General features: G+C 71.7%; 52 protein-coding genes and 1 pseudogene (2 of these 53 running past the window's edge). 33 read left to right on the top strand and 20 right to left on the bottom strand.

Features of this window, described 5'->3' with window-relative positions; translation table 11 throughout:
• On the top strand, positions 1–627 hold the 3' portion of the coding sequence (locus tag AC5WRL_RS05520; protein WP_496087149.1) for a nickel/cobalt transporter. Its footprint begins 144 nt before the window's first position; only the last 627 of its 771 coding nucleotides appear in the window; its start codon lies beyond the left edge, outside the window; its stop codon occupies positions 625–627.
• 358 nt (positions 628–985) lie between these two features.
• On the opposite strand, the gene AC5WRL_RS05515 is transcribed toward AC5WRL_RS05520, so the two are convergent.
• The 3 genes from AC5WRL_RS05515 to AC5WRL_RS05505 form a co-directional block, all read right to left on the bottom strand.
• Positions 986–1,204 (bottom strand): hypothetical protein, encoded by a 219-nt coding sequence (locus AC5WRL_RS05515; RefSeq protein ID WP_496087148.1) that lies wholly within the window; start codon positions 1,202–1,204, stop codon positions 986–988.
• 668 nt (positions 1,205–1,872) lie between these two features.
• On the bottom strand, positions 1,873–3,078 hold the full coding sequence (locus tag AC5WRL_RS05510; RefSeq protein ID WP_496087147.1) for a helix-turn-helix domain-containing protein: 1,206 nt from the start codon (positions 3,076–3,078) through the stop codon (positions 1,873–1,875).
• 181 nt (positions 3,079–3,259) lie between these two features.
• The gene (locus AC5WRL_RS05505) at positions 3,260–4,153 is read right to left on the bottom strand and encodes a helix-turn-helix domain-containing protein (protein ID WP_496087146.1); all 894 of its coding nucleotides are present in this window, start codon (positions 4,151–4,153) and stop codon (positions 3,260–3,262) included.
• Between the two features lie 140 nt (positions 4,154–4,293).
• On the opposite strand from AC5WRL_RS05505, the gene AC5WRL_RS05500 reads away from it, so the two are divergent.
• The 3 genes and pseudogenes from AC5WRL_RS05500 to AC5WRL_RS05490 all read left to right on the top strand — a co-directional run.
• Positions 4,294–5,739 carry an MFS transporter gene (locus AC5WRL_RS05500; protein ID WP_496087145.1) on the top strand — a complete coding sequence of 482 codons (1,446 nt, stop codon included), beginning with the start codon at positions 4,294–4,296 and terminating at the stop codon, positions 5,737–5,739.
• 4 nt (positions 5,740–5,743) lie between these two features.
• Positions 5,744–6,778 (top strand): zinc-binding dehydrogenase, encoded by a 1,035-nt coding sequence (locus AC5WRL_RS05495; protein WP_496087144.1) that lies wholly within the window; start codon positions 5,744–5,746, stop codon positions 6,776–6,778.
• 43 nt (positions 6,779–6,821) lie between these two features.
• Positions 6,822–7,214 (top strand): annotated as a pseudogene (locus tag AC5WRL_RS05490) (aldo/keto reductase); the annotation flags it as partial.
• A 127-nt stretch (positions 7,215–7,341) separates the two neighbouring features.
• On the opposite strand, the gene AC5WRL_RS05485 reads toward AC5WRL_RS05490, so the two are convergent.
• The 7 genes from AC5WRL_RS05485 to AC5WRL_RS05455 form a co-directional block, all read right to left on the bottom strand.
• A complete protein-coding gene (locus tag AC5WRL_RS05485; RefSeq protein WP_496087143.1) occupies positions 7,342–8,295 on the bottom strand; it encodes a helix-turn-helix transcriptional regulator in 954 nt (317 codons plus the stop codon).
• 78 nt (positions 8,296–8,373) lie between these two features.
• Entirely contained in the window at positions 8,374–11,052 is a 2,679-nt protein-coding gene (gene aceE, locus AC5WRL_RS05480; protein WP_496087142.1) for a pyruvate dehydrogenase (acetyl-transferring), homodimeric type, read from the bottom strand.
• 156 nt (positions 11,053–11,208) lie between these two features.
• Positions 11,209–11,901, bottom strand: a complete 693-nt coding sequence (locus AC5WRL_RS05475; RefSeq protein WP_496087141.1) for a GntR family transcriptional regulator — start codon at positions 11,899–11,901, stop codon at positions 11,209–11,211.
• Positions 11,902–12,001: 100 nt separating this feature from the next.
• A complete protein-coding gene (gene sucB, locus AC5WRL_RS05470; protein ID WP_496087140.1) occupies positions 12,002–13,744 on the bottom strand; it encodes a 2-oxoglutarate dehydrogenase, E2 component, dihydrolipoamide succinyltransferase in 1,743 nt (580 codons plus the stop codon).
• Between the two features lie 69 nt (positions 13,745–13,813).
• On the bottom strand, positions 13,814–15,202 hold the full coding sequence (gene lpdA / locus AC5WRL_RS05465) for a dihydrolipoyl dehydrogenase (RefSeq protein ID WP_496087139.1): 1,389 nt from the start codon (positions 15,200–15,202) through the stop codon (positions 13,814–13,816).
• A 235-nt stretch (positions 15,203–15,437) separates the two neighbouring features.
• Positions 15,438–16,970, bottom strand: coding sequence for a leucyl aminopeptidase (locus AC5WRL_RS05460; protein ID WP_496087138.1), 1,533 nt, complete (start codon positions 16,968–16,970; stop codon positions 15,438–15,440).
• A gap of 208 nt (positions 16,971–17,178) precedes the next feature.
• A complete protein-coding gene (locus AC5WRL_RS05455; protein ID WP_496087137.1) occupies positions 17,179–17,979 on the bottom strand; it encodes an adenosylcobinamide-GDP ribazoletransferase in 801 nt (266 codons plus the stop codon).
• Between the two features lie 34 nt (positions 17,980–18,013).
• Here AC5WRL_RS05455 and AC5WRL_RS05450 point away from each other — a divergent pair, with 34 nt between their 5' ends.
• On the top strand, positions 18,014–18,889 hold the full coding sequence (locus AC5WRL_RS05450; RefSeq protein ID WP_496087136.1) for a hypothetical protein: 876 nt from the start codon (positions 18,014–18,016) through the stop codon (positions 18,887–18,889).
• Positions 18,890–19,039: 150 nt separating this feature from the next.
• On the opposite strand, the gene AC5WRL_RS05445 is transcribed toward AC5WRL_RS05450, so the two are convergent.
• Together AC5WRL_RS05445 and AC5WRL_RS05440 are read right to left on the bottom strand one after the other, a co-directional pair.
• A complete protein-coding gene (locus AC5WRL_RS05445; protein WP_496087135.1) occupies positions 19,040–20,161 on the bottom strand; it encodes a nicotinate-nucleotide--dimethylbenzimidazole phosphoribosyltransferase in 1,122 nt (373 codons plus the stop codon).
• A 241-nt stretch (positions 20,162–20,402) separates the two neighbouring features.
• Positions 20,403–21,599 (bottom strand): bifunctional adenosylcobinamide kinase/adenosylcobinamide-phosphate guanylyltransferase, encoded by a 1,197-nt coding sequence (locus AC5WRL_RS05440; protein WP_496087134.1) that lies wholly within the window; start codon positions 21,597–21,599, stop codon positions 20,403–20,405.
• 131 nt (positions 21,600–21,730) lie between these two features.
• On the opposite strand from AC5WRL_RS05440, the gene AC5WRL_RS05435 reads away from it, so the two are divergent.
• Together AC5WRL_RS05435 and AC5WRL_RS05430 are read left to right on the top strand one after the other, a co-directional pair.
• Positions 21,731–21,946 (top strand): hypothetical protein, encoded by a 216-nt coding sequence (locus tag AC5WRL_RS05435; RefSeq protein WP_496087133.1) that lies wholly within the window; start codon positions 21,731–21,733, stop codon positions 21,944–21,946.
• A 189-nt stretch (positions 21,947–22,135) separates the two neighbouring features.
• Entirely contained in the window at positions 22,136–22,960 is an 825-nt protein-coding gene (locus tag AC5WRL_RS05430) for a S1 family peptidase (RefSeq protein WP_496087132.1), read from the top strand.
• A gap of 42 nt (positions 22,961–23,002) precedes the next feature.
• On the opposite strand, the gene AC5WRL_RS05425 is transcribed toward AC5WRL_RS05430, so the two are convergent.
• Positions 23,003–24,052 carry a S1C family serine protease gene (locus AC5WRL_RS05425; protein ID WP_496087131.1) on the bottom strand — a complete coding sequence of 350 codons (1,050 nt, stop codon included), beginning with the start codon at positions 24,050–24,052 and terminating at the stop codon, positions 23,003–23,005.
• 108 nt (positions 24,053–24,160) lie between these two features.
• Positions 24,161–24,751 carry a DUF3043 domain-containing protein gene (locus tag AC5WRL_RS05420; protein WP_496087130.1) on the bottom strand — a complete coding sequence of 197 codons (591 nt, stop codon included), beginning with the start codon at positions 24,749–24,751 and terminating at the stop codon, positions 24,161–24,163.
• 247 nt (positions 24,752–24,998) lie between these two features.
• On the opposite strand from AC5WRL_RS05420, the gene AC5WRL_RS05415 reads away from it, so the two are divergent.
• The 4 genes from AC5WRL_RS05415 to AC5WRL_RS05400 all read left to right on the top strand — a co-directional run bounded on the left by AC5WRL_RS05415 (position 24,999) and on the right by AC5WRL_RS05400 (position 28,308).
• The gene (locus AC5WRL_RS05415; protein ID WP_496087524.1) at positions 24,999–25,781 is read left to right on the top strand and encodes a PspA/IM30 family protein; all 783 of its coding nucleotides are present in this window, start codon (positions 24,999–25,001) and stop codon (positions 25,779–25,781) included.
• A 65-nt stretch (positions 25,782–25,846) separates the two neighbouring features.
• Positions 25,847–26,125, top strand: coding sequence for a PspA-associated protein PspAA (gene pspAA, locus AC5WRL_RS05410; protein ID WP_496087129.1), 279 nt, complete (start codon positions 25,847–25,849; stop codon positions 26,123–26,125).
• A 113-nt stretch (positions 26,126–26,238) separates the two neighbouring features.
• A complete protein-coding gene (locus AC5WRL_RS05405; protein WP_496087128.1) occupies positions 26,239–27,564 on the top strand; it encodes a sensor histidine kinase in 1,326 nt (441 codons plus the stop codon).
• 66 nt (positions 27,565–27,630) lie between these two features.
• Positions 27,631–28,308: a response regulator gene (locus tag AC5WRL_RS05400; RefSeq protein WP_496087523.1), complete on the top strand. Its 678-nt coding sequence runs from the start codon at positions 27,631–27,633 to the stop codon at positions 28,306–28,308.
• Between the two features lie 28 nt (positions 28,309–28,336).
• Here AC5WRL_RS05400 and nadA read toward each other — a convergent pair whose 3' ends face one another.
• Positions 28,337–29,527, bottom strand: coding sequence for a quinolinate synthase NadA (gene nadA, locus AC5WRL_RS05395; protein WP_496087127.1), 1,191 nt, complete (start codon positions 29,525–29,527; stop codon positions 28,337–28,339).
• Positions 29,528–29,769: 242 nt separating this feature from the next.
• On the opposite strand from nadA, the gene AC5WRL_RS05390 reads away from it, so the two are divergent.
• Entirely contained in the window at positions 29,770–30,123 is a 354-nt protein-coding gene (locus tag AC5WRL_RS05390) for a HesB/IscA family protein (protein WP_496087126.1), read from the top strand.
• Positions 30,124–30,215: 92 nt separating this feature from the next.
• Here AC5WRL_RS05390 and AC5WRL_RS05385 read toward each other — a convergent pair whose 3' ends face one another.
• The gene (locus tag AC5WRL_RS05385; RefSeq protein ID WP_496087125.1) at positions 30,216–31,775 is read right to left on the bottom strand and encodes a hypothetical protein; all 1,560 of its coding nucleotides are present in this window, start codon (positions 31,773–31,775) and stop codon (positions 30,216–30,218) included.
• A 116-nt stretch (positions 31,776–31,891) separates the two neighbouring features.
• Between AC5WRL_RS05385 and AC5WRL_RS05380 the strand changes: the two genes are divergently transcribed.
• Positions 31,892–32,866: a carbohydrate kinase family protein gene (locus tag AC5WRL_RS05380; protein WP_496087124.1), complete on the top strand. Its 975-nt coding sequence runs from the start codon at positions 31,892–31,894 to the stop codon at positions 32,864–32,866.
• A gap of 58 nt (positions 32,867–32,924) precedes the next feature.
• On the opposite strand, the gene AC5WRL_RS05375 is transcribed toward AC5WRL_RS05380, so the two are convergent.
• Positions 32,925–34,316 carry a cysteine desulfurase/sulfurtransferase TusA family protein gene (locus AC5WRL_RS05375; RefSeq protein WP_496087123.1) on the bottom strand — a complete coding sequence of 464 codons (1,392 nt, stop codon included), beginning with the start codon at positions 34,314–34,316 and terminating at the stop codon, positions 32,925–32,927.
• 288 nt (positions 34,317–34,604) lie between these two features.
• On the opposite strand from AC5WRL_RS05375, the gene ctaC reads away from it, so the two are divergent.
• The 4 genes from ctaC to AC5WRL_RS05355 all read left to right on the top strand — a co-directional run bounded on the left by ctaC (position 34,605) and on the right by AC5WRL_RS05355 (position 39,173).
• The gene (gene ctaC, locus AC5WRL_RS05370; protein ID WP_496087122.1) at positions 34,605–35,588 is read left to right on the top strand and encodes an aa3-type cytochrome oxidase subunit II; all 984 of its coding nucleotides are present in this window, start codon (positions 34,605–34,607) and stop codon (positions 35,586–35,588) included.
• Positions 35,585–37,330, top strand: a complete 1,746-nt coding sequence (gene ctaD, locus AC5WRL_RS05365; RefSeq protein WP_496087121.1) for an aa3-type cytochrome oxidase subunit I — start codon at positions 35,585–35,587, stop codon at positions 37,328–37,330. Before ctaC ends, ctaD begins: the two co-directional genes overlap by 4 nt.
• Positions 37,327–37,725: a cytochrome c oxidase subunit 4 gene (locus tag AC5WRL_RS05360; RefSeq protein WP_496087120.1), complete on the top strand. Its 399-nt coding sequence runs from the start codon at positions 37,327–37,329 to the stop codon at positions 37,723–37,725. Before ctaD ends, AC5WRL_RS05360 begins: the two co-directional genes overlap by 4 nt.
• A 155-nt stretch (positions 37,726–37,880) precedes the next feature.
• Positions 37,881–39,173, top strand: coding sequence for a L,D-transpeptidase (locus AC5WRL_RS05355; protein ID WP_496087119.1), 1,293 nt, complete (start codon positions 37,881–37,883; stop codon positions 39,171–39,173).
• Between the two features lie 26 nt (positions 39,174–39,199).
• Here AC5WRL_RS05355 and AC5WRL_RS05350 read toward each other — a convergent pair whose 3' ends face one another.
• Positions 39,200–39,601, bottom strand: a complete 402-nt coding sequence (locus tag AC5WRL_RS05350; protein WP_496087118.1) for a hypothetical protein — start codon at positions 39,599–39,601, stop codon at positions 39,200–39,202.
• A 169-nt stretch (positions 39,602–39,770) separates the two neighbouring features.
• On the opposite strand from AC5WRL_RS05350, the gene ctaE reads away from it, so the two are divergent.
• The 7 genes from ctaE to AC5WRL_RS05315 all read left to right on the top strand — a co-directional run bounded on the left by ctaE (position 39,771) and on the right by AC5WRL_RS05315 (position 46,940).
• A complete protein-coding gene (ctaE, locus tag AC5WRL_RS05345) occupies positions 39,771–40,388 on the top strand; it encodes an aa3-type cytochrome oxidase subunit III (protein ID WP_496087117.1) in 618 nt (205 codons plus the stop codon).
• 75 nt (positions 40,389–40,463) lie between these two features.
• The gene (gene qcrC, locus AC5WRL_RS05340; protein ID WP_496087116.1) at positions 40,464–41,273 is read left to right on the top strand and encodes a cytochrome bc1 complex diheme cytochrome c subunit; all 810 of its coding nucleotides are present in this window, start codon (positions 40,464–40,466) and stop codon (positions 41,271–41,273) included.
• Positions 41,270–42,346 carry a cytochrome bc1 complex Rieske iron-sulfur subunit gene (gene qcrA / locus AC5WRL_RS05335; RefSeq protein ID WP_496087115.1) on the top strand — a complete coding sequence of 359 codons (1,077 nt, stop codon included), beginning with the start codon at positions 41,270–41,272 and terminating at the stop codon, positions 42,344–42,346. The genes qcrC and qcrA overlap by 4 nt, the downstream gene beginning before the upstream one ends.
• Positions 42,343–43,998, top strand: a complete 1,656-nt coding sequence (gene qcrB / locus AC5WRL_RS05330; RefSeq protein WP_496087114.1) for a cytochrome bc1 complex cytochrome b subunit — start codon at positions 42,343–42,345, stop codon at positions 43,996–43,998. The genes qcrA and qcrB overlap by 4 nt, the downstream gene beginning before the upstream one ends.
• Before the next feature lie 137 nt (positions 43,999–44,135).
• On the top strand, positions 44,136–45,200 hold the full coding sequence (trpD, locus tag AC5WRL_RS05325) for an anthranilate phosphoribosyltransferase (protein ID WP_496087113.1): 1,065 nt from the start codon (positions 44,136–44,138) through the stop codon (positions 45,198–45,200).
• A gap of 86 nt (positions 45,201–45,286) precedes the next feature.
• On the top strand, positions 45,287–46,138 hold the full coding sequence (locus AC5WRL_RS05320; protein WP_496087112.1) for an ABC transporter ATP-binding protein: 852 nt from the start codon (positions 45,287–45,289) through the stop codon (positions 46,136–46,138).
• Positions 46,098–46,940 carry an ABC transporter permease gene (locus AC5WRL_RS05315; protein ID WP_496087111.1) on the top strand — a complete coding sequence of 281 codons (843 nt, stop codon included), beginning with the start codon at positions 46,098–46,100 and terminating at the stop codon, positions 46,938–46,940. Before AC5WRL_RS05320 ends, AC5WRL_RS05315 begins: the two co-directional genes overlap by 41 nt.
• 31 nt (positions 46,941–46,971) lie before the next feature.
• Here AC5WRL_RS05315 and AC5WRL_RS05310 read toward each other — a convergent pair whose 3' ends face one another.
• The gene (locus tag AC5WRL_RS05310) at positions 46,972–47,253 is read right to left on the bottom strand and encodes an Lrp/AsnC ligand binding domain-containing protein (RefSeq protein ID WP_496087110.1); all 282 of its coding nucleotides are present in this window, start codon (positions 47,251–47,253) and stop codon (positions 46,972–46,974) included.
• A 229-nt stretch (positions 47,254–47,482) separates the two neighbouring features.
• Between AC5WRL_RS05310 and AC5WRL_RS05305 the strand changes: the two genes are divergently transcribed.
• The 8 genes from AC5WRL_RS05305 to AC5WRL_RS05270 all read left to right on the top strand — a co-directional run bounded on the left by AC5WRL_RS05305 (position 47,483) and on the right by AC5WRL_RS05270 (position 55,808).
• The gene (locus AC5WRL_RS05305; RefSeq protein ID WP_496087109.1) at positions 47,483–48,829 is read left to right on the top strand and encodes an NYN domain-containing protein; all 1,347 of its coding nucleotides are present in this window, start codon (positions 47,483–47,485) and stop codon (positions 48,827–48,829) included.
• 300 nt (positions 48,830–49,129) lie between these two features.
• On the top strand, positions 49,130–50,182 hold the full coding sequence (locus tag AC5WRL_RS05300; protein ID WP_496087108.1) for a C40 family peptidase: 1,053 nt from the start codon (positions 49,130–49,132) through the stop codon (positions 50,180–50,182).
• Positions 50,183–50,386: 204 nt separating this feature from the next.
• Positions 50,387–51,478 carry a C40 family peptidase gene (locus AC5WRL_RS05295; protein WP_496087107.1) on the top strand — a complete coding sequence of 364 codons (1,092 nt, stop codon included), beginning with the start codon at positions 50,387–50,389 and terminating at the stop codon, positions 51,476–51,478.
• A 40-nt stretch (positions 51,479–51,518) separates the two neighbouring features.
• Positions 51,519–52,670: a glycosyltransferase family 4 protein gene (locus tag AC5WRL_RS05290; protein WP_496087106.1), complete on the top strand. Its 1,152-nt coding sequence runs from the start codon at positions 51,519–51,521 to the stop codon at positions 52,668–52,670.
• A gap of 82 nt (positions 52,671–52,752) precedes the next feature.
• A complete protein-coding gene (locus AC5WRL_RS05285; RefSeq protein WP_496087105.1) occupies positions 52,753–53,208 on the top strand; it encodes an SRPBCC family protein in 456 nt (151 codons plus the stop codon).
• Positions 53,205–54,257: an ArsA family ATPase gene (locus AC5WRL_RS05280; protein ID WP_496087104.1), complete on the top strand. Its 1,053-nt coding sequence runs from the start codon at positions 53,205–53,207 to the stop codon at positions 54,255–54,257. The genes AC5WRL_RS05285 and AC5WRL_RS05280 overlap by 4 nt, the downstream gene beginning before the upstream one ends.
• Before the next feature lie 46 nt (positions 54,258–54,303).
• Positions 54,304–54,813, top strand: coding sequence for a DUF5304 family protein (locus AC5WRL_RS05275; protein ID WP_496087103.1), 510 nt, complete (start codon positions 54,304–54,306; stop codon positions 54,811–54,813).
• 53 nt (positions 54,814–54,866) lie between these two features.
• Complete coding sequence (locus tag AC5WRL_RS05270; RefSeq protein WP_496087102.1) at positions 54,867–55,808, top strand: ROK family glucokinase; 942 nt, start codon at positions 54,867–54,869, stop codon at positions 55,806–55,808.
• 20 nt (positions 55,809–55,828) lie between these two features.
• Here AC5WRL_RS05270 and AC5WRL_RS05265 read toward each other — a convergent pair whose 3' ends face one another.
• A complete protein-coding gene (locus AC5WRL_RS05265; protein WP_496087101.1) occupies positions 55,829–56,368 on the bottom strand; it encodes a hypothetical protein in 540 nt (179 codons plus the stop codon).
• A gap of 49 nt (positions 56,369–56,417) precedes the next feature.
• On the opposite strand from AC5WRL_RS05265, the gene AC5WRL_RS05260 reads away from it, so the two are divergent.
• Positions 56,418–56,516: the start of an endonuclease/exonuclease/phosphatase family protein gene (locus AC5WRL_RS05260; protein WP_496087100.1), read on the top strand. It continues 609 nt past the right edge of the window; the window shows 99 of its 708 coding nt (coding positions 1–99); its start codon is at positions 56,418–56,420; the stop codon falls past the right edge of the window.

Raw genomic sequence — 56,516 nt, 5'->3', positions numbered from 1 at the left:
TATCTGGTGGGGGTACGGGGCCGGTACCGGGACGCGCTGCGGCTCGGCGTGATCGTCGCGCTCATGCACACCCTGTCCGTGCTGCTGCTGGCCAGCGCCTGGGTGGGCGTGACCGGCACGGCCGGCTTCGCCACCGAGACGGTCACCGCCTGGCTGCAAGTGGCGGCCGGGATCGTGGTCATCGCGGTCGGCACCCACCTGATCCACCGCCACCTGAAGGCACGGCGGCACCGGCACCAGCATGCCCACGCCCATGCCCACGCCCACGGCCACGCCCACCACCACGATCACACGCACGACATCCCGGAAACGTCCCCCTGGTCCCGCCGCGGCCTGACGGCGATCGCCGTCTCCGGCGGCCTGCTGCCGTCCCCGTCCGCCTTCCTGGTCCTGGTCAGCGGCATGCTCACCGGCCGTTCCCTGAACGCCGTCATCCTGGTCCTGGTATTCGGCATCGGTATGGCCGCCACCCTCACCGCAGTCGGCATCCTGACCGTACGCGGCCACGCCCTGCTCTCCGGCCGCACCACGAAACTCGCTGCCTGGACCCCGGCGATAGCCGGTGGCGCGGTCACAGCAGGCGGTTGCCTCTACCTCTTCGCGGCGGTCTCGACCCTCTCCGGCTGAGTCCGGCCGGTGACGACCCGGTGCCACATCCGGCCGAGTACGGTACGGGGCTGCCGGTAGCGACCGCGCCGGTAGCGGATGGGCGGTGGCCGGGGCGGATCGAGGGGCGCGACATAAAGCGGCACTTTGATCCCGGTGGCATCAACGGGCGCATCGGTCATGGCCTCGCTGTAATCAACGATGGTGTGATGCAACCGCCCGACGCACGACTGGCAGGCATACACCTGCGCGTAGTGCCCGGTGGTCTGGGCCGGGCCGAGCCACACCACCCAGGTGTGCCGATTCTGGCACCACAGCCAGCACCGCCCGAGAACCCACTCGTTGCCGTCCCCGATCCGGGGCGGCCCTGGGCGGAAGCTCACCGCCGCCCGCGCCGGTACGGCCCGGACCGCGTCGCCGTCAGCCGTGAGTGGTGGTGCAGCATGAGCACTTCCCCACTGGCGAAGCGCAACCGCCGCCCACCCGGCACGGACACCATGTCCGCCACCATCAACTGCCTTCCCCCCACGGTGATCACATCCCCCACCATGACCGTGCCCGCATCCACTTCCACCGCCCGCACCCACACCCCGTTCACCACTCCACCATCCGAATCCCCGGCCACCCACCCACCGGATGCTCAGCCACAGGCAGCAACCGATACCGCTCCACACACGCCCGACACGCATACACCAGCCGACTCCCCCCTATGTCCGCCACGACCACGAGCCGCCCCGCCACCGGCTCACACCGCTGCGCCCCCAACCCACACGACGGCCCCGGCGCCGAAACCAACGCCGCATACAGCGCCTCACCATCGGTCAGACAATCCCCCCGAGGCGCCACCACCCACCGCACCCCACGCCCCGACCCCGGAACCCACGAGACCGGCGGAACCTCCACCACCTGCCCGGCCCCCAACACCACCACACCGGACAGCCGCCACCCATCCGCAACCCCCGGAAACACCAACCACGTCAACGAGTCGCGAGCAAAGTCCCCCACCACCCCGTGAGACCGCGCCCCAAGGTCAGCCACCACCCGAGCCCCAACCCCCTCCGGCACCCGCACCGCATCAAACCACCTCCCACACGGCAAGGTTCGGACCCCGTATTCGGCAGGGGGCAGCCAGGAAGGATGAACGACAGGCATCACGCGGCTCCAGAGATGTTCCGTGTTCGGACTGTCACAGCGTGCCCGTGCGCAAGGGCCCTGGTGTTGCCACGTTGGCAACACCAGGGCCCTTGACTGCTCGTCATGTATCGGCTACACACCGCACCATTGCGCGAACTCCCGAAGTGGCTCGGATGCCCGCTGCCGCGCGCGCAGCAGCGTTCCGACGGTCTCGTGCACGCCAGGGTGGTAACGCGTCTGCTGCGATGCCACCTTCCTGGCCTGTTCCAATGAACGCAAGGCTTCGTCGGGATGTGCGGTCCACGCTTCGGCCCGGGCCCGGGAGGCCCAGTAGGCGCCGGCTCGCGCAGCCGGGTAGTCGGCGGGAAGCCGCACGGCCCTGGCTTCCTTGAGAGCCTTCGCATGCTGACTGCGGTCCGCGTTGGCCGACATGGAGTGGATCACCACGTTGGCCGGTCCGAACACCAGCCCATAATCGGAGAGTTCGCCGGTCCGCTGAGCGAGGCCGCCAGCCTCCCGGAGCCAGTCATCGGCGGTCGAACCGTCACCACTGCGCCGGGCGAGCACAGCGGCCCGCAGACACAGCGCGCCACGCACGGCCAACGTGGCGGGATCGTCCTCGCCGTCCAGATCACGCAGCGCTTGCTGCACCAGAGCGAACCCCCGATCGTGTCGCGCGGCGTCGGCCATCAGCTGCGAACGATCCCACCGCTCGATCGCCACCTGTCGCGGATCACCTGAGTGCGGCGCGGCAGCCGCCATGCGGCTCAACGCATGCCGAGCGAGGTCCACATAGCCGATCTGCCGGGCGACGACATACACGGTGCGCCCCAACTCCGCCTGTAGCCAGCGGGCCTGCTCCATGGTCCGGCCGGGACGATCATGATTCAGCGCCGCATAGTTGACCTCCGCGATCAGCGCCGGCAGCTCTTGCGCGACCGTCAGATAGCGGCCCTGAGCACGTTGTGCCTCCAGCCTCCGCACCGCCTTCGCCAGTGCGGGCAGCTCACGCGGCGGCGGCTCGTCGTCCGACGGAGGGATGTCCCAGTCGTCCAGCGCGCTGCTGATGGGGGCCAACAGTGTGTCCAGCTTGTCTTGTTGCAGCATCTGAATGTAGGGCTGTCCGTACAGGACCGACACGCTGACACTCAGGGCCCGCGCCACGCTGGCCACGATGCTGGGGGATGCGTACCGCTTGCCGGTCTCTATCCGGGACAGCTGACTGGGAGAAACGCTTGCCCGCTGGCTGAGTTCGCGCAATGAGAGTCCCCGAAGCAGTCGCACTTCGGCGATGCGCGTGCCTACGCCCTGTATCGGCGAATGCTCGTGCGCTGTCATACCACGACGGTACCGCCGCCCAAGCCCGGCCGTGTCACGCTCAGCGCCCCATTGGTCGGGCGGGCTTCGAAGCGTCCATTGCCGACCTCGCCGAGACCTATCCCAACAGGACGTTTGCCCAGTTCATCGAGGGATGGGCCTTTCCATCGGCGGGTGCCGGGGAGTGGCCGCTGAGGAGGTGTCAGGTGGTGGACGATGACGTCGTTGGCGCGGTGGCGTTCCAGCTGGCGAGGAGGTCAAGGGTTTCGGCGTCGCGGCTACCGGGGGCGACTCCGCAGACGATGAGGTACAGGCCCTGGTCGGCGGCGAGTTCCATCGTCTCGTAAGTGAACGTCAACCGCCCGACAACGGGGTGGTTGAGACGTTTGGTGCCGGCGCGGTGGCGTCGGACTTCGTGACGGGCCCAGCGTTCACGGAAGCTGTCCCCGCGAATGGACAGCTCGCCGATCAGGTCGGACAGGGCCTTGTCGTGGGGATCGCGGCCGACCTCGGAGCGCAGGGTGGCGACGTTCTGGTCGGCGACGACGTCCCAGTCGGGGTAGAACTCGGGCGCGGCCGGGTCGAGGAAGGTGAAGCGAGCGGAGTTGACCGGCCGGGCCGGGCTGGTGAAGACCGGGGCGAACAGCGCGCGGGCCAGGGTGTTGGCGGCGAGGAGGTCGAGGCGGCTGTTGCGGACGTAGGCCGGGACGCCGCTCATGGCCTCCAGCATGTTCCACAGCTCGGGGCGGACCGCCCGGCGCTGGGGTTGACGCGTGGCTCGGCCCTGGGCGGCGGTGCCCGCCACGGGGTTGGCGGCGCGGACCAGGTGAAGCAGGTGGGCGTGTTCGGCCTCGTCGAGGAGCAGCGCGCGGGCTATGGCGTCCAGGACGGCGTCGGTGGCGCCACGAACGTCGCCGCGCTCCAGCCGTGTGTAGTACGGGAGGCTGACGCCGGCGAGCAGGGCGACCTCTTCACGGCGCAGCCCGGGGACCCGGCGGGCACCGGCGAGCGGGGAGACCTTCAGGCCAGCCCGCTCGGGGGTGACACGGGCGCGCCGGGTGGTGAGAAAACCACGGATCTCGCTGCGTCGGTCCATGCTTCGAGGCTACGCCCGGACCCCCCTGTGGAGCACGCGCCTGGGGGACCCTGGCAGGGTTCCTTTCACCGTCGAATCGGCGGCCGGGGCGGTGTTGTCTGGAGAGCGATTCACCAGCAGCTGCACCGTCGGAGGCGCCGATGTCCACTGCCGCTCGAACAGCTGAGCCGACCCCCGCCCCGGGCCGGGTCACCGGTTCCCACCGGGCCCGTTTCGCCCTGGGTGCGGCACTGCTGGGCTTCTTCGTGATCACACTGGACGCGCTGATCGTGAGCGTCGCGCTGCCATCGATCGGCGAGGACCTGGGCGGCGGTATCAGCGGGCTGCAGTGGGTCGTGGACGGATACACCCTGATGCTCGCGGCGCTGCTGCTGTCGGCCGGGGCGATTGCGGACCGGATCGGCGCCAAGCGTGCCTTCGGTGTGGGTCTGGCGGTGTTCCTGATCGCCTCGGCAGCCTGCGGCTTCGCACCCAGCCTTCCGGTCCTGGTGATCGCGCGGTTCGTGCAGGGCGGCGGCGCGGCCGTGATGATGCCGGCCACGCTCACGCTGATCCGCGAGGCATACCCTGATGCCCGCGACCGCACCCAGGCACTGGCCATCTGGGCGGTCGGCGGCTCCGTCGGCTCTGCCGCGGGTCCGCTGATCGGCGGCGCGCTGGCAGGCTGGGACTGGCGGTGGATCTTCTTCATCAACGTCCCCGTCGGCGCCGTCGCGCTGACGCTGCTGGCCAGGACCGCCGCGTCCCCGTGCCGGGTAGTTCCGTTCGATCCGATCGGCCAGGTCAGCGCGGTGCTGGCGCTGGGCGGGGCGACCTACGCGCTGATCGAGGGTGGCCAGTACGGCTTTGCCGGCACCAGGATTCTGGTCGCGCTTGGTTTGGCGGTCGTGGCGCTGGTGGTGTTTCTGATCGATCAGGCCCGGAACCCGCACCCGGTGATATCGCTCGACCTGTTCCGCTCCCGGCCGGTCGTCGCCGGTCTTGCCGCCGGGTTCGCGCTGAACTTCGGCTTCTACGGAGTGACATTCCTGTTCAGCCTGTACTTCCAGAGCATCCGCGGCATGTCCGCGCTGGCTACTGGCCTGCTGTTCCTGCCGATGACCGTGCAGACCGCCGGCGTGTCCTTCGCCTCTGGCGCCGTCACCCGAAGGTTCGGGGCCAAGCCCACCATGATCGCCGGACAGCTGATCATGGGCGCGGGCCTTCTCGTCCTGTGCCTCCTGCCCCCGACCGCCCCGGTATGGCTGGTCGCGATCCTGCTGATGCCCGTCTCCCTCGGCGGCGCCCTGGCGGTACCGGCCATGACCGGACTGATGCTGGCCGCCGTCCCGGCCGAACGCGCCGGGCTGGCCTCCGGCGTACTGAACACTTTCCGCCAGTTCGGCGGCGCCCTGGCCGTCGCCGTGTACGGCGCCCTCGTGTCCGGCCCCGCCTTCGCCCCCGGCATGCGCACCGGCCTGATCGGCGCAGCCGTCCTCCTCGCGGCCACCGCTGCTATCGGCCTCGCCCGCGCCTGGCGCAGCGGACCCCCGTCAGCCGCCCGCACCCGAGCGGATGCCGTCCCTGGTCACCTCAAGGAGATTTGATCCCATGCGAGCCACCCTGCTGTACGGAGCCGGAGACGTGCGCGTCGAGACCGTGCCCGACCCCGTGATCCAAGCCCCGACCGACGCGATCGTCCGCGTGGTGCGTGCCGCGATCTGCGGCAGCGACCTGCACCCCTACCGTTCCGCCCCCATCACTGAGGCAGGCCGGCAGATGGGCCACGAGTTCCTGGGCATCATCGAGGACACCGGCGCCGAGGTCACCGGCATCAAGCGGGGCGACCTCGTGCTCTCCCCGTTCACCTACGCCGACAACACCTGCTGGTGGTGCCGGCGCGGACTACAGACCTCCTGCCCTCACGGCGGCCGATACGGATTCGCCGGCGTCGACGGCGGCCAGGGCGAAGCCGTCCGCGTCCCCCAAGCCACCGGCACCCTCGTCAAGCTGCCGATCGCGCCCGACTCCGCGTTGCTGCCCTCGCTGATGACGCTTACCGACGTGTTCTGCACCGGGCACCACGCCGCTGTCACCGCGAACGTCCGGCCGGGAACGACCGTTGCGGTCGTCGGCGACGGTGCGGTCGGCCTGTGCGCGGTCCTCGCGGCCAAACGCCTGGGCGCCGAGCAGGTCATCCTCATGGGCCGCCACACCGACCGTACCGATCTCGGCCTCGGCTTCGGCGCCACCGAGGTCGTCCTGGCCACCGGCGAGGAGGGCGTCGAGCAGCTGCGGGAACTGACCGCAGGCCGCGGCGCGGACGCAGTCCTGGAATGCGTCGGCTCCATGCAGACCCTGACCACGTCCTTCGCCGCAGTCCGCGACGGCGGCGTGATCAGCCGGGTCGGCGTCCCCTCCTACACCGACGGGCCGATCGGGACGGACATGATCATGCGCAACATCACCCTGACCGGCGGCGTGGACCCGGCCCGCCACTACATCGACGACGTTCTCCCCGACGTTCTGGAGGGCCGCATCGAACCCGGGCTTGTCTTCGACCGCACCGTCGGCCTGGCGGGCGTCCCGGACGGGTACCGCGCGATGGCAGACCGCCAGTCCCTCAAGGTCCTCATCACCCCCTGAGCTACCCACCGCAACCGCAAACCGCTCGGAGAAAGCCGTGACCATGAACGTGACCTTGAACAACGGCGTGACGATGCCTGCCCTGGGCTTCGGCGTCTTCCAGACACCCCCGGACGTCACTGCCCAGGCCGTCAGCACCGCCCTGGAAACCGGCTACCGCCTCATCGACACCGCCGCCGCGTACGCCAACGAACGCGGCGTCGGAGAAGCCATCCACGACTTCGGGCTGTCCCGCGACGAGGTCTTCATCGAGACCAAAGTCTGGATCAGCGACTACGGCTACGACCAGACCCTCCACGCCTTCGACAAGAGCGCCGGCAAGCTCGGCGTCGACCAGATCGATCTGCTCATCTTGCACCAGGCCCTGCCCAGCCGCTTCGACCTCACCCAGGATGCCTACCGCGCCCTGACGACCCTGCTCGCCGACGAACGCGTCCACCACGCCGTCACCTGTCGGCCCCGGCATCCCAGGGGCGGGCTCCGCGACGCGATTCTCACGGCACTACAGCAACCTTTTCGAGGCCCGCCAAGTGGTGTGGGACCCCGCCGTCGCCAACGGGCCGTCAGGCGTAGAGCGCCGCTGAGCGGCGCATCGCGTCGGCGAAGCGGTGGCGCAGCTGTGCCGGGGCCAGGATCTCCGCCTCCGGGCCCAGGGCGAGGAGCTGGTGGTAGGCGATGTCCAGGGACTCCACCGGCAGGGTGACGGTGATCCGGCCCGCCTCGTCCCACGGCCCGGCCGCCGCCAGGGATTCGTCCGCCGCCGTGCGGTCGGTGACGTGGCGCAGGGCGCGGGCGCCCCGTTCGCTCAGGCGGAGCCGCACCGTCTCGCGCAGGATCGAGCGGGCGAACTCCCTCGCCCGCTCCTCCCAGAACGCGGGCAGGTCGAACGTCTCGTCCCGCGTGAACGATTCTCCCGTCGCCGCCGCCGAGGTGAAGCGGTCCACCCGGTAGACCCGCCACGATGTCTCCACCCGTGCCGCCACGTACCACACGCCGGCCTTCAGGATCAGGCCGTAGGGGGAGAGCACCCGCTCCTTGTCCCGGTAGACCACCGCCAGCCGGGCGTCGTTCCACACCGCCGGTGCCACCACCGGCAGCAGCGGCGGCGGATCGGCCGGCTGCCACCAGCCGGGGGCGTCCAGGTGGAAGCGTTGCGCCGCCGACTCGGAGGCATCCGCCAGGTCCGGCAGCAGCGCCGCCGAGACCTTCAGACGGGCGGCCGACGACGCGTCCGCCAAGCCCATCGCTTGCAGCGCAGAAGGGACACCGGAGAGGAACAACGCCTCCGCCTCGTCGCGCCCGAGCCCCGTCAGCCCCGTCCGGTACCCCCCGACCAGGCGGTAGCCCCCCGTACGGCCCCGGTCCGCGTACACCGGGACGCCCGCCTCCGACAGGGCGGCGACATCGCGCTGGACCGTGCGTTCGGAGACCTCCAGTTCCGCCGCCAGTTCCGCCGCCGTCATCGTCCGCCGGGTCTGGAGCAGCAGAACGACTCGCATCAGACGGGCTGCTCGCATCCCTCCATCATGACAAACCAACGACAAGGGCCCGCCCGCCCCCGGTCCGGGAGCGGGCGGGCCCGAAGCCACGCATCCTTACAGGCCGTACGCCTCACGCGCGGCCAGCACCGTCTCGCGCTTGACCTCGCCCGACCGGGCCAGCCGGTCCAGCGCCGCCACCACGATCGACTGCGGGTCGACACCGAAGTGCCGGCGCGCCGCCTCCCGGGTGTCCGACAGCCCGAAGCCGTCCGTGCCCAGCGAGGAGTAGTCCTGCTCGACCCACTGGCCGATCTGGTCGGGCACCGCCCGCATCCAGTCGCTGACGGCGAGGACCGGGCCCCGCGCGCCCCGCAGCGCACGCGTCACGTACGGGACCCGGTCTTCCCCTCGAAGCTGCGCCGCGTCACAGGACAGGGCGTCACGGCGCAGCTCGCTCCAGGAGGTGGCGGACCACACGTCGGCGGCCACGCCCCACTGCTCGGACAGAAGTCGCTGGGCCTCAAGCACCCAGTGGATGGCGGTACCGGACGCCATCAGGTTCACCCGGGGGGCCTCCGCCGAGGCGGCCGTCCCCTCGTTGAAGCGGTACAGGCCGCGCAGAATGCCCTCCTCCACGCCCTCGGGCATGGCCGGCTGCGGCTTCGGCTCGTTGTAGACCGTCAGGTAGTAGAAGACGTCCTCGGCGTCCGGGCCGTACATCCGGCGCAGCCCGTCCTTGACGATGACGCCGACCTCGTACGCGAACGCCGGGTCGTACGTCAGCGCCGCCGGGTTGGTGGAGGCGATCAGCGGGGAGTGACCGTCCGCGTGCTGGAGGCCCTCACCGGTGAGCGTGGTACGCCCGGCCGTGGCGCCGACGATGAAGCCGCGGCCCAGCTGGTCGCCGAGCGCCCACATCTGGTCGCCGGTGCGCTGCCAGCCGAACATCGAGTAGAAGATGTAGAACGGGATCATCGGCTCGCCGTGCGTGGCGTACGCCGTCGCCGCCGCCGTGAAGTCGGCCATCGAGCCGGCCTCGGTGATCCCCTCGTTGAGGATCTGGCCGTTGACGGCTTCCTTGTAGTGCAGCAGCTGGTCGCGGTCCACCGACTCGTACGTCTGGCCCAGCGGCGAGTAGATCCCGGCGGACGGGAACATCGACTCCATGCCGAAGGTACGGGCCTCGTCCGGGACGATCGGCACCCAGCGCCGCCCGGTCTCCTTCTCCCGCATCAGGTCCTTGACCAGCCGGACGATCACCATGGTGGTGGCGACCTCCTGCGATCCGGACCCCTTCTCCAGCGCCTTGAAGGGTTTGTCGCCCGGCTCGGGCAGCACCACCTGGTGCACCCGGCGGGCCGGCGCCAGGCCGCCCAGCGCCGCGCGCCGCTCCTGGAGGTAGCGCACCTCGGGGGAGTCCGGGCCCGGGTGGCCGTACGGCACCAGGTCGCCGGCCAGCTCGCTGTCCGGGATCGGCAGCTCCAGCAGATCCCGCATGGTGCGGAACTGGTCGAGGGTGAGCTTCTTCATCTGGTGGTTGGCGTTGCGCGACTGGAAGCCGTCGCCCAGGGTGTGGCCCTTGACGGTCTGGGCCAGCACCACGGTCGGGGCGCCCTTGAACTCGACGGCCGCCCGGTACGCCGCGTACACCTTGCGGGGCTCGTGGCCACCGCGCGAGGTGTGGAAGCACTCGGCGATCTTCGCGTCCGGCAGCGCGGCGCCCAGCTGCGCCAGCGCCGGGTCGGTGCCGAAGAAGTGCTGGCGGATGTAGGCGACGTCGCGGGTGGCGTACGTCTGGAACTGCGCGTCCGGGACCTCCCGCAGCCGCCGTACCAGCGCGCCGGTGGTGTCGGCCCGCAGTACGTCGTCCCAGGCGGAGCCCCACAGGGTCTTGATGACGTTCCAGCCGGCGGCCCGGAACTGGGCCTCCAGCTCCTGCACGATCTTGAAGTTGGCGCGGACCGGGCCGTCGAGGCGCTGGAGGTTGCAGTTGATGACGAAGGTCAGGTTGTCCAGACCCTCACGCCCGGCGAGCGCCAGCGCGGCGGTCGACTCGGGCTCGTCCATCTCGCCGTCGCCGAGGAACGCCCACACGTGGGAGGCGGAGGTGTCCTTGATGCCGCGGTTCTCCAGGTAGCGGTTGAACCGCGCCTGGTAGATCGCGGAGAGCGGGCCTATGCCCATGGAGACGGTGGGGAACTCCCACAGCCACGGCAGCCGGCGCGGGTGCGGGTAGGAGGGCAGGCCGGCGCCGCCGGTCTCCTGCCGGAAGTTGTCCAGGTGCGCCTCGGTGAGCCGGCCGTCGAGGAAGGCGCGGGCGTAGATGCCGGGGGAGGCGTGGCCCTGGATGAACAGCTGGTCGCCGGAGCCGGGCGCGTCCGCCGCGTCCTTGCCGCGGAAGAAGTGCTGGAAGCCGGTCTCGTACAGCCAGGCGGCGGAGGCGAAGGTGGCGATGTGGCCGCCGACCCCGTACCGGGCGCCACGGGTGACCATGGCGGCGGCGTTCCACCGGTTCCAGGCGGTGATGCGGGCCTCCATGGCCTCGTCACCGGGGAACTCGGGCTCGGCGCCGGTGGGGATGGAGTTGATGTAGTCCGTCTCCAGCAGGGAGGGCACATCGATCCCGCTGGCCTGGGCGTGCTCCACCGTGCGGCGCACCAGCTGGCCGGCCCGGTGCGGGCCGGCGGCGGCGGTCACGGCGTCGAGGCTCGCGCCCCACTCGGCGGTCTCCTCTGGATCACGGTCCGGCAGCTGGTCGAGCGCGGAGAGCCGAAGGCGTACGGGATCGGGCATGGGTGGCCCCCTTCCGGACAGGACAATGTCATACGGGTGTAACAACGGTTCGGTGATGACTGTAAGCCCGTGATCGATGATCGATCAAAGGCGGGGGTCAAAAAAACCGCTCAGAACGGGGAAATTGGCATCCTGTGCCAGGACATTTCCGCATCTTCAGGCCCCCCGTGCACCCTGTGCCACCCCGGCGACCTCGTCCACCGCGACACCCTCCACCCCCGCCTCCGGGACGTGCGGCGCGCAGTTCAGCACATGCTCCTTCACCAGCTCACCGATCCGCGGATCACCCCGGGTGAACGCGTCCAGCAGCGCCTGATGCTCCTCCGCGTACGACTGCTGCCGCGTCCCCAGCCAGCGGATCGACAGCGCCGTCCACACCTCGATCCCCAGCGACTCCCAGGTGTGCAGCAGCACCCCGTTCCCCGAGGCCCGCACCAGCTCCCGGTGGAACGCCACCGTGTGCCCCACCTGGCCCTCCGCGTCCCCCACCCGGTCCGCCGCGTACAGCGCCGCCACATGCGGCTCCAGAGCCGACACATCGCGCCCCAGCCGCTTCGCCGCCAGCTCCGCCGCCATCTGCTCCAGACCCGCCCGCACCGGATAGATCTCCTCCAGCACGGACACGGTCAGCGCCCGCACCCGCACCCCCTTGTTCGGGACGGACTCGATCAGCCGCAGCGCCTCCAGCTCGCGCAGCGCCTCCCGTACGGGCGTCTGGCTCACCTCCAGCTCCACCGCGATCCGCCGCTCCACGATCCGCTCACCCGGCTGCCAGCGCCCGCTGACGATCCCCTCCACAATGTGCTGACGGATCTGCTCGCGCAGCGAATGCACGACCGGCTGACTCATCTGGCCATCACGCTCCCTGGAACTGCCTGCCCAAGAACAATAGGCCGCGCCCCGCCCGGAATGCTCCGGACGGGGCGCGGCCAGGGGAGGGACCGGGCGGTTACAGGCCCAGCTCGCCCTCGAACTCGCCGGCCTCAAGACGGGCCTTGACCTCGGCCAGGTAGCGGGCGGCGTCCGCGCCGTCCACCAGCTGGTGGTCGTAGGAGAGCGTGAGGTACACCATGTCGCGGACCACGATCGTCTCACCCAGCTCCGGGTGGTCGATCACGACCGGACGGCGCACCGTGGCACCGATGCCCAGCTCGGCGACCTGCGGGTAGTTCACGATGATCGTGTCGAACAGCGCACCGCGCGAGCCGGTGTTGCTGATCGTGAACGTGCCGCCGCTCATGTCGTCCGGGCTCAGCTTGCCCGAGCGGACCTTGCCCGCCAGCTCGGCGGTCTTCTTGGCGATGCCCGCGATCGACAGATCGCCGGCGCCCTTGATGACCGGGACCATCAGGCCCTTGTCCGAGTCCACCGCGATGCCGATGTTCTCGACATCGTGGTAGGTGACGGTGTCGTCGTCGTTCAGCTTGGCGTTGACGGCCGGGTGGACCTTGAGGGCCTCCGCCGCCGCCTTCACGAAGAACGGCATCGGGGACAGCTTGACGCCCTCGCGCGCCAGGAACGACTCCTTGGCCCGGGCCCGCAGCTTCATGATCCGGGTGACATCCACCTCGACCACGGTGGACAGCTGCGCCTGGCTGTGCAGCGCCTTCATCATGTTCTGCGCGATGACCTTGCGGATCCGGGTCAGCTTCACCGTCTGGCCGCGCAGCGGGGACGGGGTCTGCGGAGCCGGGGCGGCCTTCGCGGCGGCGGGGGCACCGGCCGCGGCTGCCGGGGCAGCGGCGGCGGCCTTGGCGGCCTCGGCCGCGGCGAGCACATCCTGCTTGCGGATACGACCGCCGACGCCGGAGCCGGTCACGGTGTTCAGGTCCACGCCGTTCTCACTGGCCAGCTTGCGCACCAGCGGGGTGACGTACGCGCCCTCGGCGGCCGGAGCGGCCGGAGCGGCGGGCGCGGGAGCCGCCGGTACGGGCGCCGGCGGGGCGACCGGGGCAGCCGCCACCGGAGCGGGGGCGGGCGCCGGGGCCGGAGCGGGGGCAGCCGGCGCGGGAGCCGGAGCCGCCGGGGCCGGGGCAGCCGCCGGAGCGGGAGCCGGAGCCGCCGGGGCGGCACCCGCCGCACCGATGACGCCCAGCTTGCCGCCGACCTCGGCGACCTCGTCCTCGCCGACCGTGATCTCCAGCAGCGTGCCGGAGACCGGCGCCGGGATCTCGGTGTCGACCTTGTCGGTGGAGACTTCGAGCAGCGGCTCGTCGGCCTCGACCGACTCGCCGACCGCCTTGAGCCAGCGGGTGACGGTGCCCTCGGTGACGGACTCACCGAGCGCCGGCAGCACCACATCGGTGCCGGCGGCGGCGCCACCGGCGGCCGGGGCGGCCGGGGCCGCAGGAGCGGCGGGCGCGGCGGGAGCCTCGGCCACCGGCGCCGGAGCGGCCGGAGCCGGAGCCGCGACCGGCTCGGCAGCGGGCGCCGCCGGGGCGGCAGCCGCCCCCGTACCGTCGTCGATGACCGCCAGCTCGGCGCCCACCTCGACGGTCTCGTCCTCGGCGACCTTGATGTTGGTCAGAATGCCGGCGGCGGGCGCCGGGATCTCGGTGTCGACCTTGTCGGTGGAGACTTCGAGCAGCGGCTCGTCGGCCTCGACACGCTCACCCTCGGCCTTGAGCCAGCGGGTGACAGTGCCCTCGGTCACGCTCTCGCCGAGCGCCGGAAGGGTTACGGAAACCGGCATGGTTTCTGTTGCTCCTTACGAGAAGTGCGGTGCGGATGGTTGCGCTGTGGTGGGCAACGCGGCCTGGGTTCAGTCGTGGGAGTGCAGCGGCTTCCCGGCCAGGGCCAGATGGGCCTCGCCGAGCGCCTCGTTCTGCGACGGGTGCGCGTGGATGAGCTGCGCGACCTCGCTGGGCAGCGCCTCCCAGTTGTAGATGAGCTGAGCCTCGCCGACCTGCTCACCGAGCCGGTCGCCGACCATGTGGACGCCGACGACGGCACCATCACGGACCTGCACGAGCTTGATCTCGCCCGCGGTCTTCAGGATCTTGCTCTTGCCGTTGCCGGCCAGGTTGTACTTCAGGGTCACGACCTGGTCGGCGCCGTAACGCTCCTTGGCCTTCGCCTCGCTGATGCCCACCGAGGCCACCTCGGGGTGGCAGTACGTCACCCGGGGCACCCCGTCGTAGTCGATCGGCACCGGCGACAGACCCGCCAGCCGCTCCGCGACCAGGATGCCCTCGGCGAAGCCGACATGCGCCAGCTGGAGGGTGGGGATGAGGTCACCGACCGCCGAGATGGTGGGCACGTTGGTGCGGCAGAACTCGTCCACCAGCACGTGGCCGCGCTCCATGGCGACCCCGGCCTCCTCGTACCCCATGCCCTGCGAGACCGGGCCGCGCCCGATCGCCACCAGCAGCAGCTCGGCCTCGTACACCTTGCCGTTGTCCAGGGTGACCCGGACGCCGTCGGCGGTGTACTCCACGCCCTTGAAGAAAGACCCGAGGGAGAACTTTATGCCGCGCTTGCGGAAGGCCCGCTCCAGCAGCTTCGAGCTGTTCTCGTCCTCCGCCGGCACCAGGTGCGGCAGCCCCTCGATGATCGTCACATCGGTGCCGAACGACTTCCACGCCGAGGCGAACTCGACGCCGATGACGCCGCCGCCCAGCACGATCGCCGACTTCGGCACCCGGTCCAGGACCAGCGCGTGGTCCGAGGAGATCACCCGGTCCCCGTCGATGGTCAGACCCGGCAGCGACTTGGGCGCCGAGCCGGTCGCCAGGACGATGTGCCGGCCCACGTACCGCTTGCCGTTCACATCCACGGAGGTGGCCGACGAAAGGCGGCCCTCACCCTCCACATAGGTGATCTTGCGCGAGGCGACCAGTCCCTGGAGCCCCTTGTAGAGCCCCGAGATCACCCCGTCCTTGTACTTGTGCACCCCGGCGATGTCGATACCGTCGAAGCTGGCCTTCACGCCGAACTCGGACGCTTCGCGGGCGGCGTCGGCTACCTCACCGGCGTGCAGCAGTGCCTTGGTGGGGATGCAGCCGTTGTGCAGACAGGTGCCGCCCAGCTTGTTCTTCTCGATCAGGGCGACGTCCAGGCCCAACTGCGAAGCGCGCAGGGCCGCGGCGTAACCGCCGCTGCCGCCACCGAGAATCACCAGGTCGAAAACGGTGCTGGCGTCGTTCGCCACGTCACGTTCCTCCAAGCATGGGGTTCACCGGAACCGGTCCACATCGACCGGCCGGCGGTATATGTACGCCGCGTGGTGTGATGCGCGGCTCGGTGTGGCTCGCCCCGGTTGGTTGAGCCCGGCCCTGTCCTGCCGGAACAACATCTTCGCACTTGTCGGCGACAAGTGAGACGCCGGGCCGGGCAGGGCCGGGGCTACCGTGACGGGCATCACGTACGGCGGGACGGGCCGCCGGTCAGTCGCGCGGCCCGAGGTCGCCCGCCGCGGCCCGCTCGGCGAGCAGCAGCAGGGTGCGGACGGCCGTACCCGTACCACCCTTGGGGGTGTAACCGAACGCCCCGCCCTCGTTGAACGCCGGGCCCGCGATGTCCAGATGCGCCCACCGGGTACCGGCCGGCACGAACTCCTTCAGGAACAGCCCGGCCACCAGGCCGCCGCCCATCCGCTCACCCATGTTCTTCAGGTCGGCGATGGTGGAGGTGGTGATCCCCTCGGCCAGCTGCGCGGGCAGCGGCATCTCCCACGACTCCTCGCCGGCCCGCGCCGAGGACTCGGCCAGCAGCTTCCGGAAGGCGTCGTCGTTGCCCATCACACCGAAGATCCGCTTGCCCAGCGCCAGCATCATCGCGCCGGTCAGGGTCGCCACATCGACGATCGCGTCCGGGGACTCCTCCCCGGCCCGCACGATCGCGTCCGCCAGCACCAGGCGGCCCTCGGCATCGGTGTTGAGCACCTCGACGGTCTTGCCGCCGTACATGCGCAGCACATCACCGGGACGGGTCGCCGAACCCGAGGGCATGTTCTCGGCCAGCGCCAGCCAGCCGGTGACATTGACCTTCAGCCCCAGCCGGGCGGCGGCCACCACGGTCGACAGGACGGCGGCGGCGCCGGCCATGTCGCACTTCATCGTCTCGTTGTGCCCCGGCGGCTTGAGCGAGATGCCGCCCGAGTCGTACGTGATGCCCTTGCCGACGAGCGCGATCGTACGGTCGGCCTCGGGGTGGGTGTGCGCCACCCGCACCAGCCGGGGCGGGGACTGCGAACCGGCGCCGACACCGAGGATGCCGCCGTAGCCGCCCTCGCGCAGCGCCGCCTCCTCCAGCACCTCGACGGCCACGCCGAACTCGGCGCCGGCCTCGGTGGCGTGGGCGGCGAAGGCGGCGGGGGTGAGGGCGTTCGGCGGGGTGTTCACCAGATCACGGGTACGGGCCACCTCGGCGGCCAGCACCTGCGCGCGGTCGGTGGCGGCGCGCAGCGCGGCCTCCTCGTCGTCACCGGTGCTCTCGGGGACGACCAGGACGACCCGCTCCACCGGGCCCGGGTCATCGGCCTCGGTCCTGCGGAACGCGGTGAACGCGTACGCGCCGAGCAGCGCCCCCTCGGCCACCGCCGCGACCCGCTCCGGGTCGGCGGCGGGCAGCGCGAACGCGGCCGTCTCCGTACCCGACAGCGCCCGGGCGGCGGCACCGGCGGCGCGGCGCAGCGTCTCGGGGTCGAAGTCGGCGCCGTCCTCGGGGGCGGCGCCGAGACCGACCGCGATCAGCAGCGGGGCGTCGGCGTCGGCCGGGGCCAGCAGCTTGGTGATCTCCTCCTTGCCACCCTTGGCACCGAGGGTCTCCAGGACGTCGGCCGCCCACTGGCTCACCCCCGCGGCGGCCGGGGCACCCGGCGCGGGCCGGGGGCCGTCCTCGCCCTTGACGATGCCGATGACCACGGCATCCGCGCTCACCGCTGTCGCGGAGGTCTTGCTGAGGATCAGTGCTGTCACGGTGCAGTAATTCCGTTTCGTCGTAGGTGCGGGGCCGCCGGCCCACAGGGTACGCGGGCCGGCGCCGGGCCGGCGGCCCGGGCCCGTCCGCCTCATGCCGCCGCCCACGGCCCGGTGGTGATCCGGGCGGCGACCCGGGTGGCGCGGCCGGCCGTTCCGCTTCGGCGAGCCACGGTCCGCAGCGGAGTGCGGCGCGCCGGACGGTGGGTCAGCCGGTGCCGGCGGCGCCAAGGGTGGCGACGAGCAGGGTGGTGGTGGCCGTGGTCTCGGTGAGGGCGCCCAGCACATCGCCGGTCATGCCGCCGAAACGGCGCCGGCAGTGGGCCAGCAGGACCTCGGCGGCGGTCAGGCCAAGGACGGCGGCGCAGCCGCCGATGGGGCCCGAGAGGAGCGTGCCGGCCAGGACGGCGGCGAGCCCGGCGGCGTACGCGGCGGCGCGTGGCACGCTTTCGGCCACGACCGCGCCGAGCCCGTCCGCCCTGGCCGCCGGTACGCCGGCCCGGCAGCCGAGGGTGAGGGCGGTGCGCGACACCACTGCGGCCAGCACGACGCCGGCCGACCCGTACCGTTCGCCCGCCCCGTACAGCTCGGCGACCGCCCCGATCTGGGCGAGCAGCACGAACACCAGGGTGACCACCCCGAACGGCCCGATGTCCGACCGTTTCAGTACGGCCAGCGCCTGCCCGGCCGGCTTGCCGCTGCCCAGACCGTCGGCCACGTCGGCGAGCCCGTCCAGATGCAGCCCCCGGCTGAGCACCACCGGCACCACCACCGTGCCGACCGCGGCGAGCCAGCCCCCGAACCCGAGCCGCAGCAGCCCCCACCCCACCCCGGCCGCACACAGCCCGATGACCAGACCGGCCACCGGCGCGCACAGCATCCCCACCCGGGCGGTCGCCCGGTCCCAGCGCGGCGGTCCGCCGACCGGCAGCACGGTGAGGGTGCCGAAGGCGAACCGCAGACCGTGCCGTACTGCGTCCAAAGGGGGTGCGGGCGGCGTGTCATCCATGAGCGGGCAGCGTAGCGCCGGACGCTCAGGAGCCATGGGGCACTGGCTGTACCGCAACATCGTCGAACCGGGGAAGCTGCCGCTGCTGCTGGCCCTGGCCTCGTTCATCATCACGTTCTTCGTCACCCGCTGCATCACCCGGCTGATCCGGGCCGGCCGGGGCCCGTTCCACAACGTCACCGGCGCGGGCGGCACCCACGTCCACCATGTGGTGCCGGGCGTGATCCTGATGCTGATCGGCGGCTTCGGCGGCATCGCGGCCGGCGCGGTGGGCGTCATGGCCTCGGTGGTGGCGGTGGTGTTCGGGATCGGGGCGGGTCTGGTGCTGGACGAGTTCGCGCTGATCCTGCATCTGCACGACGTGTACTGGTCGGAACAGGGCCGGCAGAGCGTCGAGATCGTGGTGGTGACGGCGGCTCTGGTGGCGATGCTGCTGGCCGGGTTCGTACCGCTGGACGTCCACAACGTCTCGACGGAGGAACGGCTGGGCCGGGGCAACGCGATCGCGACGATCCTGCTGAACTTCGCGCTGGTGCTGATCGCGCTGCTCAAGGGGAAGCGCTGGCTCGCGCTGTGGGGCGCGCTGTTCCCGCCGCTGGCGCTGGTCGGGGCGGTCCGCCTCGCCCGGCCCCGCTCCCCGTGGGCCAACCGGCTGTATGCCCGCCGCCCGAAGGCGGCGGCCAGGGCCGCCCGCCGGGCCCGCCGCCACGACGCGCGCTGGTCGGGCCCCAGCCGGAAGGTGGAGGACTGGCTGGGCGGTACCCCGACCGACGAGGAGTCGAGCGCGCAGCGGCACAGGCAGGAGGAGCGGGAGAAGGAGCGGGAGGAACGGCAGGAGGAACGGGGGCAGCGGGAGGAACGGGAGGAGCGGGAGCGGCGCGGAAAGCGCCACGGCCGGGGCGGCGGATAGCGACCGCCGGGCCGGCTCTCGCGGATCTTCGGGGATGAGGCCCGCGTCCCACCCGGCCTCCGGCCGGGAGCTGCGCCCCCGGTGGCCGGCGGCGCGGCCCCGCGAAGAGCCGGAAGAACCGGAAGAACCGGAAGAACCGGAAGAGCCGGCCTACGTCGCCTCGGTGATGGCCGCCTCCGCGGCGTCGTCGTCCTCCTCCGCCGTGCCCTGCCCGGCCGGCTCGGGTACCTCCGGCAGCTCGGCCGCCAGATCGGCCGCCGCGCGCAGCAGGGGCAGGGCCAGCAGGGCGCCGGTGCCCTCGCCCACCGTCACGCCGTGGTCGAGCAGCGGGTCCATGGCCATCCGGTCCAGCGCCTTCGCCTGGCCCGGCTCGCCGCTGCTCTGGCCCGCCAGCCACCAGTCGGGGGAGCGGAACGCGATCCGCTGTGCCACCAGCGCGCACGCCGCCGAGACGACACCGTCGAGGATCACCGGGGTACGGCGTACCGCGCACTGGAGCAGGAAGCCGGTCATCGCGGTCAGGTCGGCGCCGGCCACCGCCGCGAGCAGCGCGAGCTGGTCGCCGAGGATCGGCCGGCCCCGGCGCAGGCCGTCCCGGATGGCGGCGCACTTGCGCATCCAGGCCAGGTCGTCGATGCGCAGCCCGCCGCGCCCGGTCACCACCGAGGCGTCGGTGCCGCACATCGCGGCGATCAGCACCCCGGCGGGGGTGGTGCCGCCCACCGAGATGTCGCCGAGGAGCAGCAGATCGGTGCCCGAGTCGGCCTCCTCGTCGGCGACCGCCATCCCGGCCCGGAACGCCTGCTCGGCCTCCTCGCGGGTCAGCGCGTCCTCGATGTCGAGCCGGCCGGAGCCGCGCCGTACCCGGTACCGGGTGACCTCCTCGGGGAGGTCATCGACCGGACAGTCCACCGAGGTGTCCACGATCCGCAGCGGCACCCCCGCCCGCCGGGCGAGGATCGCCGCCGGGCTGGTGCCCTCCAGGGCGGACCGCACCAGCGTCACCGCGCTGCCGGCCGGGCGGGCCGAGACGTCCAGCCGGGCGATGCCGTGGTCCCCGGCGAACAGCACCAGCTTGGGCGACTCGATCGCTGTCACCGGCACCTTGCCCTGGGCGGCGGCCAGCCAGCCGCCCAGCTCGTCCAGCCGGCCGAGTGCCTTGGCCGGCAGCCCGATCCGGGACCGCCGGTCCTCGGCTTCCCGCCGCAGCTTGGCACTTGGCCGCTCGATGAGGTCGCCGAAGGCATCAAGGGTCAGACCACCGTCGCTCATGACGTAGAGGCTACCTTTCCGCTCCACCCGTCCCAGCGGCGCACATTCCCCGCCCGGGGCACGCCGGACAACCGACCCGAAACCCCCGCGACCGCGTCACGCCCCTGGCCCGGCGCCGGCCGCCGGCGCCGCCGGCGGGGTGTCCGACTGCGCCGCACCACAGGTCCGCTCGGCGGCCCCCGGCTCCGCGGCCCGGCCCGGCCCGGCGTGCCGTCCCGCGCCGCCCTCGTTGTGGGCCCTGTCAGGGGCGGAGGACCGTCACGGTGCCGGCCACGGCCAGCAGGACGTGTTCGCATTCGGCGGCGACGGCCGCGTTCAGGCGGCCGAGTTCGTCGCGGAAGCGGCGGCCGGCGGGCGTGGCCGGGACTATCCCCGCGCCCACCTCGTTGCTGACCAGCACCACCGTCCGCCGGGTGGCCCGGACCGCCGCGACCAGGGCCGTCGTGCGTGCGGTGACCTCCGGCAGGCCGGCGGCGGCATCCGCGTCCCACGCGTTCGCGCGGTCCATCGCGTCCGTCAGCCACAGCGCCAGACAGTCGATCAGCAGCGGTGGCCCGTCGGGTACTTCCAGCAGCGGCACCAGTTCGCAGGTCTCCGTCGTGGTCCAGCCGCCGGGCCGGCGCTCGCGGTGGGCGGCGATCCGGCGCTGCCACTCGGGGTCGGCGGGCCGCCGGCCGCCGGTGGCCACATAGGCGACCTCGGGGTACGCGGCCAGGCGCCGTTCCGCCTCGGCCGACTTGCCCGACCGCGCGCCGCCCAGCACCAGGGTCCGCCGGGGTGGCTCGGGCACGTCGCGGAAGTCGCCGACCGACAGCGTGGTGCCGTCCGGTACCACCCGGGCGCCGGCCGCCGCCAGCCGGCGGCGCAGTTCCGCGCCGGGCGGCACGTCGTGGTCGATGTGCACCGCCAGCACATCGGTGGTCCAGGTCACCGCGCCCGCCGCCCGCAGCCGGGCCAGCGCCTCGGGGCGGCCGGCCACGTCGAGCAGGCACATGTCGTACCCGGGCCCGTCCGCCGGCAGCCCGGCCGGGGCGCCGCCGGGCGGGAGGTACAGCAGCCTGGTCCCGCCGGGGCCGGTCACCGCGTACCCGGTGCCGGGCACATCCAGCGCCAGCGCCCGTACCCGGTGCCCGGTGAGCAGCGCCAGTTCCTTGCCGTCCGGGACCCGGACCGGCGCGGGCAGGTCGGCCGGCACCTCCACCCCGGGTGAGGAGTGCGGGTGGGTGAGCAGCACCTGCCGCACGCCGTGCAGGGTCCGGCCGGCGCGGGCGGCGGCCAGGGCCGGCCCCGGGGTGAGGTCGAGCAGCAGGACCCCGTCGATCAGCAGCGCGGTCGCGTTGCGCGCGTCGGGGCCCAGCGCCCGGGCGCAGGAGGCGCACGGGCAGCCGGGGCGGGGGAGGCCGGCGGGTGCGCCGGTGCCGAGGAGAGTGAGGTCCACGTGCTGATCCTCTCGCCATCCGATCGCCTCCGCTGTCGCAGCCGCGCGCGGACGGGGGGTGATCTAGTCTGCGAGTGCGGGCAGTACATACCGAGATCGGACTTGTAGCAGCAGCGAAAGCGGAGGCGTACATGGCGTGGGTGTGGCGGTTCGAGAAGGCAGACGGTTCGGTGGCGGCGACGGGCTCGGATCCGGGTGACTTCGGTACGCAGGGGGACGCGGAGAGCTGGATCGGGGAGATCTGGAAGGACCTGCTGGCGGAGGGGGTGGACCAGGTGTCGCTGCTGGAGGACGGCACCAAGGTGTACGGCCCGATGAGTCTGCATGACGCGGCCGATGACAGCTGAGCCCGTGATGTCCGCTTAATGACCCGTCAATTCCAGCCAGTTCATGGGCAGTTCAGCTTTCCATATCGCAAACCCTCGTCCCATGGGCCACGATGGCCACACGCGCCACGGAAGGGGCAGACGATCCACGCGATCGTCTGCCCCTCCGCACGGGGGCGCACGTGTATGACGAAAGGCGAGCAAAGACCTATGACGCACGCATCGAGCACAGCGGGCCGACGCCGCATCCTCGTCCGGGGGGCGGTCGCGGGGGCCGTCGCCGCGGGCGCGCTGGCCGCGTTCCCGGCCGGGGCCCAGGCCATCGTCGGCGGCGAGAAGGCCACCGAGGAGTACGAGTTCGTCACCGACATCACCATGCTCCGCGACAGCGGTCTGTTCACCCACCGCTGCGGGGGCTCGCTCATCGACGAGGAGTGGGTGCTCACCGCGGCCCACTGCGTCGTCTCCGGCGGCACCACCATCGACCCGTCGTTCTTCAAGGTGCGGGTCGGCTCCCTGGACCGCACCAGCGGCGGCGTCGAGGCCGACGTCGAGCAGATCATCGTCCACCCCGACTACGACTCCAGCACCTCGCACGCCGACCTGGCGCTGTTCAAGCTGGACCGCACCGTGGACAAGGAGCCCATCGCGCTGGCCGGCGCCCCCACGCTGCCCGGCGACGAGATCCGGCTGATGGGCTGGGGCTACCTCACCAAGTGGGAGCCGGTGCTCCCCACCGAGCTGCGCGAGCTCAACACCACCGTGATCCCGGACGGCGAGTGCGCCATCGGTGACGAGTACGACATCACCCCCGGCGACTTCTGCCTCAGCCCGGAGCCGGAGAGCGGCAGCTGCAACGGTGACTCCGGCTCGCCGATCGTCCAGTACGCCGACGGCCGCTGGCTGCTGGCCGGCGTGGTCTCCCGCGACCTGAACAACGACCCGGCGAACGTGGACTGCGGCGTCTTCAACGGCGTGGCCCCCAGCACCCAGCACCACACGGGCTGGATCAACGGCGTCGTCAACGCCGGCTGACCCCACGCGGGGCCGGGGACACCCCCGGCCCCGCACCCTCCCTCACGCCTCGCCCAGCGTCACCTCCGTGTCATGGCGGTCGCCGTTGCGCAGATACCCCACCGTCACCTTGTCGCCCGGCTGATACGCCGCCAGCGCCTCCGACAGCGTCACCACATCACTCACCACGTCATCGCCGAGCCGCACCAGCACATCCCCGGCCCGCAGCCCCGCCTTCGCCGCCGGGCCGTCCGCCGTCAGATCCACGATGGCCGCCCCGATCGGCTGGAAGCCGTCGCCCAGAATGGTCCGCACGCTCACCCCCAGCGCCGCCCGCCCCGACTGCGTCACCTCCCCGTTCTCGATCATCTGATCGGCCAGATCGGTGACCGTACGGGCCGGGATCGCGAACCCGATCCCCGGCGCCTGCCCCCCGCCCAGCTGCGGATCGCGCGCCGCCAGCGTCGGGATGCCGATCACCTCGCCCTTCAGATTCACCAGCGCGCCCCCGCTGTTGCCCGGATTGATGTCCGCCGAGGTCTGCACCATGTTGCCCAGCGTCGCCTGACCCTCGCCCTCGCTCACCGAGCGGCCCACCGCCGAGACGATCCCCTGGGTCACGCTGGAGGAGAGCCCCAGCGGATTGCCCATCGCCAGCACGATCTGCCCCACCTCCACCCGCCCACTGTCCCCGAACGTCGCGGGCCGCAGCCGGCCCGGCGCCTCGTCCAGCACGATCACCGCGAGATCCTGCGGGGGATAGGCGGCCACCAGGGTGGCCGCGAGCGGCTGCTGCTGGTCCGCCAGCAGCACCTCGAACTCCTTCTGCTCACCCACCACATGGGCATTGGTGACGATGTGCCCGTCGCTGTCGTAGATGATCCCCGAGCCGAGCCCGTCCGCCGTGGTGATCTGCACGACCGAGGGCAGCACATCGCTCACCACCTGCTGGTACGCGTCCTCCAGCGCCCCCGCGTCCGCCCGTGGCGCGATATCGGCGGCCGGCGCGGAGCGCTCCGCCTGCGTACAGCCGCCCAGCAGCACCCAGGCGGCACCCAGCGCGACGAGCGAGCGGCGGCGGCGGAGACCAGCGGGCCCCAAGATCGGCGTCATGCATCGGATTGTCACCGCGCACGCCCCCGGGACGGCGCAGAAGCGCTGCGCCATCCGGGGGGCGTGTGAAAAAAGCGAATCAGCCGCTCAGCCGTCGGCCGCGAAGCCTCAGCGGCCGGTACGAGGCGCCTCGCCCCGCTTGATCTGCGGCTTCGGCAGCCGCATCCGGCGCAGCTGGAGCGTACGCATCAGGGCGTACGCCCGCGCACCGCGCAGGCTCTCGTTCGGGTAGTGCTCCTTGAGCGCCTTCTTCAGCTGCCGCGAGGACACCACGGAGTCCACCACGATCATGAGGATGACACCCATCCACAGCAGCATCGCGATCGGCGCCGCCGACGGGATCATGCTCAGGATCAGGATCACCACGGCGATCGGCAGGAAGTACTCCGCCACATGCCACTTGCTGTCCGTGAAGTCCCGCGCGAACCGCCGCACCGGACCCCGGTCGCGCAGCGGCAGATGCCGCTCGTCACCGCTCAGCAGCGCCTCGCGCTGCTTGGCGAGCGCCACCTTGCGGGCGTCACGCTGCCGCTTCGCGGCCTCCTTGCGCGAAGCCGGCGGCTTGACGACGGCACGCCGCAGCGCCTCGGCCTCACTGCGCTTCGGGGTGGGCCGCCCCTTGGGCGCCTGGGCGTCACGGATCTGCGGCTCGGCCACCGTCGCGGGGGCCTGCTCTTCTTTCGCACGGCTTCGGAACACACCTCAAGAGTACGGGGTGGGGCCCGGGAACCGTGAGCCCCCTGGGGAAACCGGGGGTCACCCCGGGGTCACCCCTCCACCCTGCGCCGGACTCGGACAGGTATCGATCCTCCTGCGGGATGACCCGATTACGGGCCGGACGATGCGCTAATGGGAGAGCGCCCCGTAGGCTAGGGGATCAAGCAGCACAATGGTCTTAAGGTCCGAGTCCGTCATGAAGGGGGCGCCCAGGCCGATGAGTGGTTTGATGAAGCGGATGGGGATGATCTTCCGCGCGAAAGCCAACAAGGCCCTGGACCGGGCCGAGGACCCGCGCGAGACGCTCGATTACTCGTACCAGAAGCAGCTGGAGCTGCTTCAGAAGGTACGCCGCGGGGTCGCCGACGTCGCGACCTCCCGCAAGCGCCTGGAGCTTCAGCTGAATCAGCTGAACGGCCAGTCCTCCAAGCTGGAGGAGCAGGGCAAGAAGGCCCTCGCGCTGGGCCGTGAGGACCTGGCCCGCGAGGCGCTGACCCGGCGGTCGGCGCTCCAGCAGCAGGTCTCCGACCTCCAGACACAGCACGAGACGCTCCAGGCCGAGGAGAACAAGCTGACCCTCGCCGCCCAGCGGCTCCAGGCCAAGGTGGACGCCTTCCGTACGAAGAAGGAGACCATCAAGGCCACCTACACCGCCGCGCAGGCGCAGACCCAGATCGGCGAGGCGTTCTCCGGCATCTCCGAGGAGATGGGCGACGTCGGCCTGGCGATCCAGCGGGCCGAGGACAAGACGGCTCAGCTCCAGGCCCGCTCCGGGGCCATCGACGAGCTGCTCGCCTCGGGCGCCCTGGACGACCCGACCGGCACCTCCAAGGACGATCTGACCGCCGAGCTGGACCGGATCTCCTCCAACTCCGACGTGGAGCTGGAGCTGGAGCGGATGAAGGCCGAGCTGTCCGGCGGCAGCAGCGGCGGCCGGGCCGCCATCGAGGGTGGCAACGGCTCCGCCACGCGGGGCGACCAGCAGGATTCCCCCAAGTTCGACAAGCAGTGACAGCCTGTCCGCGCTGAAGAACACCTCCAACTGGGACATCTGGGATCAGGGGCAAGGAGACCGGTGTGATCGTACGGATCATGGGTGAGGGGCAGGTGAAGCTGGATGACAGCCACTTCCCCAAGCTCAATGAACTCGACGACGAGCTGACGGCCGAGGTCGAGGCCCATGACGAGGAAGGCTTCCGCCGCACGCTGAGCGCGCTGCTGGACGCCGTCCGGACCATGGGCACCCCGCTGGACGCCGACGCGCTCGAACCCTCCGATCTGCTGCTGCCCCCGCCGGACGCGAGCATCGACGAGGTCCGCGCGATGCTCACCGACGAGGGCCTGATCCCGGACTGACCCCGGGCCAACCGGTCCGGTCCGGCTCCGCGCCGACCGGCCGCACCCACCGCACCGGCCGTACGCGATACGGCCGGTGCCGGAAACCGGCCTCTGCTCGTACTCTTGGCAAAGTGACCGCTCCCCCCGCGACCCTCGCCCGCCCACGGCCCTGGCTGCTGCATCCGCTGGTCGTGGACGCGCTGGTGGCCTCGGTGATGCTGGCGATCGTTCTCGTCGCCTCCGTCACGGTCGGCAAGCACCCGGGCGCGGGTACCGCTGCCGCCGGAGGCTTCGGCGAACGCCCGCTGCCCGCCCACACCGTCGTCACCGCGCTGCTGGGCGCCGGCGTGCTGGTGCTGCGCCGCCGCCATCCCCGCCCGGTGCTGGGCGTCGTCATCCTGCTGACCTTCGTCGAGCTGATCATGGGCACGGACTCGCACCCGCCCGCCGAACGGCACACCTCGATGATGGTCATGGTGGCGCTGGCCCTGTTCACCGTGGCCGCCAGCACCGACCGACCCACCACGGTGCGGGTGGGCATGGGCACCCTGGCGATGGTCACGGTGGCCGGCATGCTGCTGGGCGCCCAGCCCTGGTACGCCTCGGAGAACCTCGGCATCATCGCCTGGACCGCCGTGGCCGGCCTGGCGGGCGACGCCATGCGGCACCGGCGGGCCGCCGTCAACGCGATACGGGAGCGGGCCGAGCGCGCCGAGGCCACCCGCGAGGAGGAGGCCCGCCGCCGGGTCGCCGAGGAGCGGCTGCGGATCGCCCGCGAACTGCACGATGTCGTCGCCCACCACATCGCGCTGGTCAATGTGCAGGCCGGCGTCGCCTCCCATGTCATGGACAGCCGCCCCGACCAGGCCAAGGAGGCGCTTGCCCAGGTGCGGCTCGCCAGCCGGCAGGCGCTGAGCGAGCTCCAGACCACGGTCGGGCTGCTGCGGCACCGCGATGACCCGGTGGCCCCGACCGAGCCCACCAAGGGGCTGGCGGTGCTCGGCGATCTCGTCGACGGGTTCAGCCGGGCCGGCATGGCGGTGGCCGTGGAGCGCGACGGGGAGGAGGAACGCCCGCTGCCGTCCGCCGTGGACCTGGCCGCGTACCGGGTGGTGCAGGAGGCGCTCACCAATGTGCACAAGCACGCCGGACCCGACGCCAAGGCCCGGGTGCGGATAGCGCGCGGCGGCCGGGGGGACGATGCCCGGCTCGAAGTGACGGTGCTGGATGATGGGCACGGCGGTGCGGCGCCCAGGACCGGTCACGAGGGCGGTGGCGGCCATGGACTGACCGGCATGCGGGAGCGGGCCGCGGCGCTGGGCGGCAGCTGCGAGACCGGGCCGCTGGAGGGCGGCGGCTTCCGGGTCCGGGTGGTGCTGCCGCTGCGCTCGCCGGGCGGCCCCGCGGTGGAGCGTGCCGCGCTCGGCGACCGGGGCTGGATACGTCCGTGCGGCTGATGCCGTGGCGGACAGCGGACAGCGGACAGCGGACAGCGGAGAGTGGAGAGTGGAGAGGGTGTGGGCATGATCCGGGTGGTGCTGGCCGATGACCAGGCGCTCCTGCGCAGCGCGTTCCGGGTGCTGGTGGAGTCCGAGCCGGACATGACGGTCACCGGGGAGGCGTCCGACGGTGCCGCCGCGCTGGCGCTGCTGCGGGATCAGGGCGCCGATGTGGTGCTGATGGACATCCGGATGCCGGGCCTCGACGGGCTCGCGGCGACCCGGGAGATCAGCGCGGATCCCCGGCTGAGCGGGGTGCGGGTGGTCATTCTGACCACCTTCGAGTCGGACGACTATGTGGTGGAGTCGCTGCGGGCCGGCGCGTCCGGGTTCTTGGGCAAGGGCGCCGAGCCGGGGGAGCTGCTGTCGGCGATCCGGCTGGTGGCGGCGGGCGAGGCGCTGCTGTCGCCGGCCGCGACCCGGTCGCTGATCACCCGCTTCCTGGCCACCGGCGGCCACGGCGCGGCGGGCGACGGCCCGGTGGCGGACCTCGATGTGCTGACGGCCCGGGAGCGCGAGGTGCTGGTGGAGGTGGCCGGCGGTCTGTCGAACGACGAGATCGCGGCCCGGTTCGAGGTCAGCCCGCTGACGGTGAAGACCCACATCAACCGGCTGCTGACCAAGCTGGCGGCCCGGGACCGGGCGCAGCTGGTGATGACGGCGTACGAGACGGGCTTGGTGCGGCCCCGGTTCCCCGGCTGAGCGGGGCCGCACCGAGCCGGTGGCCGGCTCAGGGCAGGGCGAGCATCTGCTCCAGGGCGAGCTTGGCGTACTTCTCGGTCTGCGGGTCGACCGTGATCCGGTTGACGGTGCGGCCCTCGGCCAGCGCCTCCAGGGTCCACACCAGGTGCGGCAGGTCGATGCGGTTCATGGTGGAGCAGAAGCAGACGGTCTTGTCGAGGAAGACGATCTCCTTGCCCTGGGCGGCGTAACGATTCGCCAGCCGGCGGACCAGGTTCAGCTCGGTGCCGATCGCCCAGCTGGTGCCGGCCGGGGCGGCCTCCAGGGTGTTGATGATGTACTCGGTGGAGCCGACGTAGTCGGCGGCGGCCACCACCTCGTGCTTGCACTCGGGGTGCACCAGCACATTGACGCCGGGGATCCGGGCCCGTACGTCCTCCACCGACTCCAGCGAGAACCGGCCGTGCACCGAGCAGTGGCCGCGCCACAGGATCATCTTCGCGTCGCGCAGCTGCTGGGGGGTGAGCCCGCCGTTCGGCTTGTGCGGGTTGTAGAGGACACAGTCCTCCAGGGCCATGCCGAGTTCGCGCACGGCGGTGTTGCGGCCCAGGTGCTGGTCGGGGAGGAAGAGCACCTTCTCGCCCTGCCCGAACGCCCAGCGCAGCGCGCGCTCGGCGTTGGAGGAGGTGCAGATGGTGCCGCCGTGCCGGCCGGTGAAGCCCTTGATGTCGGCGGAGGAGTTCATGTACGAGACGGGCACGGTGCTCGCCGCGACGCCGGCCTCGGTGAGCACGTCCCAGCACTCGGCGACCTGCTCGGCGGTGGCCATGTCGGCCATGGAGCAGCCGGCGGCCAGGTCGGGGAGGATGACCTGCTGGTCGTCGGTGGTGAGGATGTCCGCGGACTCGGCCATGAAGTGCACGCCGCAGAAGACGATGTACTCGGCGCCGGGGCGGGCGGCGGCGTCGCGGGCGAGCTTGAAGGAGTCGCCGGTGACATCGGCGAACTGGATGACCTCGTCGCGCTGGTAGTGGTGGCCCAGGACGAAGACGCGCTCGCCGAGCCGCTCCTTGGCGGCCCGGGCGCGGGCGACCAGGTCGGGGTCGGAGGGGGAGGGGAGGTCGCCGGGGCAGTCCACGCCGCGCTCGCTGGCGGCGTCGGCCTCGCGGCCGAGCAGCAGGAGAGCCAGGGGGCTGGGCTGGACATCCAGGGGATCGGCGGTGCTCGGGGCGGTGTTCATGCCACCCACCCTTTCTGGCGCGTCCACGCCTTTTCGTCTAACTGACGTTATGGATGATAACCGTCCCGTGTCCGTTTGACGATGGCGAAAGCGTCAATGTGACGCATCCCTGGTTCCGGGTCACCGGGGGTGTGCGAGCATGGGAGGAAGGGAAAAACACCCGCCCAGAGCCGGAATGAATCCGGCGGGCTTTCTGTTGGAGCAGCCGGCAGAGGATTCCGCACTACCCGGGAGAGAAGCAGATGTCCGTATCGGACAAGACCGCTGTGAGCGACGGCATCATCCTTTCCGACGCTGCCGCGGGCAAGGTCAAGAGCCTGCTGGAGCAGGAAGGCCGGGAAGACCTCGCGCTGCGCGTGGCGGTCCAGCCGGGTGGCTGCTCCGGGCTGCGCTACCAGCTCTTCTTCGACGAGCGCTCGCTGGACGGCGACGTCGTCAAGGACTTCGACGGCGTCAAGGTCGTCACCGACCGGATGAGCGCCCCGTACCTGGGCGGCGCCTCCATCGACTTCGTCGACACCATCGAGAAGCAGGGCTTCACCATCGACAACCCCAACGCCACCGGCTCCTGCGCCTGCGGCGACTCCTTCAGCTGAGCCCAGCCGCGCCGCGCTGAGCCGAACGGAACGGGCGGCGGCCCCCCGAGTGGGGGCCGCCGCCCTTCGCCGTGCCGTGCCGTGCCCGGTGATCAGCTCACCGGGATCTCCTGGCCCCACTCGTCGACCAGCGTCCGGTCCCCGACGGGAGCCTCCAGCGTCACCTCGAAGGTCCGCTCCTCGGCGACCAGGATGCACGCCTCGTAGTCGGCGCTGCCCGGGACCGCCTCGATACGGAGCCGCACCTCGTCCCCCGACTCCTCGGCCACCGCCCGGTACTCCTCGCACACTCCCACCCAGGTGGTGAAGCCGAGGACGGTATCCGCCGGGTCGTACGCGGTGACACCCGGCACGCCGTAACCGGGTTCCCCGCCGTCACCGGCACCGGTGGACCCTTCGCCCGTCCCGGGGCTGCCCGGTTCGGTCACCTCACCGGCGTTGCCCGGATCCGCCCCGGCCTCCGCGAAGTCGTACTCCACCGCCGGGTACTGGAGCGTGCCCTCGATACCGTCGCCCGAAGTGACGGTGTAGGTCCAGGCGGGCACCAGCTCGACCGGACTGTGGTCGGCCTGCTGCCAGAACATCAACGACTGCTCCGCGCCGGTCACCTTCGACGGCTCCGGCTCCGGCTCCGGCGCCGGTTCGGGCGTCACGCACTCCCGGCCGCCCGGTTCGGCGGTCCCGGTGTCACCCGGATCGCCGTCGATGTCCGGCATGGCCTGCGGATTCAGCACCACGCACTCGACCGCCGGCGCGTACACCGAGTCGTTCCAGCCCCAGTGGTGCGCCTCAAGCGCCTCTCGCGCGGTGCCGATCTCCCGCTCCCCGGCGGCCACCGGCTCCCCGAGCGCTCCGGACGCGGACACGATCGCGCCCTGCGGCGAGACCGAGACCTCGGTCTCCATCCCGTGGGCGCGCAGCCCGTCCACCTCACGCGGGAAAAGCAGTGTCCGGTTCCCGTCGCCGTAGTCCAGGTACTCCACCGGGGTCTGCGCCACCCCCAGCGCCTCCAGCAGCGGCCCGGCCGCCTCCAGCGCCTCCGCCTCGGTCGGCACCGGCCCCATCGGCTCCCGAGGGGATACCGCGTCACTGCTCACCCCCGCGTCGGGGTCGCCCGGCTCCACCTGGACGTACTCAACGGTCAGGGGCGCGCCGTAGTAGGACCACTGCCCCGTCTCCCGGGACACCGACACAAAGGGCGCGGCCGGATCGGAACCGTAGACGGTCCAGGAGCCGTCGCTGCGCCCCGGCTCGCCGTCCACACCCAGCAGCGCGGCCAGTTCGGCGACCTGCTCCCTGGTGATTTCCTCCGGGAACCGGTACGCCTGGGCACGGCCCGGCCCCTCGGGCAGCTCCCCGGTGATCTCCAGCGAAGCCCCGCCGTACGGCCCCGGCCAGTCTCCGGCGCCGACCTCGTCCTGTCCGGCCGAGCCGGGCCGGGCCACCCCCGGCTCCGAGGCCGACTCATTGCCGGCTTCCCCGCCACCGTCCCTGCCGAAGACCGCCTGGGCGCCGAAGAGGCCGCCCGTCAGCAGGGCCACACCAAGGGCGCCCGCGGCGACGGTCATCCAGCGGGGGCGCTCCGCACGTTGCGGCTCCCGCGCCTCGGCGAGCACGTCCGTCTCTTCCGCCTCTTGCGCCTCTTCAGCCACGGCCAGGCTCCTCTCATGGGCTTCACCACTGGGACGGAACGACCCCGTGCCGGGTTCCTGGGGCCACGGGTAGCCTGGTCGGGCCCGTATCCGTGCCTCCCCAGGAGCAGCTCACCGTGCGCATCGCCGTCTCCGGCTCCATCGCCCATGACCATCTGATGACCTTCCCCGGCCGGTTCGCCGACCAGCTGGTGGCGGATCAGCTGCACACCATCTCGCTCTCCTTCCTGGTGGACGGGCTTGAGGTGCGGCGCGGCGGGGTCGGCGCCAACATCTGCTTCGGGATGGGCCAGCTGGGCGCCCGCCCGATCCTGGTGGGCTCGGCCGGGGCGGACTTCGAGGAGTACCGGGCCTGGCTGGACCGGCACGGCGTGGACACCTCCGCCGTACGGATCTCCGAAGTGCTGCACACCGCCCGCTTCGTGTGTACGACGGACTCCGACCACAACCAGATCGGCTCCTTCTACACCGGGGCGATGAGCGAGGCCCGGCTGATCGAGCTGGCGGCCGTGGCCGGCCGGGTGGGTGAGCTGGATCTGGTGCACATCGGGGCGGACGACCCCGAGGCGATGATGCGGCACACCGAGGAGTGCCGGACCCGGGGCATCCCGTTCGCCGCCGACTACTCGCAGCAGCTGGCGCGGATGAACGGCGAGGACATCAAGACGCTGACCGAGGGCGCCGCGTACCTCTTCAACAATGAGTACGAGAAGGCCCTCATCGAGACCAAGACCGGCTGGTCGGCGCAGGAGGTGCTGAGCAAGGTCGGCACCCAGGTCACCACGCTCGGCGCGCGCGGGGTGCGGATCGACCGGGCCGGTGAGGAGACGATCTTCGTCGGCTGTCCCGAGGAGGAGTCCAAGACCGACCCGACCGGCGTGGGTGACGCCTTCCGGGCCGGGTTCCTGGCCGGCCTGGCCTGGGGCGCCTCCCTGGAGCGGGCGGCGCAGGTGGGCTGCATGCTGGCCACGCTGGTGATCGAGACGGTCGGCACCCAGGAGTACACCCTGAGCCGCGGCCCCTTCATGGACCGTTTCACCAAGACCTACGGCGAGGACGCGGCGGCGGAGGTCCGCCAGCACCTGGGCTGACCGCCCGGCCGCGCCCGGCCCGCCGGCCCGTTCCGGGCGGCGCCGGGGGCGGGCGTGGTCAGCCGTCCGCCCGGCGGACCCGGTACGCGGGGGCGCCGGACTCGGTGGTCTCACCGAGATAGGTGTGGCGGTGGGTGTGGCACCAGGCGGGGATGTCCAGGCGGGCGGCCTCGTCGTCCGCCAGGACGGTGACCACCGCGCCCACCGGCACGGTGCCGATCACCTTGGCCAGCTCGATCACCGGGACCGGGCAGCGCTTGCCCAGCGCGTCCACCGTCACCCCGTCCGGGCCGCTCGCCACCACGGCCGGCTCGGCGGTCGTGGTGAGCCGGTCGCGGACCGAGGCGACCGCCTCGGGGAGAGTGGCCAGGAAGCGGTTCACCTCGCCCCGGGTGGTCCCCGGCGGCAGCGAGACGCGGACGTTGCCCTCCGACAGCACGCCCATCGCCCGCAGCACATGGCTGGGCGTCAGCGTCGAGGAGGTGCACGAGGAGCCGGAGGAGACCGCGAAGCCGGCCCGGTCCAGGGCGTGCAGCAGCGCCTCGCCGTCCGCGTACAGGCAGGAGAAGGTGACCAGGTGCGGCAGCCGCCGCGCCGGGTCGCCCACCACCTCGGTGTCCGGGACGAGTTCCGGCACCCGGTCCCGGATCCGGTCCACCAGCGCGGTCAGCCGCTCCGCCTCGGCCGTCGCCTCCTGCCGTACCGCGCGCAGCGAGGCCGCCGCCGCCACGATCGCCGGGATGTTCTCGAAGCCGGGCGCGTGACCGCGCTCGCGCTCGTCGGCGGGCGGCGGGGGAGCGAACCGTACGCCCTTGCGCACCGCCAGCAGCCCCACCCCGGCCGGGCCGCCCCACTTGTGGGCGCTGGCCGCCAGCAGCGACCAGTCGCCGGGGACCGGGCCCCAGGGCAGCGACTGGGCGGCGTCCACCAGCAGCGGGACACCGGCCGCCCAGCACAGCTCGGCGGCCTCGGCGACCGGCTGTACGGTGCCCACCTCGTGGTTGGCGGACTGGAGGCAGAGCAGCGCGGCCGGATCGCCGTCGCCCAGCACCGCGCGCAGCGCGTCGAGCCGCAGCCGGCCGGTCCGGTCCACCGGCAGTTCGGTGACGGTGCCGCCCGCCGCGCCGTGGGTCTCGGCGGCGTGCAGTACGGCCGAGTGTTCGACGGCGGAGACCAGCAGCCGGCGGCTCGCCCGGCGGCGGCCGGCCAGCGCGCCGGCGATGCCGGTGTGCAGCGCGCGGGTGCCGGAGGTGGTGAACGTCAGTTCGTCCGGCCGGACCCCGACCGACTCCGCCGCCGACTCGCGCGCCGCGTCCAGCAGGAGCCGGGCCCGGCGGCCCTCGCGGTGCGGGCGGCCGGGGTCGGCCCAGCCGTCGTCGAGGGCGGCCAGCAGGGCCTGCCGGGCGACCGGGTGCAGGGGGAGGGAGGAGGCGGCGTCGAAGTAGGGCACCCCCCGAACGTAACGCCCCCGCGTCAACCCGCGGCCTCCGGCCACCCCGTGCCGTACACATGTGCGTGCCGCCCTCGCGGTGCGTCAGAATGGCGCTGTGAGCGGCGACTCAGCCGGCACGGGAACCGGCGCGCCGGGTTGGGCACCCTCCCCGCACGACCTCAAATAGCGTCCAGTAGGGTTTGCACCGCATAAACATCCAAACCCCTGCCCGTGTCAGGGTCGGTGCCCCCGCCCCGGGCGAAGGCAGTGGCCGGATCGCGGGCGAGACTCTCGGGAAGGCGCTACGTGAGTCCCAACGGCTCCGACCGCTCGTCGCGGCGCCCGGTGCGGCGGATCCTGCCGCAGGCGTTGCTCGCGGGCTTGGTCCTGGCGACCGCGACAGGTTGCACATCCGAGGACTTCCCCCGTCTCGGTATGCCCACCCCGGTGACGGAGGAGGCGCCGCGCATTCTGTCCCTGTGGCAGGGCTCGTGGGCCGCCGCACTGGTGACGGGCGTGATCGTGTGGGGACTGATCCTGTGGAGTGTCTTCTTCCACCGGCGGTCCAGGACCAAGGTGGAAGTCCCGCCGCAGAACCGGTACAACCTGCCCATCGAGGCGCTGTACACCCTGGTTCCGCTGGTGATCGTCTCGGTCCTCTTCTACTTCACCGCACGTGACCAGACCAAGCTCCTGGAGACCTCGGACCAGCCGGACCACGTCATCAACGTGGTCGGTTTCCAGTGGAGCTGGGCCTTCAACTACCTGGAGCCCGTCGGCCATCTGGATGACAAGGAGCGGCAGGAAGCGGAGAACTTCGCCCACGACGCTCCCGAGCTGGCCTCCATCCCGGACCGGTTCATGGCGGCCGTCCCGCAGGACGCGGACGGCGTCTACACGGTGGGCGCGCTGGACGACCGCGACCCCGACACCGGCAACCCCGGGCCCACGCTGTGGCTGCCCGAGGGCGAGAGCGTGCAGTTCATCATCACCTCGCGGGACGTCAACCACTCCTTCTGGGTGGTTCCGTTCCTGATGAAGCAGGACGCGATCCCCGGGCACACCAACCGCTTCGAGGTCACCCCCAACAAGCAGGGCACCTTCATGGGCAAGTGCGCCGAGCTGTGCGGCGAGGCCCACGCCCGGATGCTCTTCAACGTGAAGGTCGTCTCTCCCGAGGAGTACCAGCAGCACCTCCAGGATCTGGCCGCCCAGGGTCAGACGGGCTTCATCCCGGCGGGCATCGAGCAGACGGAAGCCGCCACTAACGCGGAGACGAACCAGCCGTGACAATCCTTGACACCCCACAGGACGCCGGCGCCGCGAAGGCCGTGCCGCCGGTGCGCCGGAAAGAGCCCGGCAATGTTGTGATCAAGTGGCTCACCACCACGGATCACAAGACGATCGGCACGATGTATCTGCTGACGTCGTTCATCTTCTTCATCATCGGCGGCGTCATGGCGCTGATCATGCGCGCCGAGCTGGCCCGGCCGGGCTTGCAGCTGGTCTCGAAGGAGCAGTTCAACCAGCTGTTCACCATGCACGGCACGGTGATGCTGCTGCTGTTCGCGACGCCGCTGTTCGCCGGGTTCGCCAACTGGATCATGCCGCTCCAGATCGGCGCGCCCGATGTGGCGTTCCCCCGGCTGAACATGCTGGCGTACTGGCTGTACCTCTTCGGCGGTCTGCTGGTCATCGCGGGCTTCTTCACCCCGCAGGGCGCGGCCAGCTTCGGCTGGTTCGCCTACTCACCGCTGTCGGACGCGGTCCGCTCGCCGGGCATCGGCGCCGACATGTGGGTGATGGGCCTGGCCTTCTCCGGCTTCGGCACCATCCTGGGCGCGGTCAACTTCATCACCACGATCATCTGCATGCGTGCCCCCGGCATGACGATGTTCCGGATGCCGATCTTCACCTGGAACGTGCTGCTCACCGGTGTGCTGGTGCTGCTGGCCTTCCCGGTGCTGGCCGCCGCGCTGTTCGCGCTGGCCGCGGACCGGGTGTTCGGGGCGCAGATCTTCAATCCGGCCAATGGCGGCTCGATTCTGTGGCAACACCTCTTCTGGTTCTTCGGCCATCCAGAGGTGTACATCATCGCGCTGCCGTTCTTCGGCATCATCTCGGAGATCATCCCGGTCTTCAGCCGCAAGCCGATCTTCGGTTACATCGGTCTGGTCATCGCCACCATTTCCATCGCCGGTCTTTCGGTGACGGTGTGGGCGCACCACATGTATGTGACGGGGGCGGTACTCCTACCGTTCTTCTCCTTCATGACCTTCCTGATCGCGGTGCCCACCGGGGTGAAGTTCTTCAACTGGATCGGCACCATGTGGAAGGGGTCACTGAGTTTCGAGACCCCGATGCTGTGGTCGGTCGGCTTCCTGGTCACCTTCCTCTTCGGTGGTCTGACCGGCGTGATCCTGGCCTCGCCGCCGCTGGACTTCCATGTCTCGGACACCTACTTCGTGGTGGCGCACTTCCACTACGTGGTGTTCGGCACCGTGGTCTTCGCGATGTTCGCCGGCTTCCACTTCTGGTGGCCCAAGTGGACCGGCAAGATGCTGGACGAGCGGCTCGGCAAGATCACCTTCTGGACGCTGTTCATCGGTTTCCACGGCACCTTCCTGGTGCAGCACTGGCTGGGCACCGAGGGCATGGTGCGGCGGTACGCGGACTATCTCGCCGCGGACGGTTTCACCGCCCTGAACACCATCTCGACGATCAGCTCCTTCCTGCTGGGCATGTCGATGCTGCCGTTCTTCTACAACGTCTGGAAGACGTGGAAGTACGGGGAGCCGGTCAACACCGACGACCCGTGGGGTTACGGCCGCTCGCTGGAGTGGGCGACCTCCTCCCCGCCGCCGCGGCACAACTTCGTCACCCTGCCGAAGATCCGTTCCGAGTCGCCGGCGTTCGATCTGCACCACCCGGAGCTGGCGGTGCTGGACGCTCTGGAGCACTCCGAGCCCCGTACCGCGGCGGTCACCGGTGAGACCGAGGGCCGTACCGAGTCCGAGGGAGACGCCAAGTGAAGATCCAGGGTTATCTCTTCAGCGGCATCGGCCTGTTCATGCTGGGCGCGGCCATCGTCTACGGGCTGTGGTCCAAGGAGCCGGTCGGTACCACCGCGCTGTTCCTGTCCTTCTCGCTGGCCGCGATGATCGGGTTCTACCTGGTCTTCACCGCCCGCCGGGTGGACACCGGGGCGCAGGACCGCAAGGACGCCGACGTCGCCGACGACGCGGGTGAGCTGGGCTTCTTCGCCCCGCACAGCTGGGCGCCGCTGGTGCTGGGCCTGGGCGGTCTGACGGCCTTCATGGGTCCGGTCTTCGGCTGGTGGCTGTTCTTCTTCACCGCGCCGCTGCTGATCGTCGGTCTGTGGCTGTGGGTGTTCGAGTTCTACCGGGGCGAGAACCAGAACCAGTAGCCACGACACGCACGCCGCACGACGCCCGTCGTACGCGCCGCCGGCCCCCGGAGGGAACCCCCTCCGGGGGCCGGCGGCGTATGACACGACCGGCAGGTCCCCCGAATGCGGGATCTCCGCGCGCCCTGTCGGAGTATTATTCGTATTTTGTGACCATGGGTCACGTAAGAGGCATCACGGACAGCGCGCCCATCAGGGCGGTCGCATCCCGCCGGACGGCGCTCAGCTGCGCCCTGATACTCGCCCCGCTGATGGTCTGGGTCACCGCGTGCAGTGACGCGTCCCGCTCCCTCACGGGCAAGCCCTACGACGCCACCGAACAGCTCTCGTTCGGCATCGCCGGGGACAGCGACTCGGCCGTCAACCCCGACGAGCCGCTGAAGATCACCAGCAAGGACACCGACGGCCGGATCACGGACGTGGTGGCCACCGACGCGGCCGGCCGCACCATCCCCGGACAGCTGTCCGAGGACGGCAGCAGCTGGCACAGCACCAGCCCGCTGGCGGCCGGCGCGAACTACACCGTTCAGGTGAGTACCGAGAACGAGGGCGGCCGGCCAGGACGGGGCACCCACACCTTCACCACCGGCGACTCCACCGCCACCCCCCTCGACATCGAGCTGGGCCCCGGCACGGGCACGTACGGCGTGGGCCAGCCGCTCACCGCCGAGCTGAGCGAGGCCGTCGCCGACCCGGCCGAACGCGCCCTCGTCGAGGGCGCCCTCACCGTCGCCTCCGAGCCCCGGGTGGAGGGCTCCTGGCACTGGGTGGACGACACCATGCTGCACTACCGCCCCAAGGAGTACTGGCCGGCCGGTACGGGCGTCACCGTCCGCTCCGACCTCGCCGGACTGCACATCAGGGACGGACTGCGCGGCGGCGCAGGCCAGGAGCTCCAGCTCACCATCGGCGACCGGGTGGAGGCGGTGGCCGACATCAGCGGCCACTACATGACCGTCTCCCGCAACGGCGAGGTCCTGCGCACCCTGCCCATCACCACCGGCAAGGTGGGCTTCGCCACCCGCAACGGCAAGAAGGTCGTACTCGGCCAGGAGCAGAACGTCCGGATGACCGGCACCAGCATCGGCATCCCGGCCGGCAGCTCCGAGTCGTACGACCTCAACGTCACCTGGGCCACCCGGCTGACCTGGAGCGGCGAGTACGTGCACGCCGCCCCCTGGTCGGTGGGCTCCCAGGGCAACTCCAACGTCAGCCACGGATGTACCGGAATGAGTGACGCCAACGCCCGCTGGTTCTTCGAAACGGTGCGCCCCGGCGACATCGTCGAACACATCAACGGCTACGGCGAGGACATGGCGCCCTTCGGCAACGGCTTCGGCGACTGGAACCTGACCTGGGACGAATGGCTGGCGGGCAGTTCGCTCCACCAGCCGGCCGACCCGGCCGGGGCGGCCGGCAGCCCCAGCAGGCTCGCCCCGGCCCTGTGAGGCCGCTCCCGGCCGCCGGCCCTCGATCAGGCGACGGCCGGCAGCCGGGAGCGCAGCAACGCCGCCAGGGAGCCCGCCAACTGGACCGGGTCCACCGGGTGCGGGACCGCCGCCTCCGCCCGGCTCCAGGTCGCCAGCCAGGCGTCCTGCGGCCGGCCGATCAGCAGCAGCACCGGGGGGCAGTCGAAGATCTCGTCCTTGATCTGCCGGCACACCCCCATGCCGCCCGCCGGGACGGCCTCGCCGTCCAGCACGCACACATCGACCCCGCCGCGCTCCAGTTCGGTCAACACCGCGGGCAGGGTGGCACACTCCACATACTCGACCGCCGGCACATCGGCGGCGGGGCGGCGCCCGGCCGCCAGACGTACCTGTTCGCGGGTGTTCGCGTCGTCGCTGTAGACCAGCACCGTTGCGGTCCGCTGCATCGTTCCTCCGCGTGAATGGACGGGTAGCGTGGCCCGGATGCTACTCCGTCCGCACCGCCCGGCGGCAGGGGTCGCGGGCCCCGGTGTGGTGTCGCGTCGTCCCAGGACATACCGCTTGGACACACCGAATGGCACCCCCCGGCTAAGCGCCGGATAAGCGACCGACATAATGTCGGGCGTGGCGACAGCAACAGCAGTAGAAACCGGGCGCGCACACCCCTCGGTCAACAGGCCGAATGTCACCAGCGTCGGAACCGTCATCTGGCTGAGTTCCGAGCTGATGTTCTTCGCGGCGCTCTTCGCGATGTACTTCACCCTGCGATCGGTGATGGGAGCGGAGTTCTGGACGGATAAGGCGGACACCCTCAACGTCCCCTTCGCCCTGGGCAACACCACGATCCTGGTGCTCTCTTCCGTGTTCTGCCAGCTCGGCGTCTTCGCCGCCGAGCGCGGCGACGTCAAGAAGCTCCGCCTGTGGTTCGTGGTCACCTTCGTGATGGGCGCGGTGTTCATCGGCGGCCAGGTGACGGAGTACGTGGAACTGGTGCACGAGGGCGTCTCGCTCTCCTCCGACCCCTACGGGTCGGCCTTCTACCTGACCACCGGCTTCCACGGCCTCCATGTGGTGGGTGGGCTGATCGCCTTCCTGCTGGTCCTGGGACGGACCTACGCGGCGCGGCGGTTTACCCATGAGCAGGCCACGTCGGCCATCGTCGTGTCCTACTACTGGCACTTCGTGGATGTCGTCTGGATCGGCCTCTTCGCCACGATCTACCTGATCAAGTAGCCGGTCGCCGCACCGGACGCGCTCCGACGCATACCTCAAGCACCGACGCAGCAGATCCTGACACCGGGGTAATCCGTGAAAAAGCTCTCCGCACGACGGCGCCATCCGCTGGCTGCGCTCGTCGTCCTTATCTTCGCGCTGGCGGTCACCGGGGGGCTGTACGCCGTACTGGCTCCCTCCGGTGAGGCCAAGGCCGAGGAATCGGCCCAGACCCTCACCATCGAGGAGGGCAAGAAGCTCTACGACGTGGGCTGCTCCAGCTGCCACGGCGCCGGCGGCCAGGGCGCCAGCGGTGGCCCCCCGCTGGTGGGTGTCGGTGCCGCTGCCGTCGACTTCCAGGTGGGCACCGGCCGGATGCCCATGCAGCAGCCGGGCCCGCAGGCCCCGCGCAAGCCCACGGTCTACGACCAGGGGCAGATCGACCAGCTCGCCGCGTACATCGCCTCGCTGGGCCCCGGCCCGGAGGTGCCCCTGCCCGAGGCATACGACCCCGCCGAGGGCGACCCGGCGCGCGGCGGTGAGCTCTTCCGCACCAACTGCGCGCAGTGCCACAACTACACCGGCCAGGGTGGCGCCCTGACGCACGGAAAGTTCGCCCCCAACCTGGCGGATGTGAACCCGCGTCACCTGTACGAGGCCATGCTGACCGGCCCGCAGAACATGCCCTCCTTCCCCGACGGGGTGCTCCCGCAGGAAGCCAAGCAGGACATCATCGCCTGGCTGGACGCGGTCAACACCTCCGATTCGCCCAACCCCGGCGGCCTGAGCCTGGGCGGCTACGGCCCGGTCGGTGAGGGCTTCTTCGCCTGGACCATCGGCATCGGCATGCTGATCGCCGTGGCCGTGTGGATCGCCGCCCGCAGTGCGAAGGCGAAGAAGTCATGAGCCATCCCGACGACAACGACTCCCGGAACCCCGACAACAACGTGTCTGACGAACACCTGCCAAGTGAGCAGGAGCGTGGCGCGGTGGCCGTGGCGGACGATCCGTTCGCGGACCCCGGACTGCCCCCGCACGAACACCGCAGGCAGGACATCGACGAGCGGGCCGCCAAGCGGTCCGAGCGCACCGTGGCCCTGCTGTTCACGGTGTCGATGCTCGCCACCATCGGCTTCATCGCCTCCTACGTGGCCATCCCGATCGACAAGATCGTCTACATCTGGCCGCTCGGTCACATCAGCGGGCTGAACTTCGCCCTCGGCGGGACCCTGGGCATCGCCCTGTTCTGCATCGGCGCCGGCGCGGTCCACTGGGCCCGCACGCTGATGTCGGACGAGGAGATGACCGACGAGCGGCACCCGATCGAGGCCGCCCCCGAGGTGAAGGCGCAGGTCCTGGCGGACTTCGCGCAGGGCACCGCCGAGTCGCAGTTCGGCCGCCGCAAGCTGGTCCGCAACACCCTCTTCGGCGCGCTGGCGCTGGTGCCGCTCTCCGGCGTGGTGCTGCTGCGCGACCTGGGCCCGCTGCCCGGCACCAAGCTGCGCCACTCGAAGTGGAAAGCCGGCTCGTTGATCATCAACGAGAACACCATGCAGCCGCTGCGGCCCGAGGACATCACCCTCGGGTCGCTCACCCAGGCCATGCCGGAGGGTCTCGACCCGCACGATCACGACTTCCAGGTCGAGATCGCCAAGGCCGCGGTCATGCTGATCCGCCTGGAGCCCGAGGACATCAAGGACCCGAAGTCGGCCGAGTGGGGCCACGAGGGCATCCTGTGCTTCTCCAAGATCTGCACGCACATCGGTTGCCCGGCCACCCTGTACGAGCAGCAGACCCATCACGCGCTGTGCCCCTGCCACCAGTCGACGTTCGACCTGGCCGACGGGGCCCGGGTGCTGTTCGGCCCGGCGGGTCACCCGCTGCCGCAGCTGCGTATCAAGGTGAACGACGACGGTTACCTCGAAGCCCTCGGTGACTTCGAGGAGCCGCCCGGCCCGAGCTTCTGGGAGCGCGGATGAGTACGGCAACGAAAACCGCCGAGGCTCCGGAGGCGCCGTCCTCACGGGGCAAGGCGCCCGCCGGCGAGCGCATCGCCGACTGGGCGGACGGCCGGGTCGGGATCTACTCCCTGGCCAAGGCCAACATGCGCAAGATCTTCCCGGACCACTGGTCCTTCCTGCTGGGCGAGATCTGCCTGTACGCCTTCATCATCCTCATCGCGACCGGCGTCTATCTGACGCTGTTCTTCGTGCCGAGCATGGCGGAGGTCGAGTACCACGGCTCGTACGGGCCCATGAACGGGCTGCTGATGTCCGAGGCGTACGCCTCGACGCTCGACATCAGCTTCGACGTACGCGGTGGTCTGCTGGTGCGGCAGATCCACCACTGGGCGGCGCTGATCTTCGTGGTCGGCATCTTCATGCACATGATGCGGGTGTTCTTCACCGGTGCGTTCCGCAAGCCGCGTGAGATCAACTGGGTCTTCGGCTTCCTGCTGTTCGTGCTGGCGATCCTCACCGGTCTGACCGGCTACTCGCTGCCGGACGACCTGCTGTCGGGTGTCGGTATCCGCTTCTCCGAGGGCGCCATGCTGGCCGTCCCGGTGGTCGGCTCGTACATCCAGATGTTCGTCTTCGGCGGGGAGTTCCCCGGCACGGACATCATCCCGAGGTTCTTCATCGCGCATGTGCTGCTGCTGCCCGGCATCATGGCGGCCCTCGTGGTGGCCCACCTGATCCTGATCGTGTACCACAAGCACACCCACTACGCCGGTCCCGGGCGCAAGAACACCAATGTGGTGGGCTTCCCGCTCTTCCCGGTGTACATGGCCAAGGCCGGTGGCTTCTTCTTCCTGGTGTTCGGCGTGATCGCGATCATCGCCGCCACCACCACGATCAACGGCGTGTGGGTCCTGGGGCCCTACCGGCCCGACCAGATCACCTCCAACGCGCAACCGGACTGGTATCTGGGCTTCTCCGAGGGCCTGGTGCGCATGATGCCCGGCTGGGAGTGGGTGATCCCGGGCGGCTACACGCTGAACTTCGGTCTGCTGGTGCCGCTGGCGGTCTTCCCGACCATGCTGATCGTCATCGCCCTGTACCCGTTCTTCGAGAGCTGGGTCGTCAAGGACCGGCGCGAGCACCACATCGCGGAGCGCCCGCGCAACGCGCCGACCCGTACCGCGTTCGGTGTGGCGTGGATCAGCTGGTACCTGGTCGCCCTGATCGCCGGTGGCAACGACGTCATCGCGCTGAAGTTCGGGCTGTCGATCAACACCATCACCTGGTTCTGCCGGATTGCCTTCTTCGTCCTGCCGGTGCTCGTCTTCTGGGCCACCCGCCGGGTGTGCCTGGGCCTCCAGCGCCGGGACCGGGAGAAGGTGCTGCACGGCCGGGAGTCCGGGGTGATCAAGCGGCTGCCGCACGGCGAGTTCATCGAGGTGCACGAGCCGCTGTCGCGCGAGCAGCTGCACACGCTCACCGCGCACGACCAGCACAAGCCGGCCGAACTGCCGCCCGCCACCGACGAGAACGGGGTCCGCAACAAGGTCGGCCTCATCGAGCGGGCCCGGGTGAAGGTCAGCCGGGGCTACTTCGGCGAGAGCGGCCAGATCGCCAAGCCGACCGCCGAGGAGTACCGCGAGATCACCGAGGGACACGGCCACCACTGAGCCGCGCCCGTCGCTGACACCGTTGGGGCAGGGCCCCGGTCCGAGGATTCCGATCCCCGGACCGGGGCCCTTGCCGTATGCCCCGGCGGGTTAGGCTGCCCGCAGCAGATCCCCGGATCCCGAACCAGAGGTGAGCCATGAACACGGTGCCCCCCGTCGGTGACGACGCCGCGGCGGCCCGCACGTGGCCCGACCTGCTGACCACCCTGATCTCCGGCGCGGATCTCGACGCCGGGGACACCGCCTGGGCGATGGACCGCGTCATGCGCGGCGAGGCGACCGGCGCGCAGATCGCCGGCTTCGCGGTGGCGCTGCGCGCCAAGGGCGAGACGGTGGAGGAGATCACCGGTCTGGTCGACGCGATGTACGCGCACGCCCGGCTGATCGAGGTCCCCGGGCCGACCGTGGACATCGTGGGCACCGGCGGCGACCGGGCGAAGACGGTCAACATCTCCACCATGTCGGCCATCGTGGTGGCCGGCACCGGGGCCAAGGTCGTCAAGCACGGCAACCGGGCGGCGTCCAGCGCCAGCGGGGCCTCGGACGTCCTGGAGAAGCTGGGCGTGAATCTGACGCTGTCCCCGGAGCGGGTCGCCGAGGTCGCCGGGGAAGCGGGCATCACCTTCTGTTTCGCGGCCAACTTCCACCCCGCGCTGCGGCATGTGGCCGCCGCCCGGCGCGAGCTGGGAGTGGCCACCGCGTTCAACTTCCTTGGCCCGCTGACCAACCCGGCGCGGGTACGGGCCCAGGCCACCGGGGTGGCCGACGCCCGGATGGCGCCGATCATGGCCGGCGTGCTGGCCGAGCGGGGCAGCTCGGCGCTGCTGTTCCGCGGGGACGACGGCCTGGACGAGCTGACCACCACGGCCACCTCCACGGTGTGGGTGGTACGGGACGGGTCGGTGCGCAAGGAGTCCTTCGATCCGCGTGAGGTGGGCATCGAACTGGTGCCGGTGGAGGCGCTGCGCGGCGCGGACGCCTCGTACAACGCCGATGTGGCCCGCCGGCTGCTGGCCGGCGAGCCGGGCCCGGTACGGGACGCGGTGCTGCTGAACTCGGCCGCCGCCCTGGTGGCCCTCAGCCCCACGGACGCGCCGCTGGCCGAACAGCTCGCGTCGGCGATGACCCGGGCGGCCACCTCCATCGATACGGGCCGCGCCCGCGACACCCTGGAGCGGTGGGTGGCGGCGAGCCACGCCTGACCTTTCCCGGGCAGAGCCGCGCCGGGCCCGCCGGCCGATCGTCCCGGCGCGAGCGGAGTGGCCATGATCAGGGCAGTATGGGCGGTATGTCCGATGATGGCGATGCTGGTGCCGCGCCCGACGCGGTCGTCTGCGCCGGGTTGCGCTATGCCTTCGACGGGACCAAGGCCGTCGACGGGGTCGATCTGACGGTGCGGGCCGGGGAAGTCTTCGGGCTGCTCGGCCCGAACGGAGCCGGCAAGACCACCGCCATCCGTACCATCACCACCCTGCTGCCCGTCCCGCCGGACATGGTGCGGGTCTTCGGGCAGGACGCCGCCCGGCAGAAGATGGCCGTACGGCGGCTGCTCGGCTACGTACCCCAGGCCCTGTCCGCGGACGCCGACCTCACCGGCCGGGAGAACGTCAGTCTCTTCGCCCGCGTCTACGACGTGGACCGCCACGAACGCACCGCCCGGGTCACCGCCGCCCTCGCCGCGGTCGGCCTGACCGACGCCGCCGACCGGCGGGCCGCCACGTACTCCGGCGGTATGATCCGCCGCCTCGAACTGGCCCAGGCCCTGGTCAGCGGGCCCCGGCTGCTGGTGCTCGACGAGCCCACCATCGGCCTCGACCCGATCGCCCGCACCAGCGTGTGGCGCCGCATCGACGAGGTACGGGCCGCCTCCGGCATGACGGTGCTGGTCACCACCCACTACATGGACGAGGCCGAACAGCACTGCGACCGCCTCGCCCTGATGCACCGGGGCACCATCCGTGCCCTGGGCACCCCGCGCGCGCTGCGCGACCAGGTCGCGGCGGAGACCGGGGCCAAGACCCCGCCCTCCCTGGAGGACGTCTTCCGCCACTACGCCGGCGACACCTTCGAAGAGGACGAGGGGACGGAGGGCTACCGCGATGTCAGAACCACCCGCCGCGCCGCCTCCCGGGGCGGCTGACCTCGGCCCGCTGCTCACCCCGCCCCGGGCCCGCTCCGGCTGGCGCACCGTACCGGCGCGGATCATCGCCATGTGCGTGGTGGAACTCCAGAAACTGCGCCACGACCGCACCGAGATCTACACCCGGGCCGTCCAGCCCGCCCTGTGGCTGGTGATCTTCGGCGAGACCTTCACCCGGATCCACGCCGTACCCACCCACGGGGTGCCCTATCTGGACTTTCTGGCGCCCGGCATCATCGCGCAGTCGGCGATGTTCATCGCGATCTTCTACGGCATCACCATCATCTGGGAGCGGGACGCCGGGGTCCTGACAAAGCTGATGGTCACCCCCACGCCACGGGCCGCGCTGGTGATGGGCAAGGCGTTCGCCGCCGGGGTGAAGGCCCTGATCCAGGCGGTCGTGGTGATCGCCATCGCGACGGTGCTCGGCGTGTCGTTCCTGTGGAACCCGCTGCGGCTGCTCGGCGTCGTGGTCGTGGTGGTGCTCGGCTCGGTGTTCTTCTCGTGCCTGTCGATGACCATCGCCGGGATCGTGCTCACCAGGGACCGGCTGCTGGGCATCGGACAGGCCATCACCATGCCGCTGTTCTTCGCCTCCAACGCGCTCTACCCGGTGGAACTCATGCCCGGCTGGCTGAAGGCGATCGCCGCCGTCAACCCGCTGAGCCACCAGGTGGACGCCCTGCGCGGGCTGCTGATCGGCACCTCCGACCATCTGCTGCTCGACCTCGGCGTCCTGGTGCTGTCGGCGGCCCTGTCCATCACCGCCGCCGCCCTGCTGCTGCCCCGGCTGGCCCGCTGACCGCTGACCGCTAACCGCTGGGCGCCGAGCGCTAGGAGTCCAGGCCGATCGCGAACGCCGCCTCCAGGTCATGCTGCGAGTAGGCGCGGAACGCGATGTGGGTTTCGGTGGACTCCACGCCGGGAACCTTGCTGATCCTGCCGGGGATCACCTCCGCCAGATCGTCATGGCGGGGGACCCGGACGATCGCGATCAGATCGTGCGCCCCGGTCACCGAGTACACCTCGCTGACCCCTTCCAGGGCCGCGATCGCCTCCGCGATCTCCGGGATACGGTCCACGCTTGTCTTGATGAGCACGATGGAGGTGATCACGGCTTGGCCTTCCCTGGACAGCGGTCGTGGTACGCCGCTCACCTTAGCCGCCGGGCGTGCGCCGTCCGCCTTACGGGCGATCCCCGGCGCCTGAGCACACGGGCGAGGACGCAGGCCGTAGGGTGACGGTGCGGATGACTACAGCGGTCGCGGCCGGGCAGTACAGAAAGTAGGCGAAACCATGGCGCATTCTCAGCCAACGGATGCTGACGGACGGGTGTGACCGGTCATGGATGCCACCGATGGCGATGACGGAGCCGAGCCCGCCGAGAGCCTGGACCGTCCGCTGCCGGAGAAGGTACGGCACCGCGTGATCGTGGTGGCCGGCGACGCCTTCGCCGGGCTCACCGTCAACGAGCTGCCGCCCGCCCTGCGGCAGTACGCCCGCTTCACCCCCACCCGCCGGGTCCGGCACGGCGGCGCCGCCATCGCCACCACCCTGGAGACCGACACCCTCTTCCGGCACCGCGTCGCCGCCCGGCTGCGCGCCGCCGAACCGGAGCTGGCCGAGGCCGTGGAGAACGGCACCGTGCCGGCCGCCGCCGACCCCGTCGCGGTCGCCGCCACCGCCTATCTGCTGCGTCCCCCCGGCTGGGCCAAGCTGGTGGCCGCCGCGGGCGAGGAGGCGCAGCGCGTCCAGGACGAACGCGCCGGGGAGGAGCGTGAGCGCGAACTCGCCCGGCTGCGCACCGAGCTGGCCGAGGCCCGTACCGTCGCCCGCGCCGACACCGAGCGGCTGCGCGAGGAGCTGGAGGCGGCCCGCAAGGAGACCGACGCGGTGCACCGCAAGCTGCGCAGCGCGCTCAGCGATGTGCGGCGCGGCGAGGCCACCGTGCGCAAGCTGCGCGAGGAACTGGAGACGGTACGGGGTGAGGCCGCCACCCACCGTACCGCCGCCGACAGCGAGGCACGGCGGCTGCGGTCCCGGCTCGCCGAGGCCGAATCCGCCCTGGAGTCCGGGCGCAAGGCGGTCCGCGAGGGGCGCGGCATCGAGGACATGCGGCTGCGGTTGCTGCTCGACACCGTGCTGGAGGCATCCCAGGGGCTGCGTCGTGAACTGGCCCTGCCGCCCGCCCAGTTCCGGCCGGCCCAGACCGTGGAAGCGGTGCGGCCCGGGGAGCTGTCGCCGCAGGACGTCGCCCATCGCGCGCTGGCCGAGGACGACCCGGCGCTGCTCGACCAGTTGCTGGCGCTGCCCCAGGCCCATCTGGTGGTGGACGGCTACAACGTCACCAAGTCCGGGTATCCCACCCTGCCGTTGGAGAAGCAGCGGGCCCGGCTGCTGCGCGGCCTGGCGGTGCTGGCGGCGCAGACCGGCGCCGAGATGACCTGTGTGTTCGACGGCGCGGAGCTGGCCGCGCCGGTGCTGCTGACCCCGCCGCGCGGGGTGCGGGTGCTGTTCAGCAACCCCGGGCAGACCGCCGACGAGCTGATCCGCCGGCTGGTGCGGGCCGAACCCCCGGGCCGTCCCGTGGTGGTGGTCTCCTCCGACCGGGAGGTCGCCGACGGCATCGCCCGCGCCGGGGCCCGCCCGGCGGCCTCCGCGCTGCTCCTCAAGCGCCTTGCCCGGACTTGATCCGGTTGCCCGGATCTCACCCGCCATGCCGGTTTTTCCGCTGGTCCGGGGCGATCTGCCCCCGTGTGCTCCGCACACTGGGTGAGCCGTGGTCGCTCGGCGTGTGAGGTAAGTAAAAAATGTCCGCGGGGATTTGAATGAGGGAACAACGCCTCGCTAGGGTCGGGCCTCGAACCTTCGCGCGGTCGCTCACCCATCCAGGGTGGCCGTGAGGGTACCGCCGATTCCGCGGCCGATGCGCGGAGCCGGGGCCAAGCCCCCACACCCGGCAGGCGGCTGAGGAAGAAGGAGATCGCCCCAGTGGCGTCCCACCGTCGTCCCAAGCCCCCGAGCCGCGCCCGGGTGACCGTTTTCGGCGCCACCGCCGCCGCCACCGTCGCCCTCAGCTCCCAGGCCGCGCAGGCCGCCGAGACCAAGGAACAGGTCCAGGAGCGGGTCGACCAGCTCCACGAGGAAGCGGCCATCGCGACCGAGGAGTACAACGGCGCCAAGGAGCGCGAGGGCCAGCTCCAGGAAGAGGTGGAGACCCTCCAGGACTCCGCCGCCCGTGGCCAGGAGGAGCTGAACGAGCTGCGCTCCGGCCTGGGTTCGATCGCCGCCGCGCAGTACCGCACCGGCGGCCTCGACCCCTCCGTACAGCTCTTCCTCTCCGGCGACCCCGACGCGTACCTCGAACGCGCCTCCACCCTCAGCCAGATCACCGGCAAGCAGGCCGAGACGCTTCAGCTGATCGAGACCAAGCAGCGCACCCTCGCCCAGCAGCGCGACGAGGCCACCGACAAGCTCGCCGAACTGGAGGAGGCCCGCGATGAGATCAAGGACCGCCGGGACACCATCCAGGGCAAGCTCAGCGAGGCCCAGACGCTGCTCAACCAGCTGACCGAGGAGGAGCGCGCGGCGATCGCCGCCGCCGAGGCCGAGGAAGCCGCCGCCGCGCAGGCCGCCGCCGAGCGCGCCAACCGTGGCGGCAGCGACACCCGCCCCGTACTGGACGGCACCGGCTCCTCGCGCGGCCAGTCCGCGCTGGCCGCCGGCGCCACCAAGGTCGGCTCCCCGTACGTGTGGGGCGCCACCGGCCCGAACTCCTTCGACTGCTCCGGGTTCACCACCTGGTCCTTCGCCCAGGCCGGCGTCCAGCTGCCGCGCACCTCCCAGCAGCAGGCCAACGCCGGCACCCGGGTCAGCGAGAGCCAGCTGGCGCCCGGCGACATCGTGCTGTTCTACGGCGACCTGCACCACGTGGGGATCTACGCCGGCAACGGCCAGGTACTGCACTCGCCGGGCACCGGCAAGTACGTGGAGTACACCGGGCTGCACACCATGCCGTTCCAGTTCGGGGTCCGCGTCGGCTGATCGCCGCCGATGGTCATCTGACCCGACACAATCCTCCATCCGGGTGAATCGGCGGCCCCTTGCCGTGGCCGCCGACCCCCGCTGACCTGCGGCGCGACCACACCGCGCCGGATACGCCCCGGTCCGGGATGCGCCATACCCGGCCGCGCCGCCACTAGATTCTGCTCCCCTCAGGTACCCCCACCGAAGGGAGCACGGCGCGCAGTGGCATCCCACCGGCGTCCCCCGCACCACGGCCAGGGCCGCGCGGCCCGCGCCTCCGTCCTGTCCGCCGCCGCGACCGCCGCGGTCGCCCTGGGCAGCGCGCCCGCCGTGGCCGCGCCCGCCACCGACCTGGTCAGCGCCCCAGGGGGCACCTCCCAGGCGCCGGCCTGGGGGAGGGTGGACGAGCTGTTCGCCGAGGCGGAGCGCGCCGTGGACGCGTACAACGACACCGCCGAACGCGTCGAACGGCTCACCGCCGAGGCCGAGCGCTACCAGCGGCGGGTGGAGACCGGCCGGCAGGCCGTCAACGACACCCGCCGCTCCCTGGGTTCGGCCGCCGCCGCGCACTACCGGGCCGGCGGCATGGACCCCACCGTGACCCTGATGCTCTCCGACGACCCGGACAGCTACCTCGCCCGAGCCGCCGCCCTGGACCGGGCCGGCAGCAGACGCTCGGGCGAGCTGCGCGACCTGCGGGCCGCCCAGCGCACCCTGGAACAGCGCCGCGCCGAGGCCGGCGACAAGCTCGACGAACTCGCCGACGAGCGCGCCCGGCTGGCCCGCGAGAAGCAGACGGTCCTGCGCAAGCTCGCCACCGCCCAGGCCCAGTACGACCGGCTCACCGCCGAGGAACACGCCGAACGCGAGCGCGCCGAACGCGAGCAGGCCGAACGCGCCGCCCAGCGGGCCCGGCCGGCCACCGCACCGGCCACCGCACCGGCCCCCGCCGTCGCCACCACCGGGACCGGCCGCGGCGCCACCGCCCTCAGCGCCGCCCGGGGCGTCCTCGGCAGCCCGTACGCCTGGGGCTCGGCCGGTCCCTCCTCCTTCGACTGCTCCGGCCTCACCCAGTGGGCCTACCGTCAGGCCGGGATCGCCCTGCCCCGCACCTCCCAGGCCCAGGCCGCCGCCGGCACCCCCGTCCCGCTGACCGCCGCCCAGCCCGGCGACCTCGTCGTCTACCGCGCCGACGCCAGCCACGTCGCCCTGTACGTGGGCGGTGGCCAGGTCATCCACGCCCCCTACCCCGGTGCCCAGGTACGCACGGACCCGGTCGGCATGATGCCGCTGCACTCCGTCGTCCGACCCTGAGCCCCGGCCCGCCGCCGGCCACCCGCTACGCTCGCCCGTGATGCGTAAGACATTGATCGTCACCAATGACTTCCCGCCGCGCCCCGGCGGCATCCAGGCGTTCCTGCACAGCATGGCCCTGCGCCTGGAGCCGGACCGGGTGGTGGTGTACGCCTCCACCTGGAAGCGCGACAAGGAAGGCCGGGCCGCCACCGCCGCGTTCGACGCCGAGCAGCCGTACCCGGTCATCCGGGACCGCACCACGATGCTGCTGCCCACCCCGCGCGTCACCCGGCGTGCCGTCAATCTGCTGCGCACCCACGACTGCGAGTCGGTGTGGTTCGGCGCCGCCGCCCCGCTCGGACTGCTCGGGCCCGCGCTGCGCAAGGCCGGCGCCCAGCGGCTGGTCGCCACCAGCCACGGTCACGAGGCCGGCTGGGCCCAGCTGCCCGCCGCCCGGCAACTGCTGCGCCGCATCGGCGAGGGCACCGACACCGTCACCTACCTCGGCGAGTACACCCGCTCCCGGATCGCCGCCGCGCTCACCGGGGAGGCGGCCGGCCGGATGGTGCAACTGCCGCCCGGCGTCGACGAGAAGCTGTTCCACCCCGGCTCGGGCGGCGAGGCGGTACGCGCCGAACTGGGGCTCACCGACCGCCCCGTGGTGGTGTGCGTCTCCCGGCTGGTGCCGCGCAAGGGACAGGACACCCTGATCCGGGCGATGCCCAGGATCCTGGCCGCCGAGCCCGACACCGTCCTGCTGATCGTCGGCGACGGCCCGTACCGCAAGGATCTGGAGAGGCTCGCACAGGAGAGCGGGGTGGCCGGTTCCGTACGGTTCACCGGCCCGGTGCCGTGGGAGCGGCTGCCCGCCCACTTCGGGGCCGGCGACGTGTTCGCCATGCCCTGCCGCACCCGGCGCGGCGGCCTCGACGTGGAGGGCCTGGGCATCGTCTATCTGGAGGCGTCCGCGACCGGACTGCCGGTGATCTCCGGCGACTCGGGCGGCGCGCCCGACGCGGTGCTCGACGGCGAGACCGGCTGGATCGTCCGCGGCGGGGCGCCCGGCGCCGCCGCCGAGACCGCCGAGCGGATCATCACGCTGCTGCGCGATCCCGGGCTGCGCAAGCGGATGGGGGAGCGGGGCCGCCAGTGGGTCGAGGAGAAGTGGCGCTGGGACCTGCTCGCGCAGCGGCTGCGGGAACTGCTCTAGCGGCGGCCCGCGATAGCCTTCCCGGTGACGAATCCCCCACCCACTGAACGACGACAGCGCGCGGAACAAGGAGCCACCTCCGATGGCCGAACACACCAGGTCGAGCATCACCATCGACGCCACCCCGGCCGATGTCATGGCGGTGATCGCCGACTTCGGCCGCTACCCCGAGTGGACCGGTGAGGTGCGCGAGGCCGAGGTGCTCGGCACGGACGAGCGGGGCCGCGCCGAGCAGGTGCGGCTGGTGCTGGACGCGGGCGCCATCAAGGACGAACACACCCTGGCGTACGCGTGGTCGGACACCGACGAGGTCAGCTGGTCGCTGGTCAAGTCCCAGCTGCTGCGCTCCCTGGACGGCTCCTACCGGCTGGCACCGGTGGACGGCGGCAAGCACACCGAGGTCACCTACCAGCTGACCGTCGACGTCAAGATCCCGATGCTGGGCACCATCAAGCGCAAGGCCGAGAAAGTCATCATCGAGCGGGCGCTGGACGGCCTGAAGAAGCGGGTGGAGAGCGGCGGGGCGATCGCCGGATGACGCCGCCGCGGGTGCTGCTGGTCACCGGCCCGGGCGGCGCCGGGACCACCACCGTCGCGGCCGGCACCGCCCTGGCCGAGGCGCGCCGGGGCCGCACCGTGCTGCTGCTGGGGCGGGAGGTCGGCACCCTGTCCGGGGTGGCGGCGGTGCGGCCGGACGCCGGGCAGTGGTTCCGGGAGGGCGTACTCGGGCTCCAGCGGCAGGCGGGCACCGCGCCGCTGCACGAGGACGAGCTCACCGAACTCCCCGGCAGCGACGGGCTGGCGCTGCTGGCCGCGCTCGCCCGGGCGCACCGCTCCGGGCAGTGGCAGACCCTCGTCGTCGACCTGCCGCCGGTCACCGAGGCGATCCGGCTGCTCGCCCTGCCCGAACTGCTGGCCCGCTACGTACGCCGGCTGCTCCCCGGCGGGCGCCCCGCGTCGCTGCTGGCACAGCTGGCCGGCCTCCCGTACGAGGCGGCCGGCCGCTGGGCGGCGGACCTGGACGGGCTGCACACCCTGCTGACCTCGCCACGGACGGCGGTCCGGGTGGTGGTCGAGCCCACCGTGCGGGCCCCGGCCGCCGTACGGCAGGCCCGGTCCGGCCTGGCCCTGCACGGCCTGGCCCTGGAGGCGGTGCTCGCCAACCGGGTCCTGCCGGCCGGCTCCCCCGACCCCTGGCTGCGCGAACTGGCGGCGGCCCAGCAGGCCGCCCTCGACGCGCTGCCGGCCGAGACCCGCGACATCCCGCACCTGGGCGGCACCCCGGGCGAGGCGGAGCTGACCGAACTGGCCGCGAGCGGCCTGCTGGACCTGGCGCCGGAAGAGGGGATACGGCGCCCGCAGCCGGTACGGGAGGACGCCGCCCCGTACACCTGGCGGCTGCCGCTGCCCGGCGCGACCCGCGCCGAACTGGACCTGGTGCGGCGCGGCGAGGAGCTTTTCATCACCGTCGGCCCCTTCCGCCGAGCCCTGCCGGTCCCGCCCGAGCTGCGGCACCGCGCGGTCACCGGCGCCGCCCTGGAGGAATCGGGAGCCCTCGCCGTACGGTTCGCCCCCGATCCGGAGTAACGTCGAAGGCATCCACGAAGTGCAGCCGCCGTGCCAGGAGCCCGCCATGAGCGAACCCACCGAGCAGCCGTCCGAGCAGTCCCCGGAGCAGCCCACCGAGCGGCCGACCGAGCGGCCGACCGAGCGGCCGGCCGAGCGGCCGACCGAGCGGCCGGCCGAGCGGCCGGCCGAGGCCGATCCGCAGGCTTGGGAGCGGGCCTGTGCGGAAGATCTCGCCGCCGAACGGGCCCGGTTCCGGGAGCGTACGGGGCCCTCCGGGCACGGGGACACCGCCGAGGAGCTGCGCAAGCTCATGACGGCGATCACCGAGGAGGCCGGCCGGATCGGTGCCCGCTTCGGCGCCGACGCGACGCTTCTGGCCGCCCGCGCCAAGTCGGCCGTCAACCCCGATGTGCTCCAGCATCTGTCCAACGCCGGCGCGGAGTTGGTGGCCGCCTACCGGGCAGCGGTGATCGGCTACCAGCGCCAGGCCGGCCAGGACAAGCCGGCCGAGCGGGCCGGGGAGGGCGACGACGGGCCGCCGTCCGGCCCGGCCCAGCGCATTGATCTGGACTGATCGCACGGTACGGTGTTCGCCGGCGGGGATCGACTGACTGTATCGAGGACTTCATGGGACTGACCATCGGCGTTGACATCGGCGGCACCAAGATCGCGGCCGGTGTGGTCGACGAAGAGGGCACGATCCTCGACACCAGCACGGTGCCCACGCCGCCCACCCCCGAGGGAGTGGTGGAGGCCATCGCCGAGGCAGTCAAGACCGTGGGGCGCGGCAGCAAGGCCGAGGCCGTGGGGATCGGCGCGGCCGGCTACGTCGACGACAAGCGCGCCACCGTGCTGTTCGCGCCGAACATCAAGTGGCGGCACGAGGCGCTCAAGGACAAGGTCGAGCAGCGCGTCGGCCTTTCGGTCGTCGTCGAGAACGACGCCAACGCCGCCGCCTGGGGCGAATACCGCTTCGGCGCCGGCGCCGGGCACGACGACGTCGTGGTCATCACCCTGGGCACCGGGCTGGGCGGCGGCATCATCATGGGCGGCCGGCTCTACCGAGGCCGGTTCGGGGTGGCCGGCGAGTTCGGCCACATCCGGGTGGTGCCGGACGGCCTGCTGTGCGGCTGCGGCAGCCAGGGCTGCTGGGAGCAGTACGCGTCGGGGCGGGCCCTGGTGCGGTACGCCCGGCAGCGGGCCAGCGCCACCCCCGACGCGGCCACCATCCTGCTGGCGGAGGGCGACGGCACCCCCGAGGGGATCGAGGGCCGCCATGTGTCCGCCGCCGCCCGGCAGGGCGACCCGGTGGCGATCGACTCCTTCCGCGAGCTGGCCCGCTGGGCGGGCGCCGGGCTCGCCGACCTGGCCTCGCTCTTCGACCCGTCCGCGTTCATCGTGGGCGGCGGCGTCTCCGACGAGGGCGACCTGGTCCTGGAGCCGATCCGCAAGTCCTTCCGCCGCTGGCTGGTCGGCAGCCGCTACCGCCCGCACGCGCAGGTGGTGGCGGCCAAGCTGGGCAACCGGGCCGGACTGGTCGGCGCGGCGGACCTGGCCCGCCAGGGCTGAGCGCCCCGCGCCCCGCCGTCCTACCCGACGGCCGCTTCGGCGAGTTGCCCGGCGTAGTGGTGGCGCCGCCCGGTCAGGGCGGTGGTCACCTCCTCGTCGGTGACCTGGGCCATCTCGTTCAGACACGCCAGCAGGCCCTCCCGGTCGGGGTGGTCGGCGCCCTGGACGTACCGGCGGGTGGCGGCCACCCCAGCGGCGAGCAGCAGCTCGTGCGGGAGACCGCACCAGGTGTCGAAGCTGCGGGACACGGCGTCCCACAGCAACCAGACGTCCTCGGTACGGCACTCCTGCGCGACCCGGAGGGCGGCCAGCTCGATGGTGTGACCGAAGCCCCAGGTGAAGCCGTGCCACTGGGTCTCCTGGACCAGCAGATGGCGGGCGAAGTCCCCGTCATCCGGGTGCGGATCGAGGGTCAGGGCTTCCAGGACCCGCCGCCGGTCCTCCGCGTGGGCATCGACGGGCAGTCCGTCCTCCCCGTCCTGCCCGGAGAACTCCAGCAGCTGCCACCGCTCCGGGTCCGCGCGCCACCAGGACAGGCCGGGTATCGGCGATCGGCTCATGGTGTGCCTTCCGTGAAGTGTGCGGCCGGCGGGGGTTAGCCTCGGGGCCATGCCCGCCGTCGTGCGTCTGCTCAGCTACAACGTCCGGTCGCTGCGCGACGACACCGCCGCGCTGGCCCGGGTGATCCGGGCCTGTGCGCCCGATGTG

Source organism: Streptomyces sp. NTD107, assembly GCF_059510435.1.
The sequence above is the reverse complement of the archived record's forward strand: the minus strand, read 5'-3'. Positions and strand labels throughout refer to the sequence as shown.

Bases quoted from the DNA above. Each gene is read 5' to 3' on its own strand.
- AC5WRL_RS05510 (WP_496087147.1), bottom strand. From the start codon at position 3,078: ATGACAGCGCACGAGCATTCGCCGATACAGGGCGTAGGCACGCGCATC.
- AC5WRL_RS05505 (WP_496087146.1), bottom strand. From the start codon at position 4,153: ATGGACCGACGCAGCGAGATCCGTGGTTTTCTCACCACCCGGCGCGCC.
- AC5WRL_RS05500 (WP_496087145.1), top strand. From the start codon at position 4,294: ATGTCCACTGCCGCTCGAACAGCTGAGCCGACCCCCGCCCCGGGCCGG.
- AC5WRL_RS05495 (WP_496087144.1), top strand. From the start codon at position 5,744: ATGCGAGCCACCCTGCTGTACGGAGCCGGAGACGTGCGCGTCGAGACC.
- AC5WRL_RS05485 (WP_496087143.1), bottom strand. From the start codon at position 8,295: ATGCGAGCAGCCCGTCTGATGCGAGTCGTTCTGCTGCTCCAGACCCGG.
- aceE (WP_496087142.1), bottom strand. From the start codon at position 11,052: ATGCCCGATCCCGTACGCCTTCGGCTCTCCGCGCTCGACCAGCTGCCG.
- AC5WRL_RS05475 (WP_496087141.1), bottom strand. From the start codon at position 11,901: ATGAGTCAGCCGGTCGTGCATTCGCTGCGCGAGCAGATCCGTCAGCAC.
- sucB (WP_496087140.1), bottom strand. From the start codon at position 13,744: ATGCCGGTTTCCGTAACCCTTCCGGCGCTCGGCGAGAGCGTGACCGAG.
- AC5WRL_RS05455 (WP_496087137.1), bottom strand. From the start codon at position 17,979: ATGGATGACACGCCGCCCGCACCCCCTTTGGACGCAGTACGGCACGGT.
- AC5WRL_RS05450 (WP_496087136.1), top strand. From the start codon at position 18,014: ATGGGGCACTGGCTGTACCGCAACATCGTCGAACCGGGGAAGCTGCCG.
- AC5WRL_RS05445 (WP_496087135.1), bottom strand. From the start codon at position 20,161: ATGAGCGACGGTGGTCTGACCCTTGATGCCTTCGGCGACCTCATCGAG.
- AC5WRL_RS05435 (WP_496087133.1), top strand. From the start codon at position 21,731: ATGGCGTGGGTGTGGCGGTTCGAGAAGGCAGACGGTTCGGTGGCGGCG.
- AC5WRL_RS05430 (WP_496087132.1), top strand. From the start codon at position 22,136: ATGACGCACGCATCGAGCACAGCGGGCCGACGCCGCATCCTCGTCCGG.
- AC5WRL_RS05425 (WP_496087131.1), bottom strand. From the start codon at position 24,052: ATGACGCCGATCTTGGGGCCCGCTGGTCTCCGCCGCCGCCGCTCGCTC.
- AC5WRL_RS05415 (WP_496087524.1), top strand. From the start codon at position 24,999: ATGAAGCGGATGGGGATGATCTTCCGCGCGAAAGCCAACAAGGCCCTG.
- AC5WRL_RS05400 (WP_496087523.1), top strand. From the start codon at position 27,631: ATGATCCGGGTGGTGCTGGCCGATGACCAGGCGCTCCTGCGCAGCGCG.
- nadA (WP_496087127.1), bottom strand. From the start codon at position 29,527: ATGAACACCGCCCCGAGCACCGCCGATCCCCTGGATGTCCAGCCCAGC.
- AC5WRL_RS05390 (WP_496087126.1), top strand. From the start codon at position 29,770: ATGTCCGTATCGGACAAGACCGCTGTGAGCGACGGCATCATCCTTTCC.
- AC5WRL_RS05355 (WP_496087119.1), top strand. From the start codon at position 37,881: ATGGGTCACGTAAGAGGCATCACGGACAGCGCGCCCATCAGGGCGGTC.
- AC5WRL_RS05350 (WP_496087118.1), bottom strand. From the start codon at position 39,601: ATGCAGCGGACCGCAACGGTGCTGGTCTACAGCGACGACGCGAACACC.
- ctaE (WP_496087117.1), top strand. From the start codon at position 39,771: ATGTCGGGCGTGGCGACAGCAACAGCAGTAGAAACCGGGCGCGCACAC.
- qcrA (WP_496087115.1), top strand. From the start codon at position 41,270: ATGAGCCATCCCGACGACAACGACTCCCGGAACCCCGACAACAACGTG.
- qcrB (WP_496087114.1), top strand. From the start codon at position 42,343: ATGAGTACGGCAACGAAAACCGCCGAGGCTCCGGAGGCGCCGTCCTCA.
- trpD (WP_496087113.1), top strand. From the start codon at position 44,136: ATGAACACGGTGCCCCCCGTCGGTGACGACGCCGCGGCGGCCCGCACG.
- AC5WRL_RS05320 (WP_496087112.1), top strand. From the start codon at position 45,287: ATGTCCGATGATGGCGATGCTGGTGCCGCGCCCGACGCGGTCGTCTGC.
- AC5WRL_RS05315 (WP_496087111.1), top strand. From the start codon at position 46,098: ATGTCAGAACCACCCGCCGCGCCGCCTCCCGGGGCGGCTGACCTCGGC.
- AC5WRL_RS05305 (WP_496087109.1), top strand. From the start codon at position 47,483: ATGGATGCCACCGATGGCGATGACGGAGCCGAGCCCGCCGAGAGCCTG.
- AC5WRL_RS05290 (WP_496087106.1), top strand. From the start codon at position 51,519: ATGCGTAAGACATTGATCGTCACCAATGACTTCCCGCCGCGCCCCGGC.
- AC5WRL_RS05285 (WP_496087105.1), top strand. From the start codon at position 52,753: ATGGCCGAACACACCAGGTCGAGCATCACCATCGACGCCACCCCGGCC.
- AC5WRL_RS05280 (WP_496087104.1), top strand. From the start codon at position 53,205: ATGACGCCGCCGCGGGTGCTGCTGGTCACCGGCCCGGGCGGCGCCGGG.
- AC5WRL_RS05275 (WP_496087103.1), top strand. From the start codon at position 54,304: ATGAGCGAACCCACCGAGCAGCCGTCCGAGCAGTCCCCGGAGCAGCCC.
- AC5WRL_RS05270 (WP_496087102.1), top strand. From the start codon at position 54,867: ATGGGACTGACCATCGGCGTTGACATCGGCGGCACCAAGATCGCGGCC.
- AC5WRL_RS05265 (WP_496087101.1), bottom strand. From the start codon at position 56,368: ATGAGCCGATCGCCGATACCCGGCCTGTCCTGGTGGCGCGCGGACCCG.